A 57,671-nucleotide genomic window follows, 5' to 3' on the forward strand; every position below is an offset into this window, starting at 1 on the left:
CTGGTTCGATCGAGTTGCCGAAAGACAAAGAAATGGTCATGCCAGGTGATAACGTATCTATCACTGTAAAACTGATCAACCCGATCGCGATGGAAGAAGGCTTGCGCTTCGCTATCCGTGAAGGTGGCCGTACAGTCGGTGCTGGCGTTGTTGCTAAAATCATCGAGTAATAAATAAGTAGTAAAATACAAGCCTTGCCTGATTCGTTCGGGCAAGGCTTGTAGTAAATGTCAAGATGTAGGGGTGTAGCTCAATTGGCAGAGCGTCGGTCTCCAAAACCGAAGGTCGCGGGTTCGATTCCCTCCGCCCCTGCCACCATCAAGGCCGCTGGCCACCGAAAGTAAATAAAGTATGTCTAATCATCCCGTTCAAACAGTTAGTACATCCAATGACAAGTACAAAGTCATTCTGGCGGTAGTGGCTGCAGTTGCCGGTGTTGCTGCTTTTTATATTCTCGCTGGACAGGCAACGTGGATACGTGCGATCGCTTTGGTAGTGGGTTTGTTGGTTGCTGTTGGATTTATCGCAACTTCTGAAATGGGTCGCGATTTTGTCAGCTTTGCAAAAGAAGCTGTGCGCGAAACTAAGAAAGTTGTCTGGCCAACCCGCAAAGAAGCGGGGCAGATCACTGCCGTAGTATTTGGCTTTGTTCTTGTGATGGCGCTTTTCCTGTGGGGCACCGATCAGTTGATCGGATTTGTGTTGTATGACGTAATCCTCGGATGGAAAAAATAATGAGCGAGAACATTCAGGAAAACGAAGAAGGTACAGCACCAGCGGTGTCTGTACCTAAAAGTGCTAAAAGATGGTACGCCGTGCATGCTTATTCCGGTATGGAAAAGAGTGTGCAACGTGCATTGGTGGAGCGTATAGAACGCGCAGAGATGCAAGACAAATTCGGTCAGATTCTGGTTCCGACTGAAGAAGTGATAGAGCCAAAGAATGGCAAGAAAGTCGTCACTGAGCGTCGTTTGTTCCCCAGTTATGTATTTGTTGAAATGGAAATGACTGACGATACCTGGCATCTGGTAAAAAACACCAGCAAGGTAACCGGTTTTATCGGCGGCAAATCAAACAAGCCTTCCCCGATACCACAGCACGAAGTCGACAAGATCTTGCAGCAGATGCAAGAAGGCGTTGAAAAACCAAGGCCAAAAGTCTTGTACGAAGTAGGCGAAATAGTCCGCATCAAGGATGGTCCTTTTACTGACTTTAACGGCAATGTCGAAGAAGTCAATTATGAAAAGTCCAAAGTACGCGTGACAGTCACTATTTTCGGTCGTGCTACACCAGTAGAACTGGAATTCTCCCAGGTCGAAAAGGTTTAACAGGATTCACGTTTGACCAGTACGTAACAAAGCAATTTGTTGAAACTGGTTAGAGCGTTGGCTGTAGTGCTACAAACGTAATACAGACAATTCTCAGCAGGCGGAGGAGCCTGCTGGTGTGAAAAGATACCGGCAGGCGCTACTACTCATTTTTTGAAGGAGCCAAACATGGCAAAGAAAATCATTGGTTTTATCAAGCTGCAAGTGCCAGCTGGTAAAGCAAACCCATCCCCACCTATCGGTCCAGCTCTGGGTCAACGTGGTCTGAATATCATGGAATTCTGCAAAGCGTTCAACGCGCAGACCCAAGGTATGGAACCAGGCATGCCTATTCCTGTTGTGATCACCGCATTTGCTGATAAGTCTTTCACATTCGTGATGAAGACTCCTCCAGCAACTTACATGATCAAAAAAGCAGCTGGCATCACTAAAGGTTCTTCCAAGCCACATACAGACAAAGTTGGCAAAATTACTCGCCAGCAAGCTGAAGAAATCGCGACCGTTAAACGCGCTGATTTGACAGCAGCTGATATGGACGCAGCAGTGCGTACTATTGCTGGTTCTGCTCGTTCCATGGGCATCACGGTGGAGGGTCTGTAATGGCTAAGTTATCTAAAAAAGCAAAATTGCTGGCAACGAAAGTTGACCGTCTGAAAGTGTATCCATTTGACAATGCTATCGCTTTGATCAAAGAATGCGCAACAGCAAAATTCAACGAATCCATCGACGTATCCGTACAACTGGGTGTTGATCCTAAGAAATCTGACCAGGTTGTTCGTGGCGCGGTTGTATTGCCAGCTGGTACAGGTAAAACAGTACGCGTTGCTGTATTTGCACAAGGTGCAAAAGCAGAAGAAGCGAAAGCTGCCGGTGCTGATATCGTAGGTATGGAAGATTTGGCTGAACGCGTTAAAGCTGGCGACATGCCATTTGACGTTGTTATCGCTTCTCCAGACACTATGCGTATCGTTGGTACTCTGGGTCAGATCCTGGGTCCACGCGGTTTGATGCCTAATCCTAAAGTCGGTACAGTAACTCCTGACGTAGCTAACGCAGTTAAAAATGCAAAAGCTGGTCAAGTTCAATACCGTACGGACAAAGCAGGTATCATCCACACAACAATCGGCCGTAAGTCGTTTGCTGATGGTGACCTGAAGTCCAATCTGGTTGCGCTGATCGATGCTTTGAATAAAGCAAAACCAGCATCCAGCAAAGGTGTGTATCTGCGTAAAGTTTCCATCTCATCCACTATGGGTGCAGGTGTACGTGTAGATCACGCTAATCTGGCAGGCTAAGAATTAAGTCCCTGCATCCTTTGATGCAGGGCGCATCTTTGGGCTGGATGTTTTGAACAAACATCCAGAGTGTCAAAGACCGTTGGGCCGAGTGTGCGAGTGTAGTTTTCAAGCATGAGGTTAATATCTGAAGAGTAATCGACAGGTCCCAACGCAGATGGTGTACCCGAACAAGTTTTGTAGTGATTACTGGTCCCCCAGTGAAACTCCTAACTTCGGACGCCGTGTTCGAAACGATATGAGGGAAGTACATCATTCCGGTGTATGGACTGAATATCATTAATGGAGGTTGACCGTGAGTCTCAATCTGAATGACAAAAAAGCCGTCGTCGCTGAAGTCTCTGCAAAAGTAGCAACTGCACAGACTATCGTCGTGGCCGAATATCGTGGCATCCAGGTCGGTCATTTGACGCAATTGCGTGCTAGCGCACGCGCTCAAGGCGTATACATGCGTGTGTTGAAAAACACATTGGCACGTCGCGCTGTTGAGGGAACTGCATTTGCAAGTCTCGCTTCTGAAATGACTGGTCCGTTGATTTATGCAATCTCGGAAGATGCTGTTGCTGCTGCTAAAGTCGTTCAAGACTTTGCAAAAAGCAATGACAAACTGGTTGTTAAAGCGGGTAACTATGCAGGCAAATCGCTGGATAAAGCTGGCGTTGTCGCATTAGCAAGCATTCCTAGCCGTGAAGTATTGTTGGCGCAAGTGGTTGGCATGATGCAGGCTCCTGTATCTGCTTTCGCACGTGCTCTGGCAGCCGTCGCAGCACAGAAAGAAGCAGGTTCTCCTGCAGCACCAGTAGCTGAAGAAGCTGCTGAAGCTGCCGCAGAATAAGTTTTTTTCCGTCAAATACCGTATCAATGTAATTAATTAATTGGAGTTTCAAATGGCACTTAGCAAAGACGATATCCTGGAAGCCGTAGGCGCGATGTCCGTAATGGACCTGAACGACCTGGTAAAAGCTTTCGAAGAAAAATTTGGTGTTTCCGCAGCAGCAGTAGCAGGCCCAGCAGCAGCCGGTCCAGCAGCAGCAGTTGAAGAACAAACAGAATTCAACGTAATTCTGGCTGAAGTTGGCGCAAACAAAGTTGGCGTCATTAAAGCAGTTCGCGAAATCACAGGCCTGGGCTTGAAAGAAGCTAAAGACCTGGTTGATGGCGCACCAAAAGCAGTTAAAGAAGCAGTTTCCAAAGCTGATGCTGACGCAGCTAAGAAAAAACTGGAAGATGCAGGCGCGAAAGCCGACATCAAGTAATTCAGGTATCATGGCAAGTCTTCGGATTTGCCCAAGTCAAAGACAGGAATCCTCTTGGAAGAGAGGGTTCCTCTTTGGCTTCTTTGTCGTTCAGGGTTGTTTAGCTGTTTATTAAGACCGAGGGTTGAGACTTGAGGTTTTTTTGTCACAGAGTTGCTAGGTTTTATTTTTGTGACAAGAATCCTGAATTCTCTATCCTTCCTTGCCACTCACGGAGTGTCCATGCACTACTCATTTACTGAGAAGAAGCGTATTCGTAAATCTTTTGCGAAGCGCGCCAACGTCCACAACGTTCCGTTCTTGCTGGCGACTCAAATCGAGTCGTACCAGAGCTTTTTACAAGAAGACAGAACACCGCCAACTCGTAAGAACGAGGGTTTGCAGTCTGCCTTCACCTCGATTTTCCCGATTGTTTCGCACAATGGGTTCGCACGTCTTGAATTCTTGTCCTACGTTTTAGGCGATCCTGCGTTCGACGTCAAGGAATGTCAATTGCGTGGCCTGACTTATGCATCGCCTTTGCGTGCAAAAGTTCGCCTGGTCATTCTGGACAAGGAATCACCAACCAAGCCGGTTGTCAAAGAAATGAAAGAACAGGAAGTCTACATGGGCGAATTGCCTTTGATGACAACTACTGGTTCTTTTGTCATCAACGGTACTGAGCGCGTTATCGTGTCCCAGTTGCACCGTTCCCCTGGCGTGTTCTTCGAACATGACCGCGGCAAGACACATTCTTCAGGCAAATTGCTGTTCTCGGCAAGGATCATTCCTTACCGTGGTTCCTGGCTCGACTTTGAATTCGATCCTAAAGACATCCTGTTCTTCCGTATTGACCGTCGTCGTAAGATGCCAGTCACTATCTTGCTGCGCGCCATAGGCATGAGCAATGAACAGATCCTGGCTAACTTCTTTGTCTTCGATAATTTCAACCTGCACAGTGATGGCGCAGAAATGGAATTCGTTGCAGAACGTCTGCGTGGCGAAGTTGCCCGTTTTGACATCAGCGACAAAGACGGCAAAGTCATCGTTGCCAAAGACAAGCGTATCAATGCCAAGCATGTACGTGAAATCGAAGCCGGTGGCATCAAGCACATCTCCGTGCCTGAAGACTACCTGCTGGGCCGCGTGCTGGCCAAGAATATCGTTGATGCAGACACTGGTGAAGTTATTGCCAATGCCAATGATGAGCTGACAGAAGAATTGCTGGGTCGTTTGCGCGATGCCAAAGTCACTGATATCCAGACTTTGTACACCAATGATCTGGATCAGGGTGCTTACATTTCCCAGACTCTGCGTGCTGATGATACAGCTGACCAGATGGCTGCCCGCGTTGCCATCTACCGCATGATGCGTCCTGGCGAACCACCAACAGAAGATTCTGTTGAAGCCCTGTTCAATGGCTTGTTCTATAGCGAAGACCGTTACGATTTGTCCGCAGTCGGCCGCATGAAGTTCAACCGCCGTATCGGCCGTGATGAACTGACAGGTGCCATGACTTTGTCGAACGAAGATGTACTGGCCGTGATCAAGATTCTGGTTGAGCTGCGCAATGGCCGTGGCGAAGTCGATGATATCGATCACTTGGGTAACCGTCGCGTACGTTGCGTTGGTGAATTGGCTGAAAACCAGTTCCGTGCTGGTCTGGTACGTGTTGAACGTGCTGTCAAAGAGCGTCTGGGTCAGGCTGAAGCCGACAACCTGATGCCGCATGACCTGATCAACTCCAAGCCTATCTCTGCTGCGATTCGTGAGTTCTTCGGTTCTTCACAATTGTCCCAGTTTATGGATCAGACCAACCCATTGTCAGAAATCACGCACAAGCGTCGTATTTCCGCCCTGGGACCTGGTGGTTTGACACGTGAGCGCGCCGGCTTTGAAGTCCGCGACGTTCATCCAACCCACTATGGCCGCGTCTGCCCGATTGAGACACCAGAGGGACCAAACATTGGTCTGATCAACTCACTGGCTCTGTATGCGCGTCTGAACGAATACGGTTTCCTGGAAACACCATACCGTAAAGTGGTCGATAGCAAAATCACATCTCAGATCGATTACCTGTCTGCGATTGAAGAAGGTCGTTACATCATCGCCCAGGCGAATGCGACGATCGATGGCGAAGGCAAACTGATCGATGAACTGGTCTCTGCCCGTGAAGCTGGCGAAACGATCCTGGTATCCCCAGAGCGTATCCAGTACATGGACGTGGCTACCGGTCAGGTGGTTTCTGTTGCGGCATCCCTGATCCCGTTCCTTGAACACGATGATGCGAACCGTGCGTTGATGGGTGCCAACATGCAACGTCAAGCCGTTCCTTGCTTGCGCCCAGAAAAAGCATTCGTTGGTACAGGTATCGAACGTACTGTGGCAGTCGATTCCGGTACAACAGTACAGGCACTGCGTGGCGGTAAAGTTGATTACATCGATGCGGGCCGTATCGTTATTCGTGTGAATGATGCTGAAGCACAGGCTGGTGAAGTCGGTGTGGATATCTACAACCTCATCAAGTACACCCGTTCCAACCAGAACACCAATATCAACCAACGCCCTATCGTCAAAGTTGGCGATCTGGTCGCAAAAGGTGACGTATTGGCCGACGGCGCATCGACAGATCTGGGCGAATTGGCCCTGGGTCAGAACATGCTGGTCGCGTTCATGCCATGGAATGGTTATAACTTCGAAGATTCGATCCTGATCTCTGAAAAAGTGGTGGCTGATGACCGCTATACCTCGATTCATATCGAAGAGTTGTCGGTTGTTGCCCGTGATACCAAGTTGGGTGCGGAAGAAATCACACGTGATATCTCCAATCTGGCAGAAAACCAACTGGCACGTCTGGATGAATCCGGTATCGTTTATATCGGCGCTGAAGTAACCGCTGGTGATACCCTGGTCGGTAAAGTGACACCAAAAGGTGAAACTCAACTGACACCAGAAGAAAAACTGCTGCGCGCCATCTTCGGTGAAAAAGCTTCTGACGTTAAAGACACTTCCCTGCGCGTGCCTTCCGGCATGGTAGGTACTGTCATTGACGTACAAGTGTTCACCCGCGAAGGCATACAACGCGACAAACGTGCACAACAAATTATCGATGATGAATTGAAGCGTTATCGCCTCGATCTGAACGATCAGTTGCGTATTGTTGAAGGCGATGCATTTGAGCGTCTGGAACGTATGCTGGATGGCAAGATCGCTGACGGCGGCCCGGCTAAACTGGCTAAAGGCACCAAGATCACCAAGGAATACCTGGCTAGCGTGGATAAATACCACTGGTTTGATATTCGCCTGGCATCTGATGAAGCAGCCAATGCACTGGTCGCGATGAAAGATTCCATCGCTGAAAAACGTCATCAGTTCGATCTGGCTTTTGAAGAAAAACGTACCAAGCTGACGCAAGGCGATGAATTGCCGCCAGGCGTACAAAAAATGGTCAAGGTTTACCTGGCTGTTAAACGTCGCCTGCAACCTGGTGACAAAATGGCGGGTCGTCACGGTAACAAGGGTGTGGTTTCCCGTATCGTGCCTATCGAAGACATGCCTTACATGGCTGACGGTACACCAGCAGACATCGTGTTGAACCCACTGGGTGTTCCATCACGTATGAACGTTGGTCAGGTTCTGGAAGTACATCTGGGCTGGGCAGCGAAAGGCCTGGGCTTGCGCATAGGCGAAATGCTGAAAGCCAAAGCCAAGGTAGAAGAACTGCGTGATTTCCTGAAGAAGATTTATAACGAATCTGGCAAGAAGGAAGACATCGACGGCTTCTCCGATGCAGAGATCCTGGAATTGACGAACAACCTGAAGCATGGCGTGCCATTTGCAACACCGGTATTTGACGGTGCGCATGAAGATGAAATCCGTCGCATGCTGGATCTGGCCTTCCCTGACCATATCGCCGCACAACTGGGCATGACACCATCGAAAAACCAGGTCACCCTGTTTGATGGCCGTACCGGTGAAGCGTTTGAGCGTAAAGTCACGCTGGGTTACATGCACGTACTGAAATTGCACCATCTGGTTGATGACAAGATGCATGCACGTTCGACCGGTCCTTACTCTCTGGTCACGCAACAACCACTGGGCGGTAAAGCACAGTTCGGTGGTCAGCGTTTCGGTGAGATGGAAGTCTGGGCACTGGAAGCTTACGGCGCGTCTTATGTCTTGCAAGAGATGTTGACAGTCAAGTCCGATGACGTGAATGGCCGTACCAAAGTCTATGAAAACCTGGTCAAGGGTGACCATGTGATAGACGCTGGCATGCCTGAGTCCTTCAACGTTCTGGTCAAAGAAATTCGCTCTCTGGGTATCGATATCGATCTCGAACGTAGCTAATGAATGAATCAAGGAGCCTCTGAGTAAGCGTAGCGAGCGGCGTTAGTTTGGGTTAAGAAGCGCAGTCGTACGAAAGTACGGCGAGCATCGCAGGCCCAAAATAGCGTCGCGCAGTAGCTTAATCAGAGGTCCTCCAATTAGTTTTGTAATTGCAGTAAGTCATCGCCCGGATAGCATTCGGGCGATGGCCGTTAAACCTGGCAAGCAGTTTGGAAGTAATGTCGTTCCCGGTATCAGCGGAACCTGTGTCGAAAAGACCTGGCTCTCCCGCTCATGCGAACAGGGTAAAGCGGCGAAGCTTCTGTTGCAGCACCATTCAGCCACCAAGCGTTTGCGCGCTTAACTGGAGTGATACACATGAAAGCTCTGCTCGATCTATTCAAGCAAGTCCAACCCAACGAACAATTCGACGCGATCAAAATTGGTCTGGCGTCTCCAGAAAAAATTCGTTCCTGGTCCTACGGCGAAGTTAAAAAGCCGGAAACAATCAACTATCGTACTTTCAAGCCTGAGCGCGACGGTCTGTTCTGCGCCAAGATTTTTGGTCCTATCAAGGATTACGAATGCCTGTGCGGCAAGTACAAACGTCTGAAACACCGCGGCGTTATCTGCGAAAAATGTGGCGTTGAAGTGACTCTGGCCAAAGTGCGTCGTGAACGCATGGGCCATATCGAGCTGGCTTCCCCAACTGCACATATCTGGTTCCTGAAATCCCTGCCATCCCGTCTGGGTATGGTATTGGACATGACCTTGCGTGATATCGAACGTGTACTGTATTTTGAAGCATATGTCGTCACCGATCCAGGCATGACTCCGCTGAAAAAATGCCAGATCATGTCTGAAGATGATTACGCTGCCAAGTATGAAGAATTCGGCGATGAATTCACGGCATTCATGGGTGCTGAAGGCATCCGTGAATTGCTGCGTTCCATCGACATCGACCGTGATGCAGAAACCCTGCGCACTGAGTTGAAAGAATCCAAATCTGAAGCCAAGATCAAGAAATACGCAAAACGTCTGAAAGTACTGGAAGCATTCCAGCGCTCAGGCATCAAGCCAGACTGGATGATCATGGAAGTTCTGCCGGTTCTGCCGCCAGAACTGCGTCCATTGGTCCCGCTGGATGGTGGCCGTTTCGCGACTTCTGATCTGAACGATCTGTATCGCCGCGTCATCAACCGTAACAACCGTCTGAAGCGTTTGATGGAATTGCGCGCTCCTGAAATCATCACACGCAATGAAAAGCGTATGTTGCAGGAAGCCGTCGATTCTCTGCTCGATAATGGCCGTCGCGGTAAGGCAATGACAGGCGCCAACAAGCGTCCTCTGAAGTCCCTGGCAGAAATGATCAAGGGTAAGGGCGGTCGTTTCCGTCAAAACTTGCTGGGTAAACGCGTCGATTACTCTGGCCGTTCCGTTATCGTGGTTGGTCCACAACTGAAATTGCATCAGTGCGGTCTGCCAAAACTGATGGCATTGGAACTGTTCAAGCCTTTCATTTTCAATAAACTGGAATTGATGGGTCTGGCAACCACCATCAAGGCAGCAAAAAAACTGGTAGAAATACAAGAACCAGTTGTATGGGATATTCTGGAAGAAGTTATCCGCGAACATCCTATCATGCTGAACCGTGCGCCTACGCTGCATCGTCTGGGTATCCAGGCTTTTGAGCCGGTCCTGATTGAAGGTAAAGCGATCCAGTTGCATCCACTCGTCTGCGCGGCTTTCAATGCCGACTTTGACGGTGACCAAATGGCGGTTCACGTTCCTCTGTCTATCGAAGCACAGATGGAAGCACGCACTTTGATGCTGGCATCCAACAATATTCTGTTCCCATCCAATGGTGAACCGTCTATCGTTCCTTCCCAGGATATCGTGTTGGGTCTGTACTACGCTTCCCGTGAAAAAATCAACGGCAAGGGTGAAGGCATGATGTTCCCTGACGTTTCAGAAGCGATCCGCGCCTGGGACAACAAGGAAGTCGAACTGAGCACACGTATCACAGTACGTATTACTGAATACCCTAAGAATGTAGAAACTGGCGAATTCGTTAAAACCATCAAGCGTTATGAAACGACTGTTGGCCGTGCGATCCTGTCCGAGATTCTGCCTAAGGGCTTGCCATTCACCGTACTGAACCGTGCGTTGAAGAAAAAAGAAATTTCCAAACTCATCGATACCTCATTCCGCAAGTGCGGTCTGCGTGCAACGGTGGTGTTTGCTGATCAATTGATGCAAATGGGTTTCCGCCTGGCGACACGTGCCGGTATCTCCATCTGTATCGATGACATGCTGGTTCCACCACAAAAAGTGACTTTGCTGGCAGCAGCAGAACACGAAGTCAAACAGATCGAACAGCAATATGCGTCCGGTCTGGTGACTGCGGGTGAGCGTTACAATAAAGTGGTCGATATCTGGGGCAAAACCGGTGATGAAGTCGGCAAGGCCATGATGGAACAACTGAAAGTTGAACCAGTCACACGCCGCGACGGCACTGTCGGTACGCAAGAATCTTTCAACGCCATTTACATGATGGCCGACTCCGGTGCGCGTGGTTCTGCAGCCCAGATTCGTCAGTTGGCAGGTATGCGTGGTCTGATGGCGAAACCGGATGGCTCGATTATCGAAACGCCGATCACCGCGAACTTCCGCGAAGGTCTGAACGTTTTGCAGTACTTTATTTCCACTCACGGTGCGCGTAAAGGTCTGGCCGATACGGCGTTGAAAACAGCTAACTCCGGTTACCTGACACGTCGTCTGGTTGACGTGACGCAAGATCTGGTCGTGGTTGAAGATGACTGCGGTACAGCCAATGGTTCGTCCATGAAGGCCATCGTTGAAGGTGGTGAAGTTAACGTGCCTTTGCGTGACCTGATCCTGGGCCGCGTTTGCGCGAATGACATCGTCAATCCTGAAACTCAGGAAACGCTGTACGAAGCAGGTTCTTTGCTCGACGAAACAATGGTAGAACGCATCGAAGCCCTGGGCATCGATGAAGTCAAAGTACGTACACCATTGACATGTGACACACGCTACGGTCTGTGCGCCATGTGCTATGGCCGTGATCTGGGCCGTGGTTCCCTGGTCAATGCTGGTGAGGCAGTTGGTGTTATCGCTGCGCAGTCCATCGGTGAACCAGGTACACAGTTGACGATGCGTACCTTCCACATCGGTGGTGCGGCATCCCGTGCAGCGATTGCATCTTCTGTTGAAGCCAAGTCCAACGGTACTATCCGTTTCACAGCGACCATGCGTTATGTCACTAACGGTAAAGGCGACCAGATCGTTATTTCCCGTTCTGGCGAAGTGCTGATCACTGATGACCACGGTCGTGAACGTGAACGTCATAAAGTACCTTACGGTGCAACTCTGATCGTTAAAGACGGTCTGGTCATCAAGGCGGGTACAGCGTTGGCAACATGGGATCCATTGACCCGTCCTATCATTACCGAATACACCGGTACGGTGAAATTCGAAAACGTCGAAGAAGGCGTAACTGTTGCCAAACAGGTTGATGAAGTGACAGGTTTGTCCACTTTGGTGGCGATCGATGCGAAACGCCGTGGTAGCGCAGCTGGTAAAACACTGCGTCCACAAGTCAAGCTGTTGAACGAACAAGGCGAAGAAGTCAAGATCGCTGGTACAGAACACGCAGTAACGATCGGCTTCCAGGTGGGCGCGCTGATTACCGTCAAAGACGGTCAGCAAGTACACGTGGGTGAAGTTCTGGCGCGTATCCCGACAGAATCACAAAAAACCCGTGATATTACCGGTGGTCTGCCACGCGTTGCTGAGTTGTTCGAAGCCCGTTCACCAAAAGATGCCGGTATGCTGGCAGAGGTGACAGGTACGGTTGCGTTTGGTAAAGAAACCAAAGGTAAGCAACGTCTGGAAATCACAGACATGGACGGCGAGAAACACGAGTTCCTGATCACCAAAGACAAACAAGTTCTGGTGCATGACGGCCAGGTGGTGAACAAGGGTGAGATGATTGTTGACGGCCCGGCCGATCCACAAGACATCCTGCGTTTGTTGGGTATCGAAGCGCTGGCACGTTACATTGTTGATGAAGTTCAGGATGTGTACCGTTTGCAAGGCGTTAAGATCAATGACAAGCACATTGAAGTGATCGTGCGTCAGATGTTGCGTCGCGTTGTCGTGGTTAATCCAGGCGATGCCAACTACATCGTTGGTGAACAGGTAGAACGTTCCGAATTGCTGGATGAAAATGATCGCGTAGCAGCAGCTAACGGTATCCCCGCAACATATGAAAATATCTTGCTGGGTATTACCAAGGCATCCCTGTCCACCGATTCCTTCATCTCTGCGGCGTCCTTCCAGGAAACCACACGTGTTCTGACAGAAGCTGCGATCATGGGCAAAAAAGATGGTCTGCGTGGCTTGAAAGAAAACGTCATCGTTGGTCGATTGATACCTGCTGGTACAGGTCTGGCATTCCATCGTGCTCGCAAGTTGAAAGAAACTTGGGAAGCAGATGAACGCGTAGCCCTGCTGGAAGCAGAAAAAGCAGCATTTGCGCCGATACCAGAAGTAACAGCAACTGATGTAGTGGATGGCGGCGAAGCATAAGCAATCACCGCAGCATTACAGCAGTATCAAGATGTTGATGTAGTAAAGAACGGCACCTGTATAAGGTGCCGTTTTTTTTGGCCTGAACATTTGTTCAGGCAGCAGTACAATACGGCTGCTAACCATAGACAGATTATGCAAGAGAATAAAAACCTGGAACTCAATGCTGCCGCCATAGAAAAACTCTGTGATGGCGCAGACCGCGAAGTTGATATCGAAGTCGTCGCAGAAACTGGCTCCACCAATGCCGACCTGATGGCACGCCTGTCTGCGGGCACATCGACACCAGCGCACCCGGTACTGCGGGTGGCCGTACATCAGACAGCAGGGCGTGGCAGGGCCGGTCGCCCATGGCTGACCGTGCCCGGTGGCATGCTGACTTTTTCCCTTGCCTGGCATTTGCCACAAGAACCGCACAAGCTGATGGGCCTGCCACTGGCGATAGGCGTTGCCCTGGCTGAGTGTCTGAATGCCCTGAACCAGAACGTACAATTGAAGTGGCCAAATGACCTCTTGCGCGATGGCAAAAAACTCGCCGGTATCTTGCTCGAATCTGCCGCGGCCAGTGAAGGTGGCACCTGGATAGTTGCTGGCATAGGCCTGAACCTGCAAGTGTCGGATGAGCTGGAGGCACAGGTGGGTCGCGCCCTGGCAGATGCACCCTGGCTCGCGCAGATGGATAGAAACCTGTTGCTTGCACAATTGCTGAATGCGCTTGCCTCAGCTCTGCAGCAATTTGGTCAGCAAGGTTTTTCAGCCTTTTTGCCACGCTGGAATGCCCTGCATGCCTACGCTGGTCAAACCGTACATATACTCGACCACGGCCAGGTTTTACATACCGGCAAAGCGCTCGGTGTCGATCTGCATGGTTGCCTGGTATTACAGACTGAGCAGGGCCAGGTCAATATACTGGCGGGCGATGTGTCTTTACGGCCAGTAGTATGAAAAAAGTAGCAAGAAAAAGAGTGAAGCAGACATGAGTCAATTATTGATCGATGCAGGTAATACGCGCATCAAATGGGCGCTGGCAGATATCAAGGCTGTGCCAGCGGGATCGGCACCAACACCCGCACTAACACCGGCACCAGCGCCAGTGTGGCAGCAGATTGCCTCCGTCAGCCATGCTGAACTGGACACTTTGAAAATCAGCTGGCAAGGTATGCACTTTACACGCGCCCTGATATCCAATGTCGCCGGTGCCAGTATCAAAGAAAAACTCACGGCCTTGCTGCAAGAAGTACAGCCAGACTTGCACATAAACTGGTTTGCATCGCAAGAAGATATCGCCGGCCTGCACAATGGCTACCGCAATCCGGCGCAACTGGGCTGTGATCGCCTCGCCTCCATGATAGGTGCGCATTACCTGTTCCCGCAGCAAAGCCTGATTGTCGCCACTTGTGGAACTGCCACCACAGTCGATGCTGTCACTGCAGATGGCGTATTCAAGGGAGGCATGATCTTGCCTGGCCTTAAACTGATGGCAGAATCGCTGGCACGCAATACCGCACAATTGCCCCAGGTGGCAGAATCAACAGAGATCGCCAAAGTCTTTGCCGATAATACCGACCAGGCTATCGTAAGCGGCTGCATCAGTGCCCAGGTCGGTGCGATAATACGTGCCTTCAATACCCTGCAGCAGCAAGAGAAAATGGCTGTCAATTGCGTGATTTCTGGTGGTGCTGCCCCGTATTTATTGAATCATTTGGGCATTCCTTATCAATATGTAGATAATCTGGTCTTGACGGGGCTGTTTGTCGTGGCACAATCAAGCCCGGACCGATAACACTGACACTTTACCCATGCTGAGATTCTTTTTCTGGAGCCTGCTCGTACTGAATGCCTTCCTACTGGCATTTAATCTCGGCTATCTGGGACACTGGTCCCTCGATACCCATGAGCCCGAGCGCCTGAAAAAACAGCATCACGCCGACCAGTTAAAGCTCCTGACTGCGGCAGAAGCAGTGTCGCCAAGTGAGCCGGCATCAGAAAAGAAACCTGAAGTTATTGCCTGCCTCGAAGTCGGTAACTTCCAGCAAAACGATATTCCCAAGTTTGAAGAAAAATTAAAGTCCCTGGCAATGGGTGACCGCCAGTCCCGTATCAATGTCGTTGATGTTGCCACCCACATGGTCTTCATCCCTTCGCAAGGCAGCAAAGAAGGCGCAGACAAAAAAGCCGGTGAATTGCGTCGCCTGGGTATCAATGATTTCTATATCGTCCAAGACCAGAGCAATCTGCGCTGGGGTATTTCACTCGGTGTTTTCAAGACTGAGGAAGCAGCCAAACTGCATTTGAATAATCTCAGCAATAAAGGCGTGCGCTCTGCCCGTATTGGCCCGCGTACTGTCAGCACGAATAAATTTGCCTACCAGTTCAGGGTCATGAGCGCAGAAGAAAAGAGCAAGTACGATATCATCAAGGCTGAGTTCCCGGCGCAGGAAAACCGCAATTGCCAGGCGACGGCGTATAGCAGGAGTTAAGCTATGAGCAATCTGGAGATGATGACGATACTCTTTGTATGCACGGTATGTGCAATTAACCTCTATGTCAGTTACTGTGTTCTTCGCAGCGATTATTATGGGTCAGCGCAAAAGGCTTTCCAATTTTTCCTGATTTGGTTGCTACCTTTATTGGGTAGTTTGTTTTGTTATACGCTAGCTAAACCAGATGTAAGCCATAAAATCAGATTCAGGGACGATGTTCCTGAATATACCGGAGTTGGTTTGCATGGCCTGGATCACTAAGAAGCAGCTTGTAACGAATAAATGCGAGTAACAAGCGCTTAATTCTCCTTACTGAAAACTTCGCTACCCTTATAAATATGGATACTCCCTTGCTTGTAACCGTCTGCATAGTCAGTCTTTTACTGGCTCTGAACTTGTACATCAGTTATTTGGTCGTGAAGAGTGACTTTTACGAGCCTGCTCAAAAGTACGCGCAATATGCGCTGATCTGGCTGCTTCCGGTTATCGGGGCGATAGCTTGTTATCTGTTTGTACAGCCTACCCTGGGGGCTAGCACTAAGCATGCTGCTTATGATTATGACGATGCCGCATTCGTCAGTGCAGAAGATGGATATGCCGGTCCCCAGCACCACGATTAATTTTTGAATAAAAATAATCATTAATTCTCATCGTATGAGAATTTGCAGTTGATGTTTCTCGTCTTAATGCTAGCATGCTTATATACAAATTTATATGCTAGCTCTCTATGGCTGTTCTTCACCAAATAGATATTCCTCAAAGCGAACGCGTTTTACAGGTCCTGGCCTGCATTGCCCGTCATGGCGAGGCCTTGTCTGCACGTGAACTGGTAGAGCAAACCGGCTTGCCACTGAGCACCTTATACCGCCAGCTCGCACCCCTCAAGAAATGGGGCCTGGTGCAGGAACATGCGCAGACGGGCTTATATGAGCCTGGCCCGCTGGCAGTGCAACTGGCGCGTGGTTTTGACCAGCATTCCTGGCTGATGAGTGCAGCGCGCGATGAACTTGCCGATCTGGTGCAAAAGTCGGGTGAGAGCGTAGGTTTGTTAGCCTATGTCAATGGACAAGTGGTTTGCCTGGACATGCAGGAAAGCCAGCAAGCCCTGCGCTGTTCTTTTGCCAAAGGCCGTGCCAGTTCCAGCGTGCGCGGTGCGTCGGCCAAGGCTTTGCTGGCACATCTGCCGCCAGCCTTGCAAGACGAATTGCTGGCGCAGAATTTTCTGGAAAATGCACCAGTATCCGGCCAGTTGCTGCAAGACTTGCAAACCCAGTTGCAAGGCATACGTGAACAGAGATATGCCACCAGTGAGAATGAAGTCGATCTTGGTATCTGGGGCGTCAGCGCACCTGTGTTTTCTGGCCGCCATAAACTTGAAGCCACCTTGTCCCTGATGGCACCTGCCCAGCGCATACAGCAACGCAAGCACGAACTCATCAATATGACTTTGGCAGCAGCCGACAGACTGAGCCACAAACTAAAATATCCATAAATCCCGGAGACACCATGACTGCTTTTCATTTTCAACAGGGCAGCCTGCCCCTATTGATTTCCATGCCACATGTGGGTACCAGCATACCGGATGACATCGCTGCACGGATGCTGCCAGTCGCTCAAGAAAAAACCGATACTGACTGGCATTTGCGTGAACTCTACAATATGGCAGCAGAGCTCGGCGCATCCACCATCGCGGCTGAATATTCACGCTATGTGATAGACCTGAACCGTTCGTCCGACAATGCCAATCTGTATCCGGGGCAAGATACTACGGGTCTGTGCCCGGTTGATACCTTTGCCAAGCAGCCACTATATGCACCAGAGAATTTGCCGACAGAAGCCGAGGTACAGCGTCGTATCGCCACTTACTGGTTACCTTATCACCAGCGATTGCAACAAGAGCTGGAGCGTCTGTTGAGCCTGCATGGTAGTGTCGTCTTATGGGATGCGCATTCTATTGCCTCGCTGGTGCCGCGTTTTTTTGAAGGTAAATTACCCGACCTGAATTTTGGTACAGCTGACCAGAAATCCTGTGACATAGGTATGCAGAATGCATTGCAGGCATGCCTCAGAAATTCTGCCCATGCGCAAGCCTATACCCATATTTTCAATGGCCGTTTCAAGGGTGGTTTTATCACCCGCAATTACGGCCAGCCATCTCGTCATATCCATGCAGTGCAACTGGAGATGAGTCAGTGCATATACATGAATGAAGCAGCGCCCTACGAATACCGGCCTGACCTGGCAGTCAAGGTACAACCTCTGCTGAGGCAGTTGCTGCAAGTCTGCCTGGACTGGAACAAGACACAAGGGAGTACCGCATGAGCAGCCTGTTTGCCCATCACGCTTTGCTGCCTCAGGGCTGGACCGGTAATGTACGCCTGCACTGGAATGAAGGTGGTGATCTGAGTCAGGTCGAGCAGGATGCTGTTTTGCAGGCCCACGAAAATCAGGCGCAATTTGTCGTGCCCGGTATGACCAACCTGCATTCGCATGCCTTCCAGCGCGCCATGGCGGGCATGACGGAAATGGCAGGTGAGGGCAAGGACAGCTTCTGGACGTGGCGTGATCTCATGTACCGTTATGCCCTGCATATCACGCCTGAGCAAATCCAGGCCATTGCGGCGCAATTGTATGCTGAATGCCTGCGTCATGGTTATACCGCAGTCTGTGAATTTCATTACCTGCATCGTGACCATGATGGCAGTTTTTATGTGCGCCCAGCCGAGATGGCAGAGCGCGTTATCGCTGCTGCAGAACAGACTGGCATGGGCATCAGCATGCTGCCCGTGTTATACAGTTACGCCGATTTTGGTGAACAGGCTTTGCGCCACGACCAGCGCCGTTTCTCCACCAATGTGGCCGAGATCATGCAATTGATCGAAGCACTGGAAGGCAAGCGCAATGCCCAGGTTGAAGTTGGTGTCGCTCCGCATTCCCTGCGCGCTGCCAGTATCAGCCAGATACGTGAACTGGTAACGGCACTGCCCGCCGCCCGTCCTATCCATATCCATATCGCTGAGCAGCAAAAAGAAGTCGATGCCTGCATTGCTTACTCAGGCAAACGCCCGGTAGAACTCTTGCTTGATAGTGAGCTTGTGAATGAGCGCTGGTGCCTGGTGCATGCCACGCATCTGAACAAGGCTGAAGTGCAGGGTATCGCGACCAGTGGCGCAGTGGCAGGAATCTGCACGACGACTGAAGGCAATCTCGGTGATGGTTTTTTTGATTTACCAGATTACATCGCAGCTGGTGGTCGCTTTGGTGTAGGCAGTGACAGCCATGTATCACAAAGCCCGGTAGAAGAATTGCGCTGGCTGGAATATGGCCAGCGCCTGCGCCTGCAGGGCCGCAATATTGCCAGCGTTACAGGTCAGCGCAAGGTTGGTGATTTCTTGTATCAGGCAGCCCTGCAAGGTGGTGCCCAAGCAAGCGGACGCAAGCTTGGACAACTGACTACTGGCTATCGCGCCGATATGGTAGTACTTGATGACGCGCATCCGAATCTTGCAGGTGTAGCTAGCACGGATGTGCTCAATACCTGGATCTTTTCAGGCAATGACAATCTGGTGCGCGATGTGTATGTAGGAGGGCGAAAACTGGTAGTACAGGGCAAGCATATACATCAGGCAGAAGTTAATTCCGCCTACAAAAACTGCATGAATATTCTGCGAGCCCTATAACAATCCCTGTAGCAATGATCACAAAGTGCAATAAGACTTTCATTATTGCACCATGTGTTGAACAACTATTCAACAATTACGCAGCTGGCCGAAAACGCCCAATTCCCTGATTATCGAGAGATTGAGTAAGAGCGAATTTTACCTTCTCAATATTTTTTAATTTCCAGGTCCTTTTTGTTTGTACCTGTTGCTCTTGAAGTGTATCCCGCACAAAGTGCAGGTAATGTAATTCATCCTCATTCCTGGTAATGCCAACGTCCGATATCAGGGCATTGAGCACTTTGTCATTGTGCAAGAAAAATTCAGGCTTCTTTTGCAGCCAGACATTTTGAAACAGTGCCTCCAGTAACAGCCTTTTACGTGCATGAGGATCTTGTTCCTGGTTTGCCAGATATTTCTCAAAGCTCGATTGTGCATGTAAAAAAGCTTTGTTCTCCCTGTTTCTATTCCACAGAGTCAGACATATTGCGCTGACGATGAATGCGAGGATAAAGCCTGCAACTCCTAAAAACATGAAAACACCAAGTATGGTCAGCACTATTCCGACCAGTTTGAATTTGGCGTAATAAATTCTTGGTTGATATCCCAATGTATCCGCAACAGTGCCGATGATCAGAAATAGCGCTGCCACGCTTGAATACTTTACTGGATATTCCATACCCGGAAAGACGAGGCTGAGCATGAAATAAATACCGCCGATGAGAGCACCGGCGATCATGCCTTCCATATTGATAATCAGCATAAGTTTTTTCCAGACCTGGTTAGCCGCGCAATCTCGCAGCAGCATCCAGCAGCATTTTCTCCGTCGTTTCCCAATCCACACAGGCATCAGTGACTGAGCAGCCATATTTGAGTTGCGATAAATCGGCGGGGATAGGCTGGTTGCCGGCAATGATATTGGATTCGATCATGACACCGACAATGTCCTTGTTGCCGTTGGCGATCTGGTTGATGACATCGGCCATGACCAGCGGTTGCAATTCCGGTTTTTTATAGCTGTTGGCGTGCGAGCAATCGACCACGATATTGGGTGGCAGCTTGGCCTTGGCCAGCGCTTGCTGGGCCATGGCAACAGACACGGTATCGTAATTTGGGCGATCACCACCACCACGCAAGACCACGTGGCCATATTGATTGCCGCTGGTGCGCACGATGGAGACGCGGCCCTGGCCATTCAGGCCGAGGAAAGAGTGGGGGTGTGAAGCAGACAGGATCGCATTGATGGCAATGCTGATATCGCCATCCGTACCATTCTTGAAACCCACAGGTGTAGAAAGGCCGGATGACATTTCGCGATGAGTCTGCGATTCTGTCGTGCGCGCACCAATGGCAGTCCAGGCAATCAGGTCACCCAGGTATTGCGGCGAGATCGGGTCCAGCGCTTCGGTTCCGGTTGGCAGGCCTAGTTCACAGACATCCAGCAAGAAACGGCGGGCCTTTTCCATACCCTCATCAACTCGGAAAGAATCATCCATATACGGGTCATTGATGTAACCCTTCCAGCCCGTCGTCGTGCGTGGTTTTTCAAAATACACGCGCATGACCAGCAACATCACATCCTTGACTTCTTCCTGCAGGGCTTTCAGGCGACGGGCATAATCCAGACCGGCAACCGGGTCATGGATGGAGCAGGGGCCGACGACGACGAACAGGCGTTTGTCCTTGCGTTCCAGTATGTTGCGCAGGCTCTCGCGGCTTTGCTCGACAACATCGCCAGCCAGATCGCTCAAAGGCAGGCGGGCATGCAGTTCTTCAGGGGTGGGCATGTTCTCGAAAGAACTGACGTTGATGTTTTCCAGTATGGTGTGTGTCATGTTAAGTAAGGGGCTTTTGCGTTGAATTTGGCCTACATTATCACCGATTACTGGATTTTTAGAATTGCACGCTAATCACAATCACACATTATTTGATCTGATCTGTTCTGATCGCCTAAAGATAAACTCACCTAAAATCAAGAGTGAGCCATTTTTACTGCGTCATGACGGATGCGTTTAATGGCATTTTTTCATTGAAAATGATGACCATGTTAAGTACCGCGCAACAACAAGAATTTGCCAGTCAGGGTTTCCTGGTACTGCGGCAGCAGGCCAGTGCCGCTTACTGTGAAGAAGTGATTGCCTATTGCGAACAGCAACTGGCGGGGCAGGTACAACCCATAGAATATGAGGCTGATACCCGCTACCCCGGTGCGCCTGCTTCTCGCGATGCGGAAGGTGGCCTCACTGCCAGACGTCTATTGCAAGCCTATGCACGTGACCCGCGCCTGGCGCAATGGGCGACCGGGCCAGCATTGGCAGCGCCTTTATTGCAATTGCTGGGTGATGGGGCTTTGCTGTCGCAGTCGCATCACAATTGCATCATGAGCAAGCAACCGCAGTATTCCACCGCTACAGGCTGGCACAGGGATAGCCGTTACTGGAATTTCCAGCGTGCAGAACTCATATCGTCGTGGCTGGCACTGCGCAATGAAACCGTAGAAAATGGCTGCCTGCTGGTGATACCCGGTTCCCATAAAACCGATATTGATGTTGCCCAACTCGATGAAGCGCAGTTTTTGCGTACTGACCTCGAACAAAACCAGGCTTTGCTGGCGCAAGCCCAGCCTGTGCCTTTGCAGCAGGGTGATGTCTTGCTGTTCCATAGCAATCTATTTCATGCGGCAGGCAAGAACCAGACTGCGGCGACCAAGTTTTCCATGGTATTCACGTACAGGTCTGCAGATAATCCGCCGCGACCAGGTACCCGCTCTGCGACTTATCCTGAAATTGCCTTATAAGCGCAGACGGCACTCTCAATCTGCACTATGCTGTAAGTTATCGTCCAGACAGAAGTGGAGTATCACTATGCGCAGTATGTCAAAGTTGTTGGCTGTGGCTGTGATTGTCGCCTCCAGCCTCTGTGCCCAATTTGCCCAGGCGGCCAGCAAGGAAGTGTTCCCTGCCCAGCCTGCTCTGGCTGGAACCATGCTGAACGGCAAGCCATACAAGCTCGACACCAGTAAGGGCGAGATCATACTGGTGACCTTCTGGGCGACATGGTGCCCAACCTGCCAGGCCGAGATGCCAACATTTCGCAAATTTTATGAAGCCAATAAAAAATCGGGCTTTGAACTGGTCACCGTCAGCATCGATGATGCCATGAGTGATATTGATGACTATGCCAAACAGGCAAAATGGTTCAGCAGGGACAACCAGGGCTTCCCGTCCCTGTGGCGCAATGCACCGGACTACCAGGATAATTTCGGCAAGGTATTTGCCACGCCTACCGTTTTCTTGATAGGTCGCGATGGCAAGGTTATGGAATCATACAAAGGCGGCATCAAAGCTGCGCAATGGGCGCACATCAAGGCCATCATCCAAAAGAAGCCGGGCTCGACGAAAAGTTGACCAGCGTTTCAATATTTCACCTGGGATGAAGCCGTCCTTTGTAAGCATTTTATTTGCATTTATCGTAATAAAATCTAGTCAAACTTGCTGCATTGCCATAATGACGTTACTATCTGATAAGTTTCTTGAATTGGAAGCTAATTAGTTGTATCGCTAGTCTGTTCTACTCTCCCACACAATCCCTGTCCCCAGGCGCATCGCCATGCATAAGTCTGGTCTGCTGCTGTTAGGGATTTGGCATGAAAGGTCCTGGTGAAGTCAAATGCGCTTGTGCAATCCTGTTCCAGCTTTGCGGCTCATGACCCTGCTGACTTTATTTGCGCTGGTATTTGGCATCAGCATGCATGCAGCATACGCCAAAGAGGTGGTGATGCTCACAGCCGACCCCATAGACCAGCGCGGCCAGCCTTTTCCCTTGAAACTCGCAGATAAACTGTTTGAGTTTATTGAACGGGAGGGCGGCTTGCAGATACAACAGCAACGCAGCCCCTGGCCACGCGCATTGCAGGCCGCAGAAAATGGCGAGGGCGTCATATACGGCGTCACCAAAACCAAAGAGCGCGAAAAAATCTTCCATTTTTCCCTGCCCATACAATCGAAGTATATGTTCCTGGTGACCAGGAGTGATGCCCAGTTCCGCTTCAATACCATGGCTGATCTCAAGGGCAAGACCATAGGCATACCACGCGGCTTTAGCTATGGTGACCGTTTCGACGCGATGAAAGACAATCTCTTCAAGGTTGAGGTCGATAATTACGCACCCTTGTCACGTATCTATAAACTCTTGTTCCGGCGTATGGATGCGGGATTGTTTGGCTCTGTGAATAAAGACCCGCACTTTCTTGAAAACAGGTTACAGGCCTTGCGTGATGAAAATGAAGGCAGCAGTTCACCTTTTGCCGATATACGTTTGACCGTCTTACCCAAGCCACTACTGATAGACACTATCCATTTTGCGGTGAGGGGTGACAAGGATGACGGCATCATCGACAAACTCAATGTCGCCATCCTCAAAGCCCGCAAGGCCGGGCTTCTGGAAGAGCTGCGTTAGTTCTTAAATATTTTCAAGCGCAATCAATTCCTGCACAGTCTGGCGACGGCGGATTTGTCTGATCTGTTCACCATCGACCAAAATCTCAGGTATCAGCGGGCGGGAATTATAGTTAGATGACATGCTGGCACCATAAGCACCGGCATCATGGAAGACGAACAGGTCACCAATCTCGCAAGCTGGCAAATCCTGGGTCGTGACCACACCACCATCTTCTTGGGTGAACACGTCACCAGATTCACATAAAGGCCCGGCCACGACGGTAGGGCGCAAAGTCGTGGTGCGCGCTGTGCCATCTGCCGCATGACAGCTAATCCGATGGAAGCTGCCATACATGGAAGGGCGCACCAGGTCATTAAAGCCGGCATCAACCAGTGCAAAGAAATTACTACCTACCTGTTTTTGCGCCCGCAATTCAGAAATCAACATACCGGATTGCGCCACCAGGAAACGCCCAGGTTCTATCTCCATGCTGATCTTGTGGCCCAGCAGGGTTTCAATTTCTTTTCTGGCCTTGTCCCAGATTTCAAAATAGTGCGCAGTATCGACCGCAGGCTCGTCACCACGATAAGGGATGGACAAGCCACCACCGATGGAAATTGCCTGCAAGTCACGCTTGCAGATTTTCACCTGTTCTATCATGGCATCGCACACGCTTTGCAAATGGTCATAATCAACGCCAGAACCGATATGCATGTGCAGGCCCACCAGTATCAAACCATATTGATCAATGATGGCCAGTGCGTTTTGCAATTCCTCATGCCAGATACCATGCTTGCTTTGCTCGCCACCAGTATTGGTCTTGCGGCTATGACCATGACCAAAACCAGGGTTGATGCGCAACCACACGGCATGGCCTGGATGTGCCTGGCCCAGTTGTTCCAACATCTGCGGTGAACCACAGTTGACCGGGATATTCAATTCCACCACGCGCTTCAAGGTTGCACGGTCCAGCAAATCCGCAGTGAATACGATGGGGGCATGGCCAACATGTTCAGCCTGGCTGGTATAACCTGCGGCTAAAGCACGTTCTACTTCACCGAGTGAGACAGAATCCACCATTACGCCTTCTTCACGCATCAGGCGCAGCAAATGGATATTGCTGGATGCCTTCTGGGCAAAGCGGATCACATCAAATTGACGCAAGCGGGCAATTTGCGCTCTTATAATAGTGGCATCGTAAGCCCAGCAAGGTGTGTCGAATTCCTTGGCAATATGGGCAAGCTGGCTGGGTGTGATAGTCGTTGTCATGGCAATTTTTCCGGGGCATCCTGAGGTTTGGTGTAAGCTCTACAGTAACTCTACTTTAACAAGTGCAATCCCTGGTTTGAATGGGATTCCATAGGGATTTATTCATCCAGCCAAGGCTTTGATCGGAAATTGACGCAAAATGCTTATGAATCATAAACTCGACCAGTTTGACCAAAAAATCCTGCAATTATTGCAACAGGATGCGCGCATGTCGCATGCAGAGATAGGCCGCCAGGTGCATCTTAGTCAGCCTGCAGTGTCCGAGCGCATCAAGCGCCTGGAGGCTGCCCAGGTGATACGCGCTTATCGTGCCGATATTAATCCCAGGGCGCTCGGTTATCAAATCACCGCTATGATCAGACTATCGACGCAACAGGGGCGGCCATATGCCCAATATGTCGCCAACTGCCCGGAAATTATCGATTGCTATACCGTGACAGGTGAAGACGGTGCCGTCATGCGTGTACTGGCGACCGATGTAGAGCATTTACAGCGTATCATTAATGAATTGAACGCTTTTGGCTCTACCTCGACAGCGATCGTGCTGACTACCCATGTGGCAGGTAAAGCCATCAGTGCACCCGCTGTGCTGATCACAGAATGAAAGGAAAACCATGTCCAGAATATCCCGCCTGAACTTAGGAACATTGACTGCACTGGCCTGCCTGACATGTATGAGCAGCCAGTTAGCCTATGCTGCTGATGAAGAGGTCGATGCCATCACGCCTTATCGTCCCTCGGTATCCAATTCTGCGCAACTGCCTGTCGCCGGGCAACTGGAACTGGAAATGGGCATCAACACCATCAAGACCGGGCCGGCCCAGCGCCAGAGCCTTCCTTATCTGTTCAAGCTGGCTTTTTCCAAGGAATGGGGAGTCTTGCTTGGTGGCGAAGCGCATATCATTAACGATGATGGTGCAGGCCAGCGTGACCGTGGTTTTGGCGATACTTCGCTGACCATCAAGCGGGCGTTTGTCATCAGTGACGATACTGCTTTTGGCCTGGAGTTCGGCAATAAATTCCCCACGGCCAAAGATGCATTGGGTTCTGGCAAGTCAGACTGGACTTTGAATGGCATAGCCAGCCAGGATCTGGGCAAAGTACACGCTGACCTGAACCTGAACATGACACATCTGGGTTTTGCTGAGGATGCAACTTCACACTGGCAAAGTGGCTTGTCAGCGTCCTTTTCGACCGAAATCAATGAAAAAATGGGTCTGACTGCCGAATGGGCTGGCTGGCACCGTTCCGGCACCAAAAACCAGGGACAGGCGCTGATCGCTCTGACCTATAGCCCCAACAAGCGGCTTACCTTTGATGCGGGCATGACCAAGGGCCTGACCAGCAATTCCCAGGACCGCTCCTGGTTTGCCGGTGTCGTCGTGCCGGTAGCCAGGCTTTGGTAAAGCCGCTGTAACTGTTGCCGTAGAAGCAGATGTCGCTGTGATAGCGCAAAACCTGATTGTGACTTAGGTCGTATAATAGGAGCTTGCTTTGTTTCTTGCTATGGAAAAACCATGCTGGCACCTTCTTCACCACGTAAATTTGCCATATTTTCAGTCATTGCCGCAGCGGCGCTGATAGCCCTGGCTATCGCTTTTTTTATGACTTACAAGGCAAAAACACCTATGCCGGAGGTGAGTTTCACCAATCTCAAAGGTGAAAAAATATCGACCCAAAGCCTGCGCGGCAAGGTCGTCATGGTGAACTTCTGGGCTACCTCTTGCGCGACTTGCGTTGCCGAGATGCCCAAGATGATAGAGACTTACAATAAATATAATAAGCAAGGCCTGGAGTTTGTCGCCGTTGCGATGAGCTATGATGCACCGAATTATGTCATCAACTATGCTGAAAGCCGCAAGCTGCCTTTCCATGTGTCCCTCGACCCACAAGGCAAGCTGGCGCAATCCTTCGGCGATGTAAAGCTGACACCGACTACCTATGTCATCGACAAGCAGGGCAATATCCTCAAACGCTATGTCGGTGAACCTTCCTTCAGCGAATTGCACACCTTGCTGGAACAGGCACTGGCTGCCTGATCATCTCATCGTATCATTGCCAGTTCGCCTGATGTCCTGTTCAGCCTCGCAATGTTTGCCATTCCGCCCTGGCCGCTGCGAGCGCAGCTTGTAAAATTTCTACAATTTCAGGATGGCTGATCATGCCATCCCCATCCAGCCTGGCGCCGATGACCGGGACTTGTACCGACGCTGTTTCCAGTATCTTCGCCGACATCACACTCAATACTTCACGCAAGGCCGCATCTGCATGCCTGGCCCTGGGCGAGGCATTCAAGACCACCACAGGTTTATAGACAAATACATCGCTGCTGACGGTCCAGTCCAGCGCATTCTTGATGACGCCCGTCATGCCATGGGCGTATTCCGGGCTGGCAATCAGTACGATGTCGGCGGCTGCTATCTGTTCTTTCAAGCTCAGTACGCTGGCGGGTGGTGATAAATCCAGATCGGGGTTGAACAGAGGCAATGTTGCCATGCCTTGATAGACCTGGATGATGATATCCGGCGGTGCCAGGCGACTCAGGGCACGTATCAGCATGGCATTGAGCGAGGCAGCGCGCAGGCTGCCACAGATGGCCAGTATTTTCATTGGTATATTATTTTGAAAATTGATGTAATTACAGGCATTATGCGACAAACGGGTGATACCTGTAGTAGTCGCCCAATGAGCAAAAAAAGCAACTGATGTGTCAAATCATGACACAAACAATATTATTTTATTGACCAGCAGTAATAAGCAGTCTATTTTTCAAGAAAAATAAATAAAAAGGTAAATGGATGTCAGCATCATTTAGCAATGACGAAATAGAGGATAAATTTTTCCTGTTGGGGCAGAGAGAAATTCTGGGCATTTTGAATGATCTTTCGCACAGGCGTGAGCCTGTCACGGTCTATTTTAATGAGGGCCGCGAATTCATCGTTACTCTGATACTCTCAGCCAGGGACGATGGCCTGGTGTTTGATATAGGTGGCGATTCCCGTGCCAACAAACTGCTGGAAAAAGCCAGTTCCTGCGTTTTTCTGGCCAAGCCAGACGGCATACGCGTACAGTTTACCGGCTTGAACCCCCAGCTTTTCACCTGGGGCGACCAAGATGCCTTTTGGGTGCCGATACCTTCACGTGTCGTGCGCATGCAGCGCCGCGAATACTATCGCAATGAATTGCCTATTGTCGATCCGCTCAAGGTCAGGCTGTATGATGAAAAAGGCGAGACCCTGGCATATTGGCCCATCTTTGATTTGTGCGTGGGCGGCTTGAGTGTACAAGTGTCCGGCCCGCCAGAAGTCAAGGTGCAGGACCGCATCGCCAAATTGCATATCGTGCTGGGCATACGCAATGTCGTGCGCTGCGAAGGCATAGTGCGCCACGTCACTCAGATAGAAAAAAGCAGGCAGGGCAAGTACCGCATAGGGATCAGTTTCCAGAGCCTGCCGCATGAGATGGATGTATCCATACAGCGCCATATCAACCAGCTTGAATATGAGCGGCGCAAGTTGTTGCCAAAATAAACACCGCAAGCCTGAGTACTGCACCTGTGACAATGCTGCTTGTTCAGGCTTTCGTCTTGTTATTTGCAAATATCCTGAGTGCAGCCATCAGGCTGATGCATAGCAGCGCTGCAAGCAGGCTGATGGCCAATTGAGTGAAAGGCAATTTGGCAAAATAAAACAGCCTGGCTAACCCAGGTAACAGCAGCGCCAGAGACAGTACCGCCATGGCACCTGTCACCACCCACCACAACACGGGATTGGGCAGGCGTAAACTATACAAAATATTGGCGGACAAACTGCGGTTGATAAAGATCAGACCGATATTGCCTGTCACCATGGCTGTGAATGCCATAGCCCTGGCCTGATTCACTTCCATTTGTTGTAGAGCGAGGTAATAAATCGTCAGTATGGTCAGCAATAATGCCGATCCTTGCAGCAAACCCTTCAACAAGGTTTTACGATTGAAAATCGTCGCCCTGGTGGCCCGCGGCGGCCTTTGCATGACATCTTTTTCTTCCATCTCTGCTTCAAATACCAGTGAACAGGTAGGGTCGATAATAAGTTGCAAAAACAAGATATGTACAGGCATCAACATGACGGGCCAGCCCAGCATGACGGGGATAACTGACATGCCAATCACTGGGATGTGAACGGCAACGATAAAACAAATGGTTTTCCTGAGGTTATCAAATATCCTGCGACCTGATTTGACGGCTGCCACGATAGAAGAGAACTCATCGTCCAGCAACACCAGGGCTGCAGATTCACGCGCTACATCCGTGCCACGCTTGCCCATCGCTATCCCTATGTTTGCAGCTTTCAGCGCCGGTGCATCGTTCACACCATCGCCGGTCATGGCAACGACTTCTCCAGCGGCTTTGAAGGCATTCACCAGGCGCAGTTTTTGTTCAGGCGCGACCCGGCAAAATATGGCAACGTCTGCTATGCGCTGCTGCAATTGCGCCTCATCCATCTCATTGAGTTCTGCGCCTGTGATAACGCCACCGGTCACTGGTAAGCCACATTGTGTCGCAATGTTTTTAGCGGTTGCCGGATAGTCACCGGTAATCATGACTACCCGTATTCCGGCAGTCTGACATTCATGGATGGCTTCTGGTACACCTGCCCGTACTGGGTCTGCCATGGCAATCAGGCCGACTAGTTCAAAATCAAAATCATGCTGGATTTCGGGTAACACTGCTTCTGTCGTGTCGTCGATGACTATGGGCGCATGGGCAGCCTTGAATTTTGCCTTGGCGACACCAAGTACACGTAGCCCTTTTTCAGCCATCAGGTTGACTTGTTCCAACAATGCCTCTGCGTCGGCGGGCGGCAAGTGACAAAGATCGGCAACTGCCTCGGGCGCGCCCTTGGTGGCAATGACATACTGTTCCCGGTCTTCTGATGCCCAGACTCTGGACATGGCCAGCAATTCCTTTGACAGGGGATACTCTTCAACCAGTCCCCAGCCTGCGTGCAAATGCTCAGTCTTGCTGAGCATGTTTATTCCCGCACCTTGAATGGCTACCTCCATGGGGTCAAAAGGCTCACGGTGACTGGCTAAGATGGCGTACTCCAGTACTTCATGAAATTCTTCTGGCAAATCTACTCTTGGTTGCTGGCAATCAATGACTTTATTCCCGGCGAATAACTGTACGACCTCCATTTTATTTTGCGTCAGCGTGCCAGTTTTATCCGTACAGAGCACAGTCGTTGCACCTAGCGTTTCTATGGCTGGTACTCTTCGCGTCAATACCTGCTGCCTAGCCATGCGCCATGCACCTATACCCAGGAAGAGCGTTAATACGACAGGCAATTCTTCTGGTATTAAGGCCATCGCAAAAGTAAGGCCTATCAACACCCCATCCAGCCAGAGCTGGCGATTGTATCCATACCAGATTGCCAATATCACGGCCATGGCCAGGCTGGAGAGGGCGACATATTTGACCACCTTGCGGGTTTCCACTTGTACCCGCGTGGGTTCGATATCGACTGATGACAAGGCTGTCCCTATCTTGCCTATGGCAGTCTGGCCACCAGTAGCTAGCACTTGCGCCAGTCCTTTACCTTGCACCACCAGACTGCCAGAAAAGACAAAGGGCGAATTTTCGCCACCAGCTTGTCCCATCGCTGCTGGCAAATTTTCCTGGGCAACTTTGTTGACGGGAACAGATTCACCAGTCAGCAGGGATTCATCGACTGTCATGTTCAGGCACGACAACAAGACCGCGTCTGCAGCTATCCTGTCGCCTTCTGCCAGTACAAGCACATCGCCAGGAACCACTTCCCGGCCTGCGATGCGTATTTGTTGGCCATCCCTGATGACCAGTGCCCGTGGACTGGATAAGTCACGCAAGGCCTCGAGCGCACGCTCAGTTTTGTGCTCCTGATAAAAAGTGATCGCGATGATGACAAATACAAAGGCCAGCAGTACCAGTGCCTCACGCAAGTTACCCAATAACAGATAAATGCTGCCACAGGCGATCAGCAGCAAGAGCATAGGCTCGCTTAATACTGTCCAGGCAATTGCCCAGATATTGCGTGGCCTGGCTGATGGCAACTCATTGGGGCCAACAGTCTGCAGCCGCTCTTTTGAAACGGCAGAACTCAGACCGGTTGTCGCTGCAAGTTCAGGTGTGGCCATGTAAGCGCCTGTCAGTGATAGTTCAGGGTTACAGCTTTACAGAGATAAGCAGGCTGGTATATTGATCAATCTCAAGACTGTCGCAATGAATCAGAAAATAGTGTTTTTCATTCCATTGCCAGTAACATCAGCAATAGCTTGTTTAGTAAAAGTGCTTAAATCAAAATCATCATTCAGCAAAGTCAAGATAAGCTACAAGTTGTGCTTGTAATACCGTTTCAGGAATTTTATAACACTGCTCATACCGGCTTCCAATCATGTCTTTAGTGCTGCGTACTCTTTTTCAAAGCGAACTACTGTCCATACGGCATGGCGTGGCGAGACCTGCGCCTGAAGATAGCAAGGAGCTTGAGTGCGAGACTGCCGACCTGGTATTGCTGCCCATCGCTGGCGTGCTGGCCAAACATGATGGCCCCAGGCAGCATGTCATTGCGAATGCCAACCATGCGATTTTTTTAGGAACAGGCCAGCCTTACCGTATCACCTTTCCCGGTGATATAGGCGACGAGGCGCTGGTACTGGATTTTTCAACGGAAGCACTCATGCAATTGCTGGTCGATGCCGCGGGCGTACAGCAATTGTATGCCCCGGTATTGCGGCCACATAGCCTGCTGCCACCAGCCAGCGTGCTGAGCCGCGAGCTTTTGTGGCGGCATTTGCATGAGCCAGTCATCGATAATCTGGCAGTACAGGAAATCAGTGTTTCAGTACTGACTGCCTCGGTGCGAGCGGCCTGTTTTGAGCGCCAGCAACTGGACCGCGTCAGGCATACCCAGACGCAACGCCGCAGACGACAGCAGGTTGAAGCGGTCAAGGAACTGATCTCGCTGTATCCCCAGCAGGAGTGGGCGCTTGATGAACTGGCCCGCCAGGTGCATACATCACCGTTTCACCTGTCACGGGTATTCAGGGAAGAAGTCGGTTTGCCTGTTCACCGTTACCTGATACGTACCCGTCTGGCGGCAGCCCTGCGCGACATGCGGGCAAGCTGCCATGACCTGACACAGATTGCCCATGCATGTGGTTTTGCCAGCCATAGCCATTTCACGTCCAGCTTCCGTTCGGTTTTCGGCATGACGCCCAGCCAATCGCGGCAACGCAGCATGATTTGAGTAAGATGTCAGCACGATGTGAGCAAGATCTTGGTAGCACCAGGTATGACGGGCATTTAAGCTAACCTGGATTGTTAACTTCCGGTAAGCATAGATGTCTCATTACTTTGATGTCAGGACCAACCCCCGTCAGGCATATCCCATACTGGCACTGCTTGTTACGCTGATGCTGGTTTTTCCTTTTGTTGCCATGCAATTTGGCAATGCCTGGGTGCGTATCGTGGATTTTGCCTTGCTGTATATCATGCTGGCGCTAGGTCTGAATATCGTCGTCGGTTTTGCCGGTTTGCTTGATCTTGGCTATGTCGCCTTCTATGCCATGGGTGCCTACATGACTGCCTTGCTGGCGTCACCGCACTTTGCCATCCTGCTGGAATCCGTGATCAATAATTTCCCCATACTCGGCCAAGCACTGTTGTGGCTATACGGGCCGGAGATTGCCGCGCACGGCATACATTTGTCAGTATGGGTTATCGTTCCAATGGGTGCAGCGCTGGCCGCAGCACTGGGTGCATTGCTCGGTGCGCCTACCCTCAAATTGCGCGGCGATTACCTGGCGGTCGTGACCTTGGGCTTTGGTGAAATTGTTCGTATCTTCATCATCAACCTGAACTCGCCCATCAACATCACCAATGGCCCCAAGGGCATCAACATGGTGGATCATATCCGCATCTTTGGCGTATCACTGGGTGGTGAGCCTGGTTCGCAAGCGACTGTCTATTTTGCCGGGTTTTCCATGCCATCGGTGAATGCCTATTATTTTCTCTTTCTCAGTCTTTGTGCCAGCATTATCTTCGTCACCGTGCGCCTGCATGATTCACGTCTGGGCCGGGCCTTTGTCGCGATCCGTGAAGATGAAACTGCAGCCATTGCCATGGGCATCAATACCCGCAATATCAAATTACTGGCGTTTGCCATGGGCGCCTCCTTTGGTGGCGTGGCAGGTGCGATGTTTGCTGCCTTCCAGGGCTATGTGTCACCAGAATCGTTTTCTCTTGGGGAATCGGTATCCATCCTGTCCATGGTGATACTGGGAGGCATAGGCCATATACCCGGCGTGATCCTGGGTGCAGTGCTGCTGGTGTTACTGCCCGAATTACTGCGTTATCTGGTGCCACCGCTGCAGCAGCAGTTATTCGGCCACATGCTGATAGAGCCCGAAGTCCTGCGGCAATTATTGCTGGGCCTGACCATGGTCATCGTTATGCTCAAGCGTCCGGCAGGTCTGTGGCCTGCACCCAGACATGAGGACAAGATGATTCCTGTTGCCTGAAAAAGTGCTGATAAAATGTGCGCCATAATTCAGGGAAGGAAAAACGAAAATGACGATAGAAAAAATGCGTGTACAGGTTGAGCTGGCCTGCAATGATGAGGCGGATTTTGAAGAGACCATGGCATTGCTCGATAGCCACATCGCCTCTCATCCCGAGAATGCAGAATATCTGCGCATGCGTATTGCCATGTTTGATGCAGCCTATGACCATATTTCTGCCTGGAAGGACAGAAAAGTGCTGGCGCTCTTGCAGCCTGAAGACCTGGATAACCAACTTGAGATACTGGCGCGTCAGCACAAGTCTGCATACTGGATTACTGATGAAGTCTTTGAAGAAAAGATGCGGGCGCTGTTTCCTGATGAAGGTGGCGACGAGGATGAAGATGACGACGGTGAAGAGTACGAGGAGGGAGAAGTAAGCGAGCATGAAGACGATGAGGATACGGAAGATGAACCTGTCGATCCGGCCCTGCTTGCCGCCCGCGAGGCTTTGGAAAAAGAGGCAGCCAGTTACTCAGAGCAACTGGAGCAACAAGCCATGTATGGTTTTGTGCAACTGATGAAAGAGCATGCAACAGATGCAGGCAAGGCTGACAAGATACTGGCAGCCTGGTCTGAAGCAAATATCTGGAATCCGTGGTTGCGTTACAGCATGATTTTGCAGGCTCTGGCAGTACAACCTGATTCAGTTGAATTTAAAAAAGAGCGGGCCCGATTGCTGGTTGCTATTTGTGATGCAGTTGAAGAAGATAGTGCCAAGGCGCCTCCCGGCTTTTTCGAGCACATGATATTAGGCCGTATGCATGCTCATACAGTGTATGAGGCTATAAACGCTATCGATGAAATCGATAATCTCGAAGATGCCGATCTATTGACGCAAAAAGGCCATCTGCTGAAAGCGCTGGATAAATATCCTGCAGCAGCAGACGCCTACAGGCTCGCTGCCAAAGCCTATGAAGCTGCCTTGCAGAATAGTGGCGAAGAGGAGCAGGAAATACTAAATCTCAGACTGCAAGAGGTCTTGCAGGAGGCTGACACCTGCCAAGGTGGGCGTGCCAGTATTCACGCAAGGCATTTTGCTGAACTGGAAAATTCCATGGCACAACTGGGCCAATTGTCCACCAGTCTCAGGAACCAGGAAGTTAGCTTTAGCGACAGGACAGAAGCCATGGCCAATCTCAAATCGGCGCTAGGCGAGTGGCAAGAGCAAAGTAGCAATATGCCCGAAGAGCCGGGCGAACTGGAGATGCAGGAAATAAAATCCGCCGCTGCCAAAGTCGCCAGTTCCACTGTCGGTCTGGTGAGCTGGGAGCATATAGACATCGTCCCCATGGAAAAAGCTGCGTTCAAGGACGAAATGCATCCATGGCTCGATGAGATGCAACAAGCCATGGCGAAGACCGACATGCAGTTTTTGTCCTGGTTTCAAAATATGGCGAATGTACTTATCTTGAAACGTGAAGCCCCGGGCGCATCCTGGCTGGCACCCACACAGGAGTTTGCCTTGCTCATTGAGGCAGCAGGCAATGCGCGCCTGAAGCGCTGTGTAAGCTTGCTCAGCGATGGCAGTCTGCTGCTGACTTCGGATGCGCGTAGCAGCTCGTATTACCTTAGCGGCCCCCGCGTGCACAGCTTTGCCCTGTTCAAATCTACACCTGTAACAGATATGCTGGCCTTGCATGAGGCCAGGTTACACGCCCATCTGGCTCGCCAGCCTGGTGTTGAAGTCAGGACTATTACTGACCTGGCAGACATAGAAGAGTTTGAAAACCTGTTGCGCACCCATGCCCGCGAATTCCGTCTCGCCTATGGCATAACCGACCCCGAAATCCGCGGAATGAATGTGCAGTTCAATGATGTTTACGCACATGAATTAAAGCGGGAAGTGGCAGAAAGGCTCGCTGCATTGCAGGCAGGGTAAGCCAACAAGTGTATCCACATCACTTATCTAGAAAAAAAGTTCTAGACAAAAGTTTCTAGAACATTTATTCTGCATCCATTGTTAAATCCGGATGCTGAATATGTCTTCTGCTGTTGCAAAATCATCTATCCCCAAGCCCACGGCATCTGAGCTCAATTTGCTCAAGGTGTTGTGGCAGCATGGCCCCATGAGTGCCAAGCAATTGCATGAAACCATACAGGACGAACGCCCCGACCTGGCCTATGCCACGGTCTTGCGTCACCTGCAAATCATGCACGGCAAGGGCATATTGACGCGGGATGAAAGCCAGCGCTCGCATGTATATGCCCCCTCGCAAGAGCAGGATTCGCTGCAAACCAATTTGCTCAAGGACATGATACAAAAAGTCTTTGCCGGTTCTGGCAAAGCGCTGGTGCTGGCTGCCTTGCGTGGCCATGTCACGGATAAAGAACGTGATGAAATCGAACAGATCATGCAGGATGAGAAAAAATCATGATGCCAGCTTCCACATACGCAGAATACACAATCGCTGAATTGCTAGGCTGGCCGCTGCTGCATTTTGTCTGGCAGGGCGCGCTGATCGCCAGTATCTGCGCCATTTTGCTGGCGGTGACCCGTAATGCCCGCCCGCAATTGCGGTATGCACTGGCTTGCACGGCAATGCTGGCTTGTTTGTTGTGGCCTGCGCTAGGCATAGTGCAGCAATGGCAAGAACCGCAAACCATCAACCTCGAAACAGCCATACAACTGGCAGGCAAGGCCAGCATTTCACTGGACCTGGTCTGGGTCAGGCAAAGCCTGCTTGCTGCACAGATCGAGGCCTGGCTGCCGCTGGTAGTCACCCTGTGGAGCATGGGTGTGCTATTGATGTTGATGCGCCTGGCACTGGGCTTGCTGTGGGTGTATCGCCTTGGTCAACATGGCAATGATATTGCAGTGCTGACGCAGCAATGGCAGGCACGGACCAATCAATTGGCCTATCAATTTGCCATACGCCGCCAGGTGCAGGTGAAGTTCCAGCAAGACTTGTTGAGCCCGGTCACTTATGGCTGCATCAAGCCTGTCGTGGTCATGCCTGCATCCTTGCTGACCGGCATGGCACCCGACATGATAGAGGCCTTGCTGGCACATGAACTGGCCCACATCAAGCGCTGGGATTATGTCGTCAACCTCTTGCAAAACCTGGTCTTGTCGCTGCTGTTTTATCACCCTGCAGTGTGGTGGATATCCAAGCGCATCGACGCTGAAAGAGAACTGATTGCCGACGACATGGCCGCCGCCATGCTGGGCCAGACCCGACCACTGGCGCGTGCCCTGCAAGTGCTGGATAAATTGCAGATCGCTGCAATGCCGCAAGCCGCGATGGCGGCCAGCGGTGGTGATTTGCTGTCACGCATCAAACGCCTGGTGCGCCCTGATTCACAACCCTGGCACTGGAAGATGGCCGCGCCCGTGCTCGGTATTGCTGCGGCACTGTTGCTGGTATTGCAAACCCAGGTGAATGCCACACCAGAGTCATCAGAGCCCTCAGTGCCGTCAGCCCCAGTTGCTGCCGCAAAAGCAGAACCAGCTACCCACATCAGCGCCTATGTCAAAACCAGTTCAGAACATGTACTGGTGGTGGATGAACAAAGCGGCAAAGTCTTGCTGGAAAAAAATGCTGACACCATCGTACCCATCGCATCCATCAGCAAACTGATGACTGCCATGGTGACATTGGATGCGAAGCTGGATAAAGATGAGGCCATTACCATCAGCAAAGAAGATGTCGCGGGCTGGCATACCAACCAGGTCAAACTGCTGCCAGGCACGGTGCTGTCGCGGCAGACCCTGATGGAGTTGGCGCTGATTCCTTCCAGCAATGCGGCTGCCAAGGCACTGGCCAGGACCTATCCTGGTGGCAAGCCCGCTTTTGTCGCAGCCTTGCAAAGCAAGACGGCCAGCCTGGGTTTGCAGGCTACCCATCTGGAAGAAGCGGCGGGTATCTCACCCAATAACCGCTCGAATGCCAGAGATATTGCCCGCCTGGTCAAGGCTGCAGCCGGTTACCCTGAATTGCGCAAGCTCGCCAGCCGTAGTGAAGGTAGCTATAACGTTGCCGGGCAAACTTATGACTACCAGAGCACCAACAGCCTGACAGCTAGCAAGGACTGGGACATCAGCCTGTCAAAAACCGGGTACTCCAAAATCGCAGGCCGTTGTCTGACCATGCGTACTACCATCGCTGGCAAGCCCGTCATCATGGTCTTGCTGAATGCAAAAAATAGCGATGTACGTACTGATGATGTGATGCACATACGCACTGCACTGGAAGCTGCCAAGCCCGGCTAAACCACAGTCCCATTTACACACTGACTGTCCTGCGCCCTGAACCCTGAACGGCGCAAGGACCAGTCACACCCGTTACAACCCTTAATCTGTCGATGAAAGAAAACATCATGCTTTTTCAGCAGGCATCAACACGTCTATCTACCATAGCGCTCAGTGTTCTGGCACTGTTTGCCGGTAAGCAGGCGTTAGCACAACAACAGGCACAACAAACACCACAACAGGTAGAAATCAATGCAAAGTCACAACCCAATCGCGATCGTCAAGACGACGTGGGCATGCGCAGCGTCTATGGCCGTGAAGATATAGAAAAATACGGGGACACCAATCTCAGCGAAGTCTTGAAACGCCTGCCCGGCATCAGTGTCACCGAGAGCAAGGGCAAGGGCGCAGAGATACGCATGCGTGGCCTCGGCAATGGTTACACCCAGATATTATTGAATGGACAGACCACGCCGGTAGGTTTCACCATAGATAGCATCGCCCCTGACTTGATAGAAAAAATAGAAGTCATGCGTGTCGTCAGCGCCGATGTCAGTGCCCAGAGTATTGCTGGAACGATCAATATCATCCTCAAGAAAAAAAGCAGCAACCAGGCGACAGAAATCAAAGCCAATGCCAGCCTGCAGGCCGGACGTTTGTCGGGCAACCTGTCATGGAGTTTGGGAGATCAAGTGGGCGATCATCCTGAAATTTCTTATGTGATGGCCGGCACGTTCGAGAGCAATGTCAATCAGCTCAATACCCTGGCGACAGAAAGCCAGTCTGAACGCGCGAGCATGCGTGATGCATGGGTAACGACAGCAGACAGACAACTGCAGCAAAGCCAGCAAAACCGTCGTGATGCTGCCAGCCTGTCGCCACGCCTGAACTGGAAAATCAATGCGCAAGACAGTCTGAGCTGGCAGGGCAATTTGACTCTCGCGAGGCAGGAGCAGACCAAGCAGGAAAAAGAAAATACCTATGTTGGTGACAGTACCGATTTCCCGGATAACCACTCCATCTGGAGCGCCCACGTATTCACCTCGCGCAATGATCTGAGTTGGGAGCGACGCCTCGCCGACAGCGCCAGGCTGAGCATGAACCTGGGCTGGAACAGCCTGGACAGATCGACCAAATTTCATTTCTGGGGCAAGGACAATGCAGGGACATTAAAAATACATCGTTATGTCACCGGTGATGCCGATGAAAATGAATACCGCTTCAATGGCAAATACCTGGCACCGTACTCAGAATCACATGTGCTGAGTCTGGGCTGGGAAGCCAGTCGGGCATTGCGTCATGAAAACCGTAATGAGCAGGAATTCAATCTCCTTCCTGACAGCGCACACTACTATCAGGCGAGTCTGCAAAAACAGGCCATCTATCTGCAAGATGAATGGACTATCAACAGCGCCTGGTCAGCTTACCTGGGTTTGCGCATGGAGCGTATCAGCAGCAATAGCACAGAGGCAGGTAACTTTGATGTTCAAAACAAAGCCAGCATGCTCAGCCCGATATTGCAAAGCGTCTGGAAAATCGACGCCCAAAGACAATGGCGCATGGCACTCAACCGCAGTTTCAAATTGCCTACCGTGGGTAATCTCGTACCACGCCTGTTCCGCATCGATAACAACAATACCCCGCTCAATTCAGATTTTCAGGGCAATCCCAACTTGCGGCCAGAACGCGCCTGGGGCATGGAGCTGGCTTATGAGCACTACCTGACTGAGAATAGCGTCATCAGCGCCAACACCTATTGGCGACGGATAGATGATGTGATGCTTGAGCAGACTGCACAGGTTGGCAGCACCTGGGTCAGCAGCCTCGCCAACAATGGTCGCGCCCGTATCCTTGGTCTGGAAATTGAGGCAAAACTGAACTTGCAGCAACTGGCGTCCAGCATGCCAGCGCTGGAGCTGCGCGCCAATTTCAACCGCAACTGGTCAAGGGTAGAACAAGTGCCCGGTCCTGATAACCATCTGGCACAACAGGCGGGTTTGCTGGTCAGTACCGGTGCCGACTACCAGATCAATCCCGCCTTGCGGGTGGGGGCAGATTACAGCTATCAGGCCGCAAATAATATTCGTGAATCAGCTTATCTGACAGGGCACAACAGCCCCAGACGTCATCTCGATATTTACCTGGCCTGGAAGCAAAACAAGCAAAGTCAGTTGCGTTTTTCAGTCAGTAATGTGCTGCAACAAGACAAGATTGACAGCGGCATCTATACCAATCCAGTTTCACGCTGGACAAATATAAATCAACAGCAATCAGCGCGAACCTGGCGGCTGGTATGGGAAGTGAAGTTGTAATTCTGCCCGGCAGCATCTCTCCATTTTTAAAACATCAGCTGTTAAAACAACAGCTAAAAAAATTTTTAGGAAAATAAAATGAAATCAGTAGTCCTGTATTTCTATCAAATCAGCATCTTATTCATCGCAGCCATGTTCAGCCTGACAGCCACGAGCGCAGAAACTGACAAGCTCAAACGCATCGTTGATGAGGTCATACTCCCGGTACAGGAAAAAAATGCCATCCCCGGCATGGCTGTCGGTATTTTCGTTAATGGCAAACAATATGTGTTCAACTACGGGCTCGCATCCAAAGCCGGGAATGTTCCCGTCACCGATAACACCTTGTTTGAGATAGGCTCCATCAGCAAAACCTTTATCGCCACCATGACCACGCTGGCACAGGGCAGGGGAAAGCTGGCCCTGAACGACAAGGTCGCTGACCACATTGCCAGCCTCAAAGGCTCGCAGTTTGGCGAGACTAGCCTGCTGAGCCTGGCAACACACACGACAGGCGGCTTGCCCCAGCAGGTTCCGGATGAAGTGACCAGCGACGAACAACTGATCACCTATCTCAAGAACTGGAAGGCAGATCATATCCAGGGCACATACCGCACTTACAGCAATATCAGCATAGGCCTGCTCGGCGTTATCGCTGCGCAGAGTCTGCAACAACCCTTTGCCACCATCATGCAGGAACAGATATTTCCCACTATGGGCATGAATAATAGTTACATTGTTGTGCCAGAAAGCAAACGTGCAGACTATGCGCAAGGCTATAAAAAAGACGACACCCCGGTACGCATGAGCGAAGATGTGCTCTCGGCAGAAGCCTACGGCGTCAGAACCAGCGCCAGCGACCTTGTGCAATTCATCCGCGCTAATCTGGGTCAGATGGAACTCTCCCCCGAATTTGCAGCCGCCCTGAAAAACACACACACCGGCTACTTCAAAGCGGGCGGCATGACCCAAAGCCTGGTGTGGGAACTTTATCCCTACCCGACAGATATTGCTGCCGTGATCACAGGCTCATCCCAGCACATGGCCTTTGACGCCACTCCGGTGACCAAAATCACACCACCGTTCACACCTGGTAAAAACGTTTTTATCCATAAAACCGGCGCCACCGGTGGCTTCGGTGCCTACTTCGCCTTTGTACCAGCCAGGAATATGGGTATCGTCATCCTGGCCAACAAGAATTATCCAAATCAGACACGCATAGAGACGGCGCAAAAGATTTTGAGGCAGTTGGGCATGTGAATTTCTTATTTTGAGAAATGCCATGCTTTCTTCAAGACTTGTTGGCGTCGTAGCAAGTTAATCGCAAGCTAATCCCGACGAGTTGAATATAGACGAGAATGTAAGGCCGCTATATGCGGCCTTTTCCTTTTTCAGGGGATAGACTCAAATGTCGCCCTTGCTTCTTCGTGCTTGCAAAATAGCAACAGTACGCAGATATACATTTGATGTATCGTCAGCGAAATCACCGCCATCGCATGAAACATGTGGACGGGGCGCTGGGGGTTCAGTATTCTTTCATTATTCGTATAGGCTTTCAGGGTTTGCTGCTACGGGATGGGATTCCGTTTTGTCGCTTTCTTGAAGATAGCCAGTCATTGCATGCATGTGCATTGATTTTCATGTAACAAATTCAGGAGTTGGTCATGGCCACGGAAGAAAACGGTGTAGTGTACGGAACAGAAGATCTGTTGACGAGTTTGTGCAACTCGGTAATACGGGTGTTGAATGTCGCCACAAATAGCAAGGTGCATTATTCTGCCATGGTGCAGCGCATCACGAAGATAGGCTTGAAGCCGGACATCGGTTGCTTTGTGTTGTTTGATGGCGGCTTTTCCGGGCTGGTGGTGCTGAATTTTGATGGTGATACGGCGCTGGAAATCTACGAGAAATACATGCTTAACATGGGCATGCCCAAGTCTGAGCTGGCGTCTTCGTTTACCTCGGATGAGGTGGCGAATATCCTGGGTGAGTTGATGAACCAGATCGTGGGTGACTTCACTGGCAAGGTGCGTCGCGAACTGCAGACCAATATCACGCAGAACCAGCCGAAGATGTTGGTGCTGACCAAGCAGGTCATGTTGAGTGTGGATACGCCGCTGGACAGGCCGGAACTGCGCAGGGTTTCATTCTTCACTGAGAAAAACAATATTTTCTATCTGGAACTGGCGATAGACAGGACAGAGTTCATCAAACTGCATGACTTTGATACGCATGAAGTGGCTGATCCTGATGCTTTGCTGGACTTTGAGCAGGCTTCGGAACAAAAGTCCTCTTCTCCCGCCGCGCCTGATGATGACGAAAACTCCGAATTGCTGAAGTCTCTGGGTATGTAATTTAAGTTTGTAATATCTTAGAGTTCAGTTTTGCCTGTCTGGAGCAGGCAAGCAAACGAAAGGCCGCACTTGCGGCCTTTTTGCTATTCAAGCGGGAGGGGGTCTCAGGCCAGTTTTTTAACTACCACGCAGCCTATCGAATAACCTGCACCAAATGAGCAGATCACGCCTACATTGCCTGCTTCGAGGTCGTCCTGGTATTTGTGGAAGGCAATGATGGAGCCAGCCGATGAAGTATTGGCGTAAGTGTCCAGAATGGTTGGTGATTCTTCTGGCGATGCATCACGGCCCAAAATCATGCGGGCGATGAGCAAATTCATATTCAGGTTAGCCTGGTGCAGCCAGTAGCGTTTGACATCGGGAATGGCGATGTCGGCAGCCTGTACCGTGGAGGTAATGACGGCAGCTGCCATGGGGCAGACGTCCTTGAACACTTTGCGGCCTTGCTGGCGGAACAGTTTGTCTGGCTTGCCTATGCCGCTTTCATCTGCACGGTTCAAAAAGCCAAAGTTGTTGCGGATATTGTTCGAGAACTGGGTCTTGAGCTTCAGGCCGACGATTTCAAACTGGTGTTTGGATGTCGCCAGGTCTGCACGTTCTACGATGATGGCGGTGCAGGCATCACCAAAGATGAAGTGGCTGTCACGGTCGCGCCAGTTCAGGTGGCCGCTGGTGATCTCTGGATTAACAACCAGTACCGCACGTGCCTGGCCGCTTTGGATGGCGGTGACAGCTGCCTGTATGCCAAAGGTGGCAGAAGAGCAGGCGACGTTAATATCATAGCCATAGCCATCTATACCCAGGGCATTCTGGATTTCCACAGCCATGGCAGGGTAGCCACGTTGCATATTGCTGGCAGCGCAAATGACGGCATCAATATCGGTAGCAGTGCGGCCTGCGCGTTCCAGCGCCTGGCTGGCGGCAGCGACGGCCATTTCACACATGATGGACGGTTCTTCATCGCTGCGCTCAGGGATGTGTGGCACCATGCGGTTGATGTCGAGCACGCCTTCCTTGTTCATGACAAAGCGGGATTTGATGCCTGAGGCTTTTTCTATGAAGGCGACGCTGGATTCCTCCAGCGCGACTACTTCACCACTGGCGATGGAGGCGGCGTTTTGCGCATTGTGTTGCTGGACATAAGCATTGAAACTGGCGATCAGTTCTTCATTGGAAATAGACTGGGAAGGCGTGTACAGGCCGGTGCCGCTGATGACTACTTTACTCATCTCTTGCTTTCTGGTTATGTCGTTCTGAAGTATGCGCAAAAATGCGCGACGAAGTCGCTCGATTTTACACAATAAAGATGACAGTTAAACGAGAAACGCACAGAAATAGAGTGCTTATTCCAGTTTGGTGCGTCTGGAACAAGCACTCTGTAGTGCGGCAATGAAAGAATCAGGCAGTCAATTGCTGTCTGTGGTGCAGTAAATGGTCTTCAATGAAGCTATTGATGAAGTAGTAACCATGATCATATTCAGGCTGATAGCGCAAGGTCAGTGCTTGCCCGGCTGCGGTGCAGGCCTGGGCAAATTTCTCAGGATGCAGCTGTTCAGCCAAAAATTTGTCGGCAAATCCCTGGTCTATCAAAATGCCTTTGGGGAAGGGTGCCTGGCTCTGCTTTTGCATGAGTGCTGTGGCGTCGTACTCGACCCAGGTACTTTGATCAGTTCCCAAATAGCCGGTGAAAGCTTTTTGGCCCCATGGACACTGGCTGGGGGCTGCGACAGGGGCAAAGGCCGATACGCTGCTGAATAACTCAGGATGGCGCAAGGCCAGTACCAGGGCACCATGACCACCCATGGAATGTCCCATGATGCCAACGAGCGCCTTGTCCATGGGAAGGCTGGCCAGCAGCATGGGCAACAGTTCGGCGACGATATAGCTGTGCATACGGTAGTGCTTGTTCCACGGCGCTTGCGTAGCATCCAGGTAAAAGCCGGCAGCCACACCAAAATCCCAGTTATCGCTGTCGCCGGGGATGTTGGCATTGCGCGGGCTGGTATCTGGTGTGATGAGGATAATGCCTTCGCGTGCGGCAATGGCTTGCGCACCCGCCTTGATCATGAAGGTTTCTTCTGTGCAGGTCAGGCCAGCCAGGTAAATAATGGCCGGGCAAGTCTCGCCTGCCATGGCCTGTGGTGGCAGATAGACTGAAAACCGCATGGGCAAGCCTATCTCGGCAGAGTCATGCTGATAAAAGCGCTGCACGCCGCCATGGCAGGCGTGCTGGCTCAGCAAAGTCACTTCTTCTGCGTCGTTGTTGGATTCGCGCTGCGACATCAGAACAACACCACTGAGCGTATCGATTCGCCGCTCTTCATGAGATCAAAGCCTTCATTGATGCGTTCCAGCGGCAGGCGGTGGGTGATCAGGTCATCGATATTGAGTTTGCCTTCCATATACCAATCGACGATTTTTGGTACGTCAGTGCGGCCACGTGCACCACCAAAAGCTGACCCTTTCCATTCGCGACCAGTGACAAGCTGGAAGGGGCGGGTAGAGATTTCTGCGCCAGCTTCAGCCACGCCGATGATGATGGATTTGCCCCAGCCCTTGTGACAACACTCCAGCGCCTGACGCATGACCTTGGTATTGCCTATGCACTCGAAAGAATAATCAGCGCCACCATCCGTCAACTGGATGATGTGATCGACCACGTTTTCTACTTCGTTCGGGTTGATGAAATGGGTCATGCCAAACTGGCGCGCCATGCTTTCACGCGCCGGGTTCAGATCTACACCAATGATCTTGTCTGCACCAACCATTTTTGCAGCCTGTATGACATTGAGACCTATGCCACCGAGGCCGAATACAACAACGTTGGCACCCGCTTCAACCTTGGCCGTGAAAACCACGGCACCAACGCCGGTAGTGACACCACAACCGATATAGCAAATCTTGTCGAAGGGCGCATCTTCACGCACCTTGGCAACCGCGATTTCCGGTACCACGATGTAATTGGAGAATGTCGATGTACCCATGTAATGGAACAGCGGTTTGCCATCGAGCGAAAAGCGCGATGTTGCATCCGGCATCAGGCCGCGGCCCTGGGTGGAGCGTATCGCCTGGCAGAGATTGGTTTTGCGCGACAGGCAGAATTTGCACTGGCGGCATTCTGGTGTGTATAGCGGGATCACATGATCGCCTTTGCGCACACTGGTGACGCCGGGGCCGGTATCAACGATGACGCCTGCACCTTCATGGCCGAGGATGGCAGGGAACAGGCCTTCAGGATCAGCACCAGAGAGTGTGTAATAGTCGGTATGGCAAATGCCGGTGGCCTTGACTTCAATCAGCACTTCACCAGCTTGCGGGCCTTGCAGCTCAACTTCTTCTATCGTCAGTGGTGCTCCGGCTTTCCAGGCGATGGCGGCTTTGGTTTTCATGGCTGTCCTTTAAATGGTGGGTCTTGGTCTGACACTAAAATGAGTTTGCTGATTGTGCTGTAAAGCGCAGTGACTCTGTAATCTTTTTGTATGTATGGCCGATTTTGCGTTAAGAATGGCTTAAAAAGACGGGTGATGCCGTTTCGATTATGATGAGTGCTTTATTGAATATTATTGGGCCAGGGCTAATGATGAAGCCAATCAAAGCAGTGAAGTCAGGCATGGTCAAACGACCAACATTGGCACGCACAGTAGACATCGTGGTTTACCCCGGTTTCAAGGCACTGGAAGCGATAGGCCCTATGTCGGTATTTGAATATGCGAATATTCATTTGCAGCGTCAGGGCAAGCCTGCCGCCTATGATGTGAAGATTGCAGCGGCGCATTTGGGGCCTGTGCGTTCAGATACCCTGATGTGCCTGGAAGCCAGCAAGATCATCAATACCCTGGCCTTGCCGGATGACGCCATCATCGTCGGTTCGCGCCATATACAGCAGGCGCTGGCAGATAATCAGGCCATTATCGATTGGGTGGCTGAAGTTGCGACCAGGATCAAACGTCTGGCCGCGCTATGTTCAGGCGCTTTTTTCCTGGCCCGTACAGGTTTGCTGGATGGCAAACATGCGACCACGCACTGGAGCGTCGCCCAGCAATTGCAAGATGACTTTGCTGCGGTGCAGGTAGATGCTGATGCGATTTTTATACGCAGCGGCAACCTGTGGACTTCTGCTGGTGTGACCGCTGGCATAGACCTGGCGCTGGCCTTTGTGGAAGATGATTGCGGTCATGAACTGGCGCTCGAAGTTGCCAGCGACATGGTGGTGTACCTGAAACGTCCTGGCGGACAATCGCAATTCAGCACGCATCTGATGAGTCAGAAAACGGCGCAAACCAATATCCGTGAATTGCAGCAATGGATATTATCCAACCTGCACCAGCGTCTGCCTGTGTCGCAACTGGCAAAGATGGCAGGCATGAGCTTGCGCAATTTCACCCGTTTGTTCCAGCATGAAGTAGGTGTCAGCACAACAGAATTTATTGAGACAGCGCGCCTTGAATTTGCCCGGCAATTACTGGCAGACATGTCTGAGCAAACCCTGCCGGTGAAAACCATAGCCGCACGCTGCGGTTTTGGCAGCGACGACCAGTTGCGCAGGGTATTTCAAAAACGATTGAAGATGTCACCAACACAGTACCGTGCAGCGCTTGGCTGAAAAAGGTTTAATATCGTCCGACTTTACATGGCCATGTAACGCCCCGGCCTGTGGTTAAGGCTGATGGCCAGGTTCAGCGCAAACGCACCAAGTACAGAAGCCAGCAAGGCCGTAGGCGTGACGACCGCCAGTGACGCCGCCACGATGATGAAATCCACGCCCATTTGCAATTTGCCGGCCCGTATGCCACGTTTTTCTTGCAGATACAGTGCCAGTATATTGATGCCGCCGAGACTGGCCTGGTGGCGGAATAAAACGATGAAGCCGACACCCATCATCAGGCCACCTGTCAGGGCAACATAGAAAGGCGTCAGGGTGTTCATCGCAGTCAGGTGTAAGAGCTTGGGATGCAGGCTGGAAAATACCGAGACCAGTGCTACTGCACAAAAAGTTTTCAGGGTAAACCGCCAGCCCATACGCCGCCAGGCCAGCCAGTAAAACGGCAGGTTGATGAGAAAAAACACCATGCCAAATGACCAGCCTGTCGTATAGTGCAGCAAGAACGCCAGGCCAGCAGTGCCCCCCGTCAGCAAGCCCGCCTGATTGAACAGGGCGATACCCAGAGACACCAATAAAGTGCCAGTGATAATTGCCAGCACATCTTCCAGCAGGCTATGCGGAATAAAGCGTTTCGATGCAGTGGCGGTTTTCATGAGGGAGCAGGGTGGCAAATGAAACTGAATTTTACGCCGCCGCTCTTGAGTTCACGTCAGGCAAATACCTGCATTTTGGTTTTCATTGACCTGCGTCAAACCTGGGTCATGAGTTTTGCAACACAAGACCCCATAAAAAATATGGCTGATCAAATATGATCAGCCATCAGTGTTTTCAACAAATCAGCCTGTCAGTCTGTGCAATCCAATCAGACCTTCAATGCCTTTAACTGTTCTTCCGCGTCTGCCCGCAGTTTCTTGCTCAATGCCGGTTTGAAGCTGAGTGCTTTTTCAAAATATGAAATTGCCTTGGGTTTTTCATTCACTGCTTGCAGGCATTGCGCCAGGCGGTAATAGATACCGGCATTGGTGTCTAGCGTCTGGGCCTTTTCAAACCAGCTCAAGGCTTCTTTGTGCTTGCCCTGCTCCTGCAAGGAGCGTCCCATGCCAAATGCGCCCTGGTATTTGGCAGGAAAGCGTTGCTGCAGGTCGGTAAAAATGCGTTCGGCATCGCTGTATTTCTTTTGCTGCACATAATTTGCACCTATGCTGTACAGTATGTTGCGCTGCATGTTGATGAGTGACTCAGTATTACCGGGAATGGCACTCAGGGCCGCCGTTTCGGCACTGGCAAATTTGTCGTCTGCCAGGTCCACATTCGCCTGCAATAAATTGCCAGCAGCGCTATTCACTTTCGCGGTTTCTATGACCAGGTTTTGTGCCTTGCTTTTGCCACCACCAGCAATCGCCGGTGCCTGCAAATAAAATTGCAACAGTGAGCTGCGCGCGCTGTAATTTTTTGGGTCCAGTTCCACTGCCTTGATAAAGGCGTCGCGGATTTTGCCGGCGTAGGACATGGCGGCAAACATGCTGCCGGATGTGGCCTTGGTGCCTAAAACATTGCCCAGCATTTCATGGCATTCAGACAGTTGGGGATGGGCGCTAACACATTGCTCTGCGTATTTCGCCGCTTCATCGAGTTTGTCGAGTTTGCCTTCGGCCAGTATCAATTCTGCTTTTACCAGCAAGGCGTCAGCGTTATTGGCATCGGTGCTTAATTTGGCATTCGCGGCTTTTTCTGCTTCAGCATATTTCTTTGCCTTCATCAAGCCATCGTACTCATGGGCGCTGGCGGCTTGCATGGTGAGCAAGGTGATGGCACTGGCGAGCAGAGCAGGTACAAGTTTCATGGAAGACCCCCGAAAAGAATTGATCCCTCATTAACGCTGCGCCAGTCATTTGGTTGACTGGCGCAGTGAAGGGACAAAACCGCAGGGATCAAAAAGGACAGATCAGTCTCAGTCTTTCTTTTCCGTTTCCAGTTCCTTTTGTGTTTCTTCTGCTGTGGTGGCTTCCCTGGCCGGGAAGAAATAATCACGTGGATTTTCCTTGAAGCGTGTCCAAAGCAAGACAGTCAGCAAACCACCCTGGCCAAAACTGACGCGGCGCGAACGCAAGGCTACCAGCATCGCCAGGCTGAAGCTGACACCAAGATTGACCATGCCTATGCACATGATGCCAAACAGCGAATACACAGCCACTTGCCAGCTCATGATATTGTCGAGGCCGACCAGGGCAAAGGCAAAATTGGCACTGGCAAAGGTGATGTGGCGGATGTCTATCGGTAAGCCAAAGAAACTGCCCAACTGCCCTATCGTACCGAGCATGATGCCAAAGAAAAAATTCCCCGCTAGTGCGCCGAGATTATTACCTATGTAAGTGGTGACACGCAGCAGACGCGTTTCTCCGAGCAGGCGTTTGAGCCAGCGCAACTGGCGCAAACGTTCTGGGATATTGCCATAGCTGGCCTTGTTATCGTAATAGCCCGAGATCAAACCAGACAAGAACAGGCAGACACCGGCAATGGCTGCATGTGGCAAGGCCAGGCTGGCGAAAGGGTCGATATCATGCAGCAGATGCTGGGCCTTTTCTGGCGACACCAGATGTTTGCCCGTGATCGAGACCCAGCCCCAGGCAATCGCATACGCAGTAGGCATGGCCAGACCAATATTGCCGATAATGGCAATGAATTGTGAACGCAACACGCGCACAATGAGTTCTGCCAGTTCATCGAGTTTCTGTTTGCCGCCATCAATAGCCCGTGCCAGCAAGGCCGCAGTCATCGCCGGTTGCTTGGTGGCGATGGTGAAATGCAATACATGCACCAGCATGAAGCCGCCTGAATAATTCAGGCTGTACAGCACGGCATAGCCAAACGGCGCCAGTGCAAGGGTGCCGAACAAAATCTTGATCAGCGCCATGAAGCCGACGATGAAGCCAGCCCCCAGGGCAGAGCGCAACATCTCCAGCCATTCTGCGCGATTATTGGTTACATAATGCTCACCGCTTTTCCCGGCTCTTTCGGTTACTTGCAACGACAAGAGCTCGGTATTGCTTTGCATGAGATTGCGCAAGCTATGGTTGTGGTTTTCTGCGATAGACAATTCCTTGAACAGGGTAGTGCCTATGGCAGCGGCATGGTCAGTGCTGCGGCTGTCGAGCATGTCAAGCAACTGGCGCAGTCGCGCTATGCTTTGCATCAATTGCAGCAGCAGGCGCGTCAGGCTGATCGATACGCCTTGCATGGCGGCAGTGCGGCGTATACGGTTGGCGATGTCTTCACACTGTGTCAGCAAGACTTCGATATGTTTGCTGTCTTCCCGTTCATGTGACTTGTCAGCCAGCCATTTTGTATAGCAAATCACATAGTCATTGATGGCGTCATTCTGGCGCAAGAAAGGCGACTCGAATTTTTCTATATCAGGATAATTGCGTACCAGTTCGGCTTCCAGGCCGATATTTGTAATACGGTAAGACAATACCTGCACGGCACTCAAGATTTCACATGTCAGCGCGGCATACGTAGTGCGTGGGGCGCGTGAGCGGAAACCTATGGCCTTGAGCAAATCCATCCAGGACTGATCCGCGACTGCATTGATCCAGATATGATCCGTTTTTTTATAAAACAACTGGCCAAACACATCCTTGATATAGGCGTCATTCACCAGCGGCGGCAAAAATTTATTCATTAATCTTTGCCTGGCCGCTGACCAGAAACCAATATTCTGGGTAATACCCACGTCTGTGAACAAATGTACCAGCTTACGCGTGGTCAATACCTGTACCAGATAACAGCGCAAGGCCTTGCGCCATGCCGGATTACTTTGCAGCACAAAGCACAGCGCACGCAGGTTGTCGGTAGCCCTTGCGGTATCTTGTGGGCGGGGTGGGCGTATCTCTGCAATCAGGTCACGCAAGTACTGGATATCGTTGAGTGCAGGATATTCGCCAAGGCGGATTTCAATTTCCGCTAAAACACTGTCTAAGCTCAAACCTTTCTCCTCAAAATGCCATGAACATAAGCTTGTAACGCAATTCATGGGTTTTGTCATGCAGCTAGTAAAAGTGGAGAGCCTTCCATTAGCATACCTAAGTCTTTAAGAGGTGTGGCAAATTGCTGATTTTTCAAGAGCAGCACAATGTAAGCCATTGCATTTGCATGCAAAAAGAGGCAATTTAGTCTAAAGTGTCGGGGTGTTCATTAAAAAGGTTGAGCGTTGGATAATTTATTGTTGGTGCTGGCTGCCCTGTTGCTGGTCTTGTTAAACGGCTTTTTCGTGGCGGCAGAATTCGGTCTGGTGAAGTTGCGTCAGACCAGGGTGCGCAGTATTGCGAAGACTTCGGGTTTGCGAGGCCGCCTCTTATTCACGGTGCATCAACACCTGGATACCTATTTATCCGCCTGTCAGTTGGGCATCACCCTGGCGTCACTGGGCCTGGGCTGGATAGGTGAACCCGCCTTTGCCCGCTTGCTGCATCCTATATTTTCCCTCGTCGGCGTTGATTCTGAAGAATTAATACACGGCATCTCCTTCTTTTTCGCTTTCTTTGTTATTTCCTTCCTGCATATCGTCGTTGGCGAGCTTGCGCCAAAATCGATGGCGATACGCATGCCTGAGCGCGTCTCTTTGTGGACAGCGCCAGCCCTGTATGCATTTTACTGGGCCATGTATCCGGCGATCTGGACACTGAACTTCAGTTCCAACAAGGTCTTGAAATGGATAGGCCTGAGTGCTGAACATGGTGGTGATGCCCATTATTCGCCTGAAGAACTCAAGCTCATCCTGCGCGGCAGCCATGGCGGCAAGAAAGAAACCCGCGATGAGTGGAGCATCATGGCCCAGGTGCTGGACTTTGGCGGCCTAGAGATTTCTGACCTGATGCGCCCCATCAATGAAGTCGTTGCCATGTATAAGGGCGTCAGCCTCGAAGAAAACATGCAGACTGCCGCGCGTAACCGCTTCAGCCGTTATCCTTACTTTGATGAAGATGAAGAAACCGTGCTCGGCATGCTGCATCTGAAAGACCTGTTCCTCGCGCAGCAGGCTGGCAAACCGCTGGATGATCTGAGCAAGCATTTGCGCCAGGTTGAGTTTGTGCCGCCTACCATGCCTGCGCTGGAATTGTTCCGCCGCTTTCGCAAAGGCGCGCCGCACTTCGCCATCGTCGGCGTACGCGGCAGCAAGCCGGTAGGATTTTTGACGCTGGATAATCTGTTGAGCGCCCTGGTAGGCCAGATACGCGATGAATTCCGCCAGAATGAAAACGACTGGACGACACTGGACGATGGTACCCTGATAGGCAAGGGCAGCCTGCCGCTGTTTACGCTGGGCAGCGCCCTTGGTTTTGATGTCGATAGCGATGAAGTTGAATCCATAGGCGGCCTGATCATGCACAAGCTTGGTGATTTGCCGGTGGAAGGGCAAAAAGTCGAATTTGACCGTTTTGATGCCGTCGTCAAGAAAATGAACGGGCCCCGTATCATTCTGGTCAGGATACATCCCAAATCCTGAGAACAGGACATTTCAAGTTGTTGAGCCGGTGACACCATACTGTTGCCCAATATCAATAACTTGTTAATTCTCTTGTCATTGTTGTATTTTGATTATTGACACCATTTCACCTGCTTGTCCTTCACGTTAGAATGATTACCCGTCAAAGTTGATTTCCTGTCGTAATTGTATTGGCTCACTGAGGCAAAAATGCAATGACATCGCACAACAGCTTATCCATCTACTCTCGTAGCTTTTGGCTTACGCTGTTGGTATTTGCCGTTTTTGGCGCAAGTTTTTTTTTGTACGTCGAGTCAGAAAGAGAAATTGATCGCGCTAATGAAACGCGTTTCAATTCCTATGGCTTGATGGAAGAATTGCGGCAGTCCTCGGATGATTTGACGCGTATGGTACGCAGCTACGTCGCGACAGGCGATACAGCCTACAAAAAAAATTATTACCACGTACTGGCGGTACGAAATGGCCAGTCTTCCCGGCCTGCGATAGGCCAGCCGCTATACTGGGATCTGATGGCCACACAGATAGTCGACAAGACTCCCAATGGTGGTGCCATCCAAGACTTTGCAGCAGGCAAGAAGATAGCCTTCTTTGATCTGTTGCGCCAGGCTGGCTTTTCTGAGCACGAATACAAGGTGCTTTTGCAGGCTAAGCAAGGCGCGGACAATTTGGTTCTGGTTGAACTTGATGTGATGCGGCAATTAGAAACTACTGGCCCTCGCTTTGATGAGATTCGGGATCGTCTGATACGGCAACTGCACGGCAAGGAATACATAGAAGCAAAGACCAGTATCATGAGTTTGATCGATACCGCGCATGATCTTATGGATGAAAGGACGCTGCGGCTGGTCAAGGAAGCAGAAGCCAATTCCATTCGCCTTCGCCTTGTCTTCATTTTGTTTGGTGTACTACTGCTTGGCCTTTTATGGCGTGCCTATCGCGCCTTGCATTATACGCTTGGGGCCTCACTCAATGACGTCCATGCAAGTCTTGTAAAGCTGGGAAGCGGTGATTTCAAGCAGGCAATCAGCTTTAATGCAGGCATGTCTGAAAGTATCATGGGATGGTTGTCGGTGACACAGTCTCGCCTGGCTCAGCTTGAAGACCAGAAGCTGATTGACGTTGCAAAAAAACAGAGGATAAGCCAACTGTACAATGCCTTGAGCCAATGCAATCAAAGTATTTTGCGCATTACCAATGAGGAAGACTTGCTGCCAGGTATTTGTGCCGATGCAGTCGAAATTGGCGGACTAAAATTGGCTTGGGTAGGCATTTTTGACGCGGGTACGAATGTGATCAGGCCAAGTGCTTCATATGGCGCTGGCATTGAATACCTGCAGAATCTGGAAATAGAACTCTCTCCAGTCAGCGAGGAAGATCTTGGGCCGAGCGCTCTTGCCTTTATCAACAGACGTCCCGAGTGGTGTCAACAATTCCAGTCTGATCCACGAACAAAAAAATGGCATGAACGAGGGCTCCAGTATGGCTGGAAATCGTCTGCCGCGCTTCCGCTTTTCATGAATAAAGGTGTAATTGGTACCCTCAACATCTACAGTGAAAACGAGAACGCATACGACGATGTCGTGAAAGACTTGTTGATTGAGTTTTCCGTTAATGTGAGCCACGTATTGAATCGGTTCAGGCTGGAGAAAGATCAGCGACATGCTCTGCTGATGGAGGAGTTGCGTAGTTACCTGCTTGAGCGGATTACCTTCCCTCAAAGACTGGATGAATTGCTGTCTGAGGTCGTACTCAAGATTGAGGCCTTGTTGCCAGGATGCATCTGCTCGATCTTGCTACTTGGCAATGAGGGGCGTTATATTAGAACCGGTGCTGCACCGAACCTCCCTGATTTTTATGTGGACGCGATCAATGGGCTGGAAATTGGCCCTGGCCTTGGTTCCTGTGGAAATGCAATGTTTACGGGCCAAAGAACGATTGCGCGAGATATTTCTACCCATCCATTCTGGGTGCAATTCTGGCCATTGGCAAATCAGGCTGGCCTAAAAGCCTGCTGGTCACAACCTATCCTATCTTCGGGTAAAAAGGTCATTGGTGCATTTGCGATTTACCACAAATTTCCGTCAGAGCCAGACGGTTTTTCCTTGAACCTGTTGGAGATGGCAGCACATCTGATCGCAATAGGTATTGAGCGTAAGCAGTCAGAAGACAGCCTGCGCAAGTTGTCACAGGCGGTTGAACAAAGCTCTAATGCCATCGTAATTACGGACAGTCAGGTCAATATCGAATATGCAAATACCTGCTATTTAAGAAACGCGGGCAAGGAATTAGCCGAGGTGATAGGACGAAACCCGAGCATTATGCATTCTGGCAAGACTGCGCCGGAAGTGTTTGAAGAAATGTGGCGACAACTACAGCGGGGTGAAAGCTGGAAAGGTGAACTCATTAACCTTTATGCGGATGGACAGGAGCATACAGACCTCGCGCATATTTCACCGATCAGGAATGCGTCAGGGGTGGTCACGCATTTTCTCGCCATCCAGGAAGATATCAGCGATAAAAAGCGTACTGAAGAGCGAATTAAATATCTGGCGCACTACGATTCGTTAACTGGGTTGCCTAACCGCGCCCTGCTTGATGAGCTTGCACGATATGCGCTGAGCCTGGCGGATCGCAGTCATGATCCACTTGCCGTCATTTTCTTCGATCTTGACCACTTCAAGGATATTAATGATAGCCTCGGGCACAGTGTAGGTGACATTATGCTGGTCGAATTGTCAAAACGCCTGGTCGCTGCCATGCGCGAGAATGACACCATCTCGCGCCTGGGTGGGGACGAATTTATTTTGCTATTGACGGGAGTGGACGAACATAAGGTCGAGCAAGTAGTGCAAAAACTCATGCGCGCGGTGAATGCGCCTTTCCGTATTGGCGAATATGATTTAAACGTAACTGCATCCATGGGCATCGCAATCTATCCTAACGATGGTCACGATTTAGAGACCTTGTCGCGCAATGCCGATGCTGCGATGTACCGGGCCAAACGTGAAGGGCGTAATTCTTACCGCTTCTTCACCCAGGAAATGCAGGAGCGCTCGACCCGTCACCTGGAGCTGGTGAATGCCTTGCGTCAGGCGCTGGAGAAGCAACAATTCCAGTTGCATTTCCAGCCGCAAATATCGATGCAAACTGGTCATGTGCTCGGTGCCGAGGCATTGCTGCGCTGGCACCATCCTGTACTTGGACAGGTGTCCCCCGCAGAATTTATCCCGGTGGCAGAAGAGAGCGGTTTGATTTTACCCATCGGTGAATGGGTCTTGCGTACGGCAGCAAAGCAATGGAAGCAATGGCAGGCCAGCGGTTTGCCAGATTTATTGATTGCCGTCAATTTGTCTGCCGTTCAGTTCCGCCATCATGATTTGCCTGCACTGGTGACACGCATACTGCAAGAGGCAGATATGCCACCGGCATGCCTGGAACTGGAATTGACGGAAGGCGTGGCCATGCATGATCCGCAAGGTGCAATTGCTGTCATGAATAATCTGTATGAGCGCGGCATACGCATGTCCATCGATGATTTTGGTACCGGCTATTCTTCCCTCAGTTACCTGAAAAAATTCAAGGTCTACAAGCTGAAGATAGACCAGAGTTTTGTGCGCGATATTACCAGTGACCCGGAAGACCGCGCCATCGTCAGTGCCGTCATCAGCATGGCCAAGAACCTGGGCCTGATGACCATCGCCGAAGGTGTGGAAACAGCAGAACAACTGGAATTTTTAAAGCAACAGCAATGTGATGAAGTGCAAGGCTACTATTATTCACGGCCCTTGCCGCCTGAGCAGTTTGCAGAGTATTTCCGGAATAGTTTGCAGTAAATGCTGGAGTGCCAGGTGGCACTGACAGCGTCAATCACCAAAACAGATGCCTATGTCTCGGCCGGTTTGCAAGGTATCGCTGTCCATGGGCACGGCTTTCATGCGGCCTGCCACTTCTTCAAGGGCCACATAATTGACGTTAGGAAAAGCCAGTGCCACCATGATACCGGAATGACCTTCATCCAGGGCACGTACGGCAGCTGCGCCAAAGCGCATTGCTGACAAACGGTCAAAGGCTGTGGGGCTGCCGCCACGCAAGAGATGTCCCAGTACTACGGCGCGTGCTTCCTTGCCGGTCATGGTTTGCAAATCATGGGCCAGTCTTTCACCTATGCCGCCCAGTCTCTCTACATGTCCCGCAGTAGCGGCTGCCTGCAGCATAGGCAGGCCATTCACGGCTAGTGCACCTTCCGCTGCCAGTACGATGGAATAATTGCGGCCATTTTCGTCACGCCTTTTGATCATGGTAGCGATTTTTTCCGGGTCGTAGGGTATTTCGGGTATCAGGATTGCATGCGCATTGGCAGCAATGCCGGAGTGCAGAGCTATCCAGCCTGCGTAGCGCCCCATGACTTCCACCACCATGATACGCTGATGGCTTTCTGCCGTGCTGTGCAGACGGTCTATGCATTCAGTCGCAAATGAAACGGCAGTATCAAAACCAAATGTGGTGAAAGTTTTGTCTAGATCATTGTCTATGGTCTTGGGCACGCCTACCACACGCAAGCCTTGCAGGTGCAGGGCATGGGCGATAGTCAGGGTGCCATCACCGCCTATGCAGACCAGGGCATCAATATCCATTTTTTTCAGGTAGGCATGGATGTCTGCACTGCGGTTAATTTCCTGCACACTGCCATCCGGCATGGTGGTGGCAAAACGCAAGGGATTACCATGATTGGTTGTGCCAAGGATGGTGCCACCCAGATGCCCTATGCCGCGCACCTGGTCTGCGGTCAAGCGCGTTACGCCATTATGCGGATAGCGATCAGGCAGTAGGATGCCGTTGAAACCTTCGCGTATGCCATAGCATTCCCAGCCGCGCTGTGCCGCTGCCAGCACAACAGAACGTATGACTGCATTGAGGCCCGGGGCGTCGCCGCCACCTGTACTGATGGCGATGCGCTTGATACTTGCAGTCATGTTCAGCCTGTCAAAAAAGGGTTTTTCTGCAGTTAATTGTAGGGGATGTATTCAATCCCGTGTGAAATTTGTCCTATCACCTGGGCAATATTTTCTGTGCTTTCGCTGAAACTGGCCAGGATGTCCGGACGCGTCATGCCCGCAGAAATACGGCCATTCCAGTAATCAAAACCTGCCTGATCAGGGTTGCGTTGCAAGACATTATTGTACAAGGCAGTCATGAAAGCATTGTCCGTAATATTGTCACCATATAGTTTTTTGAACTCTGCAGAATTGCCAAAACCTGCGGCGGCATGATTGAGGGTTTCTGCGCCGCTGTCTAGTTGCCCTATCCAGTAACCCAAACCCGCCTTGTCTGGTATGCGATTGAACGCTGCCTGATACAGGCGGTATGCCTGCCCTGCATTGCCATCAATGTCGATTGCCAATGTTTGGTCGGTGAATTGCAGACGTTCAATATTGCTGAAAGTATCGGTGAGCCCGTTGACTGCAGTGCCTGGTGCCACAACGGTAGTGACCATGC

The 57,671-nt window shown here is 51.0% G+C and carries 46 protein-coding genes, 1 tRNA gene and 1 pseudogene (1 of these 48 running past the window's edge); 35 read left to right on the plus strand and 13 right to left on the minus strand.

Features of this window, described 5'->3' with window-relative positions; all coding sequences use genetic code 11:
• The 17 genes and pseudogenes from tuf to ACO0LN_RS20775 form a co-directional block, all read left to right on the plus strand.
• Nucleotides 1-170: pseudogene (tuf, locus tag ACO0LN_RS20695) on the plus strand (elongation factor Tu); the annotation flags it as partial.
• Nucleotides 171-239: 69 nt separating this feature from the next.
• Nucleotides 240-315, plus strand: a tRNA-Trp gene (locus ACO0LN_RS20700).
• Between the two features lie 36 nt (nt 316-351).
• A complete protein-coding gene (secE, locus tag ACO0LN_RS20705) occupies nt 352-735 on the plus strand; it encodes a preprotein translocase subunit SecE (protein WP_422949022.1) in 384 nt (127 codons plus the stop codon).
• Nucleotides 735-1,328 carry a transcription termination/antitermination protein NusG gene (gene nusG / locus ACO0LN_RS20710; RefSeq protein WP_422977019.1) on the plus strand — a complete coding sequence of 198 codons (594 nt, stop codon included), beginning with the start codon at nt 735-737 and terminating at the stop codon, nt 1,326-1,328. Before secE ends, nusG begins: the two co-directional genes overlap by 1 nt.
• A gap of 168 nt (nt 1,329-1,496) precedes the next feature.
• The gene (gene rplK, locus ACO0LN_RS20715; protein WP_110258378.1) at nt 1,497-1,928 is read left to right on the plus strand and encodes a 50S ribosomal protein L11; all 432 of its coding nucleotides are present in this window, start codon (nt 1,497-1,499) and stop codon (nt 1,926-1,928) included.
• The gene (rplA, locus tag ACO0LN_RS20720; protein ID WP_110258377.1) at nt 1,928-2,623 is read left to right on the plus strand and encodes a 50S ribosomal protein L1; all 696 of its coding nucleotides are present in this window, start codon (nt 1,928-1,930) and stop codon (nt 2,621-2,623) included. Before rplK ends, rplA begins: the two co-directional genes overlap by 1 nt.
• Before the next feature lie 295 nt (nt 2,624-2,918).
• Nucleotides 2,919-3,458 carry a 50S ribosomal protein L10 gene (rplJ, locus tag ACO0LN_RS20725; RefSeq protein ID WP_186949960.1) on the plus strand — a complete coding sequence of 180 codons (540 nt, stop codon included), beginning with the start codon at nt 2,919-2,921 and terminating at the stop codon, nt 3,456-3,458.
• A gap of 52 nt (nt 3,459-3,510) precedes the next feature.
• Entirely contained in the window at nt 3,511-3,879 is a 369-nt protein-coding gene (rplL, locus tag ACO0LN_RS20730; protein ID WP_186949962.1) for a 50S ribosomal protein L7/L12, read from the plus strand.
• 222 nt (nt 3,880-4,101) lie between these two features.
• The gene (rpoB, locus tag ACO0LN_RS20735; protein ID WP_422949018.1) at nt 4,102-8,208 is read left to right on the plus strand and encodes a DNA-directed RNA polymerase subunit beta; all 4,107 of its coding nucleotides are present in this window, start codon (nt 4,102-4,104) and stop codon (nt 8,206-8,208) included.
• A gap of 357 nt (nt 8,209-8,565) precedes the next feature.
• Nucleotides 8,566-12,798, plus strand: coding sequence for a DNA-directed RNA polymerase subunit beta' (gene rpoC / locus ACO0LN_RS20740; RefSeq protein WP_422977023.1), 4,233 nt, complete (start codon nt 8,566-8,568; stop codon nt 12,796-12,798).
• 135 nt (nt 12,799-12,933) lie between these two features.
• The gene (locus ACO0LN_RS20745; RefSeq protein ID WP_422977025.1) at nt 12,934-13,743 is read left to right on the plus strand and encodes a biotin--[acetyl-CoA-carboxylase] ligase; all 810 of its coding nucleotides are present in this window, start codon (nt 12,934-12,936) and stop codon (nt 13,741-13,743) included.
• A gap of 31 nt (nt 13,744-13,774) precedes the next feature.
• Nucleotides 13,775-14,581: a type III pantothenate kinase gene (locus tag ACO0LN_RS20750; protein WP_422977027.1), complete on the plus strand. Its 807-nt coding sequence runs from the start codon at nt 13,775-13,777 to the stop codon at nt 14,579-14,581.
• Between the two features lie 16 nt (nt 14,582-14,597).
• Nucleotides 14,598-15,278 carry an SPOR domain-containing protein gene (locus ACO0LN_RS20755; protein ID WP_422977029.1) on the plus strand — a complete coding sequence of 227 codons (681 nt, stop codon included), beginning with the start codon at nt 14,598-14,600 and terminating at the stop codon, nt 15,276-15,278.
• Nucleotides 15,279-15,619: 341 nt separating this feature from the next.
• Nucleotides 15,620-15,901 carry a hypothetical protein gene (locus tag ACO0LN_RS20760; RefSeq protein ID WP_422977031.1) on the plus strand — a complete coding sequence of 94 codons (282 nt, stop codon included), beginning with the start codon at nt 15,620-15,622 and terminating at the stop codon, nt 15,899-15,901.
• 107 nt (nt 15,902-16,008) lie between these two features.
• The gene (locus ACO0LN_RS20765) at nt 16,009-16,773 is read left to right on the plus strand and encodes an IclR family transcriptional regulator (protein ID WP_422977032.1); all 765 of its coding nucleotides are present in this window, start codon (nt 16,009-16,011) and stop codon (nt 16,771-16,773) included.
• A gap of 14 nt (nt 16,774-16,787) precedes the next feature.
• Complete coding sequence (gene hutG / locus ACO0LN_RS20770; protein WP_422977034.1) at nt 16,788-17,603, plus strand: N-formylglutamate deformylase; 816 nt, start codon at nt 16,788-16,790, stop codon at nt 17,601-17,603.
• On the plus strand, nt 17,600-18,961 hold the full coding sequence (locus ACO0LN_RS20775) for a formimidoylglutamate deiminase (protein WP_422977036.1): 1,362 nt from the start codon (nt 17,600-17,602) through the stop codon (nt 18,959-18,961). Before hutG ends, ACO0LN_RS20775 begins: the two co-directional genes overlap by 4 nt.
• A 76-nt stretch (nt 18,962-19,037) precedes the next feature.
• Here ACO0LN_RS20775 and ACO0LN_RS20780 read toward each other — a convergent pair whose 3' ends face one another.
• Nucleotides 19,038-19,703: a hypothetical protein gene (locus ACO0LN_RS20780; RefSeq protein ID WP_422977038.1), complete on the minus strand. Its 666-nt coding sequence runs from the start codon at nt 19,701-19,703 to the stop codon at nt 19,038-19,040.
• A 19-nt stretch (nt 19,704-19,722) separates the two neighbouring features.
• A complete protein-coding gene (locus ACO0LN_RS20785) occupies nt 19,723-20,775 on the minus strand; it encodes a 3-deoxy-7-phosphoheptulonate synthase (protein WP_422977040.1) in 1,053 nt (350 codons plus the stop codon).
• 203 nt (nt 20,776-20,978) lie between these two features.
• Here ACO0LN_RS20785 and ACO0LN_RS20790 point away from each other — a divergent pair, with 203 nt between their 5' ends.
• From ACO0LN_RS20790 to ACO0LN_RS20800, 3 genes are all read left to right on the plus strand, one after another.
• Nucleotides 20,979-21,737: a phytanoyl-CoA dioxygenase family protein gene (locus ACO0LN_RS20790; RefSeq protein ID WP_422977042.1), complete on the plus strand. Its 759-nt coding sequence runs from the start codon at nt 20,979-20,981 to the stop codon at nt 21,735-21,737.
• Between the two features lie 67 nt (nt 21,738-21,804).
• Nucleotides 21,805-22,347, plus strand: a complete 543-nt coding sequence (locus ACO0LN_RS20795) for a TlpA family protein disulfide reductase (RefSeq protein WP_422977044.1) — start codon at nt 21,805-21,807, stop codon at nt 22,345-22,347.
• Nucleotides 22,348-22,609: 262 nt separating this feature from the next.
• A complete protein-coding gene (locus tag ACO0LN_RS20800) occupies nt 22,610-23,398 on the plus strand; it encodes a substrate-binding periplasmic protein (protein ID WP_422977046.1) in 789 nt (262 codons plus the stop codon).
• A gap of 3 nt (nt 23,399-23,401) precedes the next feature.
• Here ACO0LN_RS20800 and lysA read toward each other — a convergent pair whose 3' ends face one another.
• Complete coding sequence (gene lysA, locus ACO0LN_RS20805; RefSeq protein WP_422977048.1) at nt 23,402-24,649, minus strand: diaminopimelate decarboxylase; 1,248 nt, start codon at nt 24,647-24,649, stop codon at nt 23,402-23,404.
• A 145-nt stretch (nt 24,650-24,794) separates the two neighbouring features.
• On the opposite strand from lysA, the gene ACO0LN_RS20810 reads away from it, so the two are divergent.
• The 3 genes from ACO0LN_RS20810 to ACO0LN_RS20820 all read left to right on the plus strand — a co-directional run bounded on the left by ACO0LN_RS20810 (nt 24,795) and on the right by ACO0LN_RS20820 (nt 26,688).
• Complete coding sequence (locus ACO0LN_RS20810) at nt 24,795-25,253, plus strand: Lrp/AsnC family transcriptional regulator (RefSeq protein ID WP_422977050.1); 459 nt, start codon at nt 24,795-24,797, stop codon at nt 25,251-25,253.
• A gap of 10 nt (nt 25,254-25,263) precedes the next feature.
• Complete coding sequence (locus ACO0LN_RS20815) at nt 25,264-26,055, plus strand: transporter (protein WP_422977052.1); 792 nt, start codon at nt 25,264-25,266, stop codon at nt 26,053-26,055.
• A 111-nt stretch (nt 26,056-26,166) separates the two neighbouring features.
• Nucleotides 26,167-26,688: a TlpA family protein disulfide reductase gene (locus ACO0LN_RS20820; protein ID WP_422977054.1), complete on the plus strand. Its 522-nt coding sequence runs from the start codon at nt 26,167-26,169 to the stop codon at nt 26,686-26,688.
• A gap of 40 nt (nt 26,689-26,728) precedes the next feature.
• Here the strand turns inward: ACO0LN_RS20820 and ACO0LN_RS20825 are convergent, their stop codons facing one another.
• Nucleotides 26,729-27,259 carry an NADPH-dependent FMN reductase gene (locus ACO0LN_RS20825; protein WP_422977056.1) on the minus strand — a complete coding sequence of 177 codons (531 nt, stop codon included), beginning with the start codon at nt 27,257-27,259 and terminating at the stop codon, nt 26,729-26,731.
• Nucleotides 27,260-27,447: 188 nt separating this feature from the next.
• Here ACO0LN_RS20825 and ACO0LN_RS20830 point away from each other — a divergent pair, with 188 nt between their 5' ends.
• Entirely contained in the window at nt 27,448-28,179 is a 732-nt protein-coding gene (locus ACO0LN_RS20830) for a flagellar brake protein (RefSeq protein WP_422977058.1), read from the plus strand.
• A 43-nt stretch (nt 28,180-28,222) separates the two neighbouring features.
• Here ACO0LN_RS20830 and ACO0LN_RS20835 read toward each other — a convergent pair whose 3' ends face one another.
• On the minus strand, nt 28,223-30,805 hold the full coding sequence (locus ACO0LN_RS20835) for a cation-translocating P-type ATPase (RefSeq protein ID WP_422977060.1): 2,583 nt from the start codon (nt 30,803-30,805) through the stop codon (nt 28,223-28,225).
• A gap of 257 nt (nt 30,806-31,062) precedes the next feature.
• On the opposite strand from ACO0LN_RS20835, the gene ACO0LN_RS20840 reads away from it, so the two are divergent.
• The 8 genes from ACO0LN_RS20840 to ACO0LN_RS20875 all read left to right on the plus strand — a co-directional run bounded on the left by ACO0LN_RS20840 (nt 31,063) and on the right by ACO0LN_RS20875 (nt 42,066).
• Complete coding sequence (locus ACO0LN_RS20840) at nt 31,063-31,917, plus strand: helix-turn-helix transcriptional regulator (RefSeq protein WP_422977062.1); 855 nt, start codon at nt 31,063-31,065, stop codon at nt 31,915-31,917.
• A 94-nt stretch (nt 31,918-32,011) separates the two neighbouring features.
• Nucleotides 32,012-33,190: an ABC transporter permease subunit gene (locus tag ACO0LN_RS20845; RefSeq protein ID WP_422977064.1), complete on the plus strand. Its 1,179-nt coding sequence runs from the start codon at nt 32,012-32,014 to the stop codon at nt 33,188-33,190.
• 49 nt (nt 33,191-33,239) lie between these two features.
• Complete coding sequence (locus ACO0LN_RS20850; protein ID WP_422977066.1) at nt 33,240-35,111, plus strand: hypothetical protein; 1,872 nt, start codon at nt 33,240-33,242, stop codon at nt 35,109-35,111.
• Nucleotides 35,112-35,211: 100 nt separating this feature from the next.
• Nucleotides 35,212-35,607, plus strand: coding sequence for a BlaI/MecI/CopY family transcriptional regulator (locus ACO0LN_RS20855; RefSeq protein WP_162057357.1), 396 nt, complete (start codon nt 35,212-35,214; stop codon nt 35,605-35,607).
• On the plus strand, nt 35,607-37,442 hold the full coding sequence (locus ACO0LN_RS20860) for a M56 family metallopeptidase (protein WP_422977068.1): 1,836 nt from the start codon (nt 35,607-35,609) through the stop codon (nt 37,440-37,442). Before ACO0LN_RS20855 ends, ACO0LN_RS20860 begins: the two co-directional genes overlap by 1 nt.
• Nucleotides 37,443-37,549: 107 nt before the next feature.
• Nucleotides 37,550-39,733 (plus strand): TonB-dependent receptor plug domain-containing protein, encoded by a 2,184-nt coding sequence (locus tag ACO0LN_RS20865; protein ID WP_422977071.1) that lies wholly within the window; start codon nt 37,550-37,552, stop codon nt 39,731-39,733.
• Between the two features lie 78 nt (nt 39,734-39,811).
• Entirely contained in the window at nt 39,812-40,972 is a 1,161-nt protein-coding gene (gene ampC, locus ACO0LN_RS20870) for a class C beta-lactamase (RefSeq protein ID WP_422977073.1), read from the plus strand.
• 404 nt (nt 40,973-41,376) lie between these two features.
• Entirely contained in the window at nt 41,377-42,066 is a 690-nt protein-coding gene (locus tag ACO0LN_RS20875; protein ID WP_422977075.1) for a DUF3334 family protein, read from the plus strand.
• 104 nt (nt 42,067-42,170) lie between these two features.
• Here ACO0LN_RS20875 and ACO0LN_RS20880 read toward each other — a convergent pair whose 3' ends face one another.
• From ACO0LN_RS20880 to ACO0LN_RS20890, 3 genes are all read right to left on the minus strand, one after another.
• Nucleotides 42,171-43,295, minus strand: coding sequence for a beta-ketoacyl-ACP synthase III (locus tag ACO0LN_RS20880; RefSeq protein WP_422977077.1), 1,125 nt, complete (start codon nt 43,293-43,295; stop codon nt 42,171-42,173).
• A gap of 169 nt (nt 43,296-43,464) precedes the next feature.
• Nucleotides 43,465-44,349, minus strand: a complete 885-nt coding sequence (gene fghA / locus ACO0LN_RS20885) for an S-formylglutathione hydrolase (RefSeq protein WP_422977079.1) — start codon at nt 44,347-44,349, stop codon at nt 43,465-43,467.
• On the minus strand, nt 44,349-45,455 hold the full coding sequence (locus ACO0LN_RS20890) for an S-(hydroxymethyl)glutathione dehydrogenase/class III alcohol dehydrogenase (protein ID WP_162057367.1): 1,107 nt from the start codon (nt 45,453-45,455) through the stop codon (nt 44,349-44,351). Before ACO0LN_RS20890 ends, fghA begins: the two co-directional genes overlap by 1 nt.
• 191 nt (nt 45,456-45,646) lie before the next feature.
• Here ACO0LN_RS20890 and ACO0LN_RS20895 point away from each other — a divergent pair, with 191 nt between their 5' ends.
• Nucleotides 45,647-46,669 (plus strand): GlxA family transcriptional regulator, encoded by a 1,023-nt coding sequence (locus tag ACO0LN_RS20895; protein ID WP_422977081.1) that lies wholly within the window; start codon nt 45,647-45,649, stop codon nt 46,667-46,669.
• A 23-nt stretch (nt 46,670-46,692) separates the two neighbouring features.
• Here ACO0LN_RS20895 and ACO0LN_RS20900 read toward each other — a convergent pair whose 3' ends face one another.
• The 3 genes from ACO0LN_RS20900 to ACO0LN_RS20910 all read right to left on the minus strand — a co-directional run bounded on the left by ACO0LN_RS20900 (nt 46,693) and on the right by ACO0LN_RS20910 (nt 50,654).
• A complete protein-coding gene (locus tag ACO0LN_RS20900; RefSeq protein ID WP_422977083.1) occupies nt 46,693-47,322 on the minus strand; it encodes a YitT family protein in 630 nt (209 codons plus the stop codon).
• A gap of 209 nt (nt 47,323-47,531) precedes the next feature.
• Nucleotides 47,532-48,512, minus strand: coding sequence for a tetratricopeptide repeat protein (locus ACO0LN_RS20905; protein WP_422977085.1), 981 nt, complete (start codon nt 48,510-48,512; stop codon nt 47,532-47,534).
• Nucleotides 48,513-48,620: 108 nt separating this feature from the next.
• The gene (locus ACO0LN_RS20910; protein ID WP_422977087.1) at nt 48,621-50,654 is read right to left on the minus strand and encodes a site-specific recombinase; all 2,034 of its coding nucleotides are present in this window, start codon (nt 50,652-50,654) and stop codon (nt 48,621-48,623) included.
• 225 nt (nt 50,655-50,879) lie between these two features.
• Between ACO0LN_RS20910 and ACO0LN_RS20915 the strand changes: the two genes are divergently transcribed.
• Complete coding sequence (locus tag ACO0LN_RS20915) at nt 50,880-52,175, plus strand: hemolysin family protein (protein ID WP_422977089.1); 1,296 nt, start codon at nt 50,880-50,882, stop codon at nt 52,173-52,175.
• A gap of 194 nt (nt 52,176-52,369) precedes the next feature.
• Complete coding sequence (locus ACO0LN_RS20920; protein ID WP_422977091.1) at nt 52,370-56,008, plus strand: bifunctional diguanylate cyclase/phosphodiesterase; 3,639 nt, start codon at nt 52,370-52,372, stop codon at nt 56,006-56,008.
• A gap of 30 nt (nt 56,009-56,038) precedes the next feature.
• Here the strand turns inward: ACO0LN_RS20920 and ACO0LN_RS20925 are convergent, their stop codons facing one another.
• Together ACO0LN_RS20925 and ACO0LN_RS20930 are read right to left on the minus strand one after the other, a co-directional pair.
• Nucleotides 56,039-57,148 carry a 6-phosphofructokinase gene (locus tag ACO0LN_RS20925; protein WP_422977093.1) on the minus strand — a complete coding sequence of 370 codons (1,110 nt, stop codon included), beginning with the start codon at nt 57,146-57,148 and terminating at the stop codon, nt 56,039-56,041.
• A gap of 32 nt (nt 57,149-57,180) precedes the next feature.
• A protein-coding gene (locus tag ACO0LN_RS20930; RefSeq protein WP_422977095.1) for a DUF4214 domain-containing protein crosses the window boundary here: on the minus strand, nt 57,181-57,671 show its 3' portion. Its footprint extends 289 nt past the window's final position; 491 of the gene's 780 nt are visible here — the last part of the coding sequence; its start codon lies beyond the right edge, outside the window; it ends in the stop codon at nt 57,181-57,183.

The sequence above is a fragment of the Undibacterium sp. TC9W genome (assembly GCF_049339865.1).
Classification (GTDB): Bacteria; Pseudomonadota; Gammaproteobacteria; order Burkholderiales; family Burkholderiaceae_D; genus Undibacterium.

Coding starts and splice junctions, on each gene's coding strand:
- secE (WP_422949022.1), top strand. CDS start 352: ATGTCTAATCATCCCGTTCAAACAGTTAGTACATCCAATGACAAGTAC.
- nusG (WP_422977019.1), top strand. CDS start 735: ATGAGCGAGAACATTCAGGAAAACGAAGAAGGTACAGCACCAGCGGTG.
- rplK (WP_110258378.1), top strand. CDS start 1,497: ATGGCAAAGAAAATCATTGGTTTTATCAAGCTGCAAGTGCCAGCTGGT.
- rplA (WP_110258377.1), top strand. CDS start 1,928: ATGGCTAAGTTATCTAAAAAAGCAAAATTGCTGGCAACGAAAGTTGAC.
- rplL (WP_186949962.1), top strand. CDS start 3,511: ATGGCACTTAGCAAAGACGATATCCTGGAAGCCGTAGGCGCGATGTCC.
- rpoB (WP_422949018.1), top strand. CDS start 4,102: ATGCACTACTCATTTACTGAGAAGAAGCGTATTCGTAAATCTTTTGCG.
- rpoC (WP_422977023.1), top strand. CDS start 8,566: ATGAAAGCTCTGCTCGATCTATTCAAGCAAGTCCAACCCAACGAACAA.
- ACO0LN_RS20745 (WP_422977025.1), top strand. CDS start 12,934: ATGCAAGAGAATAAAAACCTGGAACTCAATGCTGCCGCCATAGAAAAA.
- ACO0LN_RS20750 (WP_422977027.1), top strand. CDS start 13,775: ATGAGTCAATTATTGATCGATGCAGGTAATACGCGCATCAAATGGGCG.
- ACO0LN_RS20755 (WP_422977029.1), top strand. CDS start 14,598: ATGCTGAGATTCTTTTTCTGGAGCCTGCTCGTACTGAATGCCTTCCTA.
- ACO0LN_RS20760 (WP_422977031.1), top strand. CDS start 15,620: ATGGATACTCCCTTGCTTGTAACCGTCTGCATAGTCAGTCTTTTACTG.
- ACO0LN_RS20765 (WP_422977032.1), top strand. CDS start 16,009: ATGGCTGTTCTTCACCAAATAGATATTCCTCAAAGCGAACGCGTTTTA.
- hutG (WP_422977034.1), top strand. CDS start 16,788: ATGACTGCTTTTCATTTTCAACAGGGCAGCCTGCCCCTATTGATTTCC.
- ACO0LN_RS20775 (WP_422977036.1), top strand. CDS start 17,600: ATGAGCAGCCTGTTTGCCCATCACGCTTTGCTGCCTCAGGGCTGGACC.
- ACO0LN_RS20780 (WP_422977038.1), bottom strand. CDS start 19,703: ATGCTGATTATCAATATGGAAGGCATGATCGCCGGTGCTCTCATCGGC.
- ACO0LN_RS20785 (WP_422977040.1), bottom strand. CDS start 20,775: ATGACACACACCATACTGGAAAACATCAACGTCAGTTCTTTCGAGAAC.
- ACO0LN_RS20790 (WP_422977042.1), top strand. CDS start 20,979: ATGACCATGTTAAGTACCGCGCAACAACAAGAATTTGCCAGTCAGGGT.
- ACO0LN_RS20795 (WP_422977044.1), top strand. CDS start 21,805: ATGCGCAGTATGTCAAAGTTGTTGGCTGTGGCTGTGATTGTCGCCTCC.
- ACO0LN_RS20800 (WP_422977046.1), top strand. CDS start 22,610: ATGCGCTTGTGCAATCCTGTTCCAGCTTTGCGGCTCATGACCCTGCTG.
- lysA (WP_422977048.1), bottom strand. CDS start 24,649: ATGACAACGACTATCACACCCAGCCAGCTTGCCCATATTGCCAAGGAA.
- ACO0LN_RS20810 (WP_422977050.1), top strand. CDS start 24,795: ATGAATCATAAACTCGACCAGTTTGACCAAAAAATCCTGCAATTATTG.
- ACO0LN_RS20815 (WP_422977052.1), top strand. CDS start 25,264: ATGTCCAGAATATCCCGCCTGAACTTAGGAACATTGACTGCACTGGCC.
- ACO0LN_RS20820 (WP_422977054.1), top strand. CDS start 26,167: ATGCTGGCACCTTCTTCACCACGTAAATTTGCCATATTTTCAGTCATT.
- ACO0LN_RS20825 (WP_422977056.1), bottom strand. CDS start 27,259: ATGAAAATACTGGCCATCTGTGGCAGCCTGCGCGCTGCCTCGCTCAAT.
- ACO0LN_RS20830 (WP_422977058.1), top strand. CDS start 27,448: ATGTCAGCATCATTTAGCAATGACGAAATAGAGGATAAATTTTTCCTG.
- ACO0LN_RS20835 (WP_422977060.1), bottom strand. CDS start 30,805: ATGGCCACACCTGAACTTGCAGCGACAACCGGTCTGAGTTCTGCCGTT.
- ACO0LN_RS20840 (WP_422977062.1), top strand. CDS start 31,063: ATGTCTTTAGTGCTGCGTACTCTTTTTCAAAGCGAACTACTGTCCATA.
- ACO0LN_RS20845 (WP_422977064.1), top strand. CDS start 32,012: ATGTCTCATTACTTTGATGTCAGGACCAACCCCCGTCAGGCATATCCC.
- ACO0LN_RS20850 (WP_422977066.1), top strand. CDS start 33,240: ATGACGATAGAAAAAATGCGTGTACAGGTTGAGCTGGCCTGCAATGAT.
- ACO0LN_RS20855 (WP_162057357.1), top strand. CDS start 35,212: ATGTCTTCTGCTGTTGCAAAATCATCTATCCCCAAGCCCACGGCATCT.
- ACO0LN_RS20860 (WP_422977068.1), top strand. CDS start 35,607: ATGCCAGCTTCCACATACGCAGAATACACAATCGCTGAATTGCTAGGC.
- ACO0LN_RS20865 (WP_422977071.1), top strand. CDS start 37,550: ATGCTTTTTCAGCAGGCATCAACACGTCTATCTACCATAGCGCTCAGT.
- ampC (WP_422977073.1), top strand. CDS start 39,812: ATGAAATCAGTAGTCCTGTATTTCTATCAAATCAGCATCTTATTCATC.
- ACO0LN_RS20875 (WP_422977075.1), top strand. CDS start 41,377: ATGGCCACGGAAGAAAACGGTGTAGTGTACGGAACAGAAGATCTGTTG.
- ACO0LN_RS20880 (WP_422977077.1), bottom strand. CDS start 43,295: ATGAGTAAAGTAGTCATCAGCGGCACCGGCCTGTACACGCCTTCCCAG.
- fghA (WP_422977079.1), bottom strand. CDS start 44,349: ATGTCGCAGCGCGAATCCAACAACGACGCAGAAGAAGTGACTTTGCTG.
- ACO0LN_RS20890 (WP_162057367.1), bottom strand. CDS start 45,455: ATGAAAACCAAAGCCGCCATCGCCTGGAAAGCCGGAGCACCACTGACG.
- ACO0LN_RS20895 (WP_422977081.1), top strand. CDS start 45,647: ATGAAGCCAATCAAAGCAGTGAAGTCAGGCATGGTCAAACGACCAACA.
- ACO0LN_RS20900 (WP_422977083.1), bottom strand. CDS start 47,322: ATGAAAACCGCCACTGCATCGAAACGCTTTATTCCGCATAGCCTGCTG.
- ACO0LN_RS20905 (WP_422977085.1), bottom strand. CDS start 48,512: ATGAAACTTGTACCTGCTCTGCTCGCCAGTGCCATCACCTTGCTCACC.
- ACO0LN_RS20920 (WP_422977091.1), top strand. CDS start 52,370: ATGACATCGCACAACAGCTTATCCATCTACTCTCGTAGCTTTTGGCTT.
- ACO0LN_RS20925 (WP_422977093.1), bottom strand. CDS start 57,148: ATGACTGCAAGTATCAAGCGCATCGCCATCAGTACAGGTGGCGGCGAC.